General features: G+C 52.8%; 67 protein-coding genes and 1 tRNA gene (1 of these 68 only partly in view). 65 read left to right on the top strand and 3 right to left on the bottom strand.

Features of this window, described 5'->3' with window-relative positions; genetic code table 11:
- The 49 genes from rplB to OLM33_08460 all read left to right on the top strand — a co-directional run.
- On the top strand, positions 1-259 hold the end of the coding sequence (rplB, locus tag OLM33_08700) for a 50S ribosomal protein L2 (GenBank protein MCW1713735.1). 566 nt of this gene lie to the left of the window's left edge; the window shows 259 of its 825 coding nt (coding positions 567-825); the start codon falls outside the window, past its left edge; it ends in the stop codon at positions 257-259.
- 27 nt (positions 260-286) lie between these two features.
- Positions 287-571, top strand: a complete 285-nt coding sequence (gene rpsS / locus OLM33_08695) for a 30S ribosomal protein S19 (GenBank protein MCW1713734.1) — start codon at positions 287-289, stop codon at positions 569-571.
- Between the two features lie 13 nt (positions 572-584).
- Positions 585-917, top strand: coding sequence for a 50S ribosomal protein L22 (gene rplV, locus OLM33_08690; GenBank protein MCW1713733.1), 333 nt, complete (start codon positions 585-587; stop codon positions 915-917).
- A gap of 12 nt (positions 918-929) precedes the next feature.
- Positions 930-1,604, top strand: a complete 675-nt coding sequence (rpsC, locus tag OLM33_08685) for a 30S ribosomal protein S3 (GenBank protein MCW1713732.1) — start codon at positions 930-932, stop codon at positions 1,602-1,604.
- Between the two features lie 6 nt (positions 1,605-1,610).
- Entirely contained in the window at positions 1,611-2,030 is a 420-nt protein-coding gene (gene rplP, locus OLM33_08680) for a 50S ribosomal protein L16 (GenBank protein MCW1713731.1), read from the top strand.
- Between the two features lies 1 nt (position 2,031).
- Positions 2,032-2,247: a 50S ribosomal protein L29 gene (rpmC, locus tag OLM33_08675; protein ID MCW1713730.1), complete on the top strand. Its 216-nt coding sequence runs from the start codon at positions 2,032-2,034 to the stop codon at positions 2,245-2,247.
- Between the two features lie 6 nt (positions 2,248-2,253).
- Positions 2,254-2,550 (top strand): 30S ribosomal protein S17, encoded by a 297-nt coding sequence (rpsQ, locus tag OLM33_08670; protein ID MCW1713729.1) that lies wholly within the window; start codon positions 2,254-2,256, stop codon positions 2,548-2,550.
- A gap of 3 nt (positions 2,551-2,553) precedes the next feature.
- Positions 2,554-2,922, top strand: a complete 369-nt coding sequence (gene rplN / locus OLM33_08665; GenBank protein ID MCW1713728.1) for a 50S ribosomal protein L14 — start codon at positions 2,554-2,556, stop codon at positions 2,920-2,922.
- A 13-nt stretch (positions 2,923-2,935) separates the two neighbouring features.
- Positions 2,936-3,262 carry a 50S ribosomal protein L24 gene (rplX, locus tag OLM33_08660; GenBank protein MCW1713727.1) on the top strand — a complete coding sequence of 109 codons (327 nt, stop codon included), beginning with the start codon at positions 2,936-2,938 and terminating at the stop codon, positions 3,260-3,262.
- Between the two features lie 12 nt (positions 3,263-3,274).
- The gene (rplE, locus tag OLM33_08655; protein MCW1713726.1) at positions 3,275-3,817 is read left to right on the top strand and encodes a 50S ribosomal protein L5; all 543 of its coding nucleotides are present in this window, start codon (positions 3,275-3,277) and stop codon (positions 3,815-3,817) included.
- 14 nt (positions 3,818-3,831) lie between these two features.
- The gene (locus OLM33_08650; GenBank protein MCW1713725.1) at positions 3,832-4,017 is read left to right on the top strand and encodes a type Z 30S ribosomal protein S14; all 186 of its coding nucleotides are present in this window, start codon (positions 3,832-3,834) and stop codon (positions 4,015-4,017) included.
- Positions 4,018-4,047: 30 nt separating this feature from the next.
- On the top strand, positions 4,048-4,452 hold the full coding sequence (rpsH, locus tag OLM33_08645; GenBank protein MCW1713724.1) for a 30S ribosomal protein S8: 405 nt from the start codon (positions 4,048-4,050) through the stop codon (positions 4,450-4,452).
- A gap of 14 nt (positions 4,453-4,466) precedes the next feature.
- Positions 4,467-5,009: a 50S ribosomal protein L6 gene (gene rplF / locus OLM33_08640; protein ID MCW1713723.1), complete on the top strand. Its 543-nt coding sequence runs from the start codon at positions 4,467-4,469 to the stop codon at positions 5,007-5,009.
- Positions 5,010-5,025: 16 nt separating this feature from the next.
- Positions 5,026-5,391: a 50S ribosomal protein L18 gene (rplR, locus tag OLM33_08635; protein ID MCW1713722.1), complete on the top strand. Its 366-nt coding sequence runs from the start codon at positions 5,026-5,028 to the stop codon at positions 5,389-5,391.
- A gap of 16 nt (positions 5,392-5,407) precedes the next feature.
- Positions 5,408-5,926: a 30S ribosomal protein S5 gene (gene rpsE / locus OLM33_08630; protein MCW1713721.1), complete on the top strand. Its 519-nt coding sequence runs from the start codon at positions 5,408-5,410 to the stop codon at positions 5,924-5,926.
- Between the two features lie 13 nt (positions 5,927-5,939).
- Entirely contained in the window at positions 5,940-6,122 is a 183-nt protein-coding gene (gene rpmD / locus OLM33_08625; protein MCW1713720.1) for a 50S ribosomal protein L30, read from the top strand.
- 12 nt (positions 6,123-6,134) lie between these two features.
- Complete coding sequence (gene rplO, locus OLM33_08620; protein ID MCW1713719.1) at positions 6,135-6,581, top strand: 50S ribosomal protein L15; 447 nt, start codon at positions 6,135-6,137, stop codon at positions 6,579-6,581.
- Positions 6,582-7,877 carry a preprotein translocase subunit SecY gene (secY, locus tag OLM33_08615; protein MCW1713718.1) on the top strand — a complete coding sequence of 432 codons (1,296 nt, stop codon included), beginning with the start codon at positions 6,582-6,584 and terminating at the stop codon, positions 7,875-7,877.
- A gap of 14 nt (positions 7,878-7,891) precedes the next feature.
- Entirely contained in the window at positions 7,892-8,542 is a 651-nt protein-coding gene (locus OLM33_08610) for an adenylate kinase (protein ID MCW1713717.1), read from the top strand.
- On the top strand, positions 8,539-9,309 hold the full coding sequence (gene map / locus OLM33_08605) for a type I methionyl aminopeptidase (protein MCW1713716.1): 771 nt from the start codon (positions 8,539-8,541) through the stop codon (positions 9,307-9,309). The genes OLM33_08610 and map overlap by 4 nt, the downstream gene beginning before the upstream one ends.
- 8 nt (positions 9,310-9,317) lie before the next feature.
- Positions 9,318-9,620, top strand: a complete 303-nt coding sequence (locus OLM33_08600) for a KOW domain-containing RNA-binding protein (GenBank protein ID MCW1713715.1) — start codon at positions 9,318-9,320, stop codon at positions 9,618-9,620.
- Positions 9,621-9,629: 9 nt separating this feature from the next.
- Positions 9,630-9,848 (top strand): translation initiation factor IF-1, encoded by a 219-nt coding sequence (gene infA, locus OLM33_08595; protein ID MCW1713714.1) that lies wholly within the window; start codon positions 9,630-9,632, stop codon positions 9,846-9,848.
- 64 nt (positions 9,849-9,912) lie between these two features.
- Complete coding sequence (gene rpmJ / locus OLM33_08590; GenBank protein MCW1713713.1) at positions 9,913-10,038, top strand: 50S ribosomal protein L36; 126 nt, start codon at positions 9,913-9,915, stop codon at positions 10,036-10,038.
- A 4-nt stretch (positions 10,039-10,042) separates the two neighbouring features.
- A complete protein-coding gene (rpsM, locus tag OLM33_08585) occupies positions 10,043-10,420 on the top strand; it encodes a 30S ribosomal protein S13 (protein MCW1713712.1) in 378 nt (125 codons plus the stop codon).
- Between the two features lie 25 nt (positions 10,421-10,445).
- Positions 10,446-10,838, top strand: a complete 393-nt coding sequence (gene rpsK, locus OLM33_08580) for a 30S ribosomal protein S11 (protein ID MCW1713711.1) — start codon at positions 10,446-10,448, stop codon at positions 10,836-10,838.
- Positions 10,839-10,863: 25 nt separating this feature from the next.
- Entirely contained in the window at positions 10,864-11,490 is a 627-nt protein-coding gene (rpsD, locus tag OLM33_08575) for a 30S ribosomal protein S4 (GenBank protein ID MCW1713710.1), read from the top strand.
- Between the two features lie 23 nt (positions 11,491-11,513).
- The gene (locus tag OLM33_08570) at positions 11,514-12,575 is read left to right on the top strand and encodes a DNA-directed RNA polymerase subunit alpha (protein MCW1713709.1); all 1,062 of its coding nucleotides are present in this window, start codon (positions 11,514-11,516) and stop codon (positions 12,573-12,575) included.
- Positions 12,576-12,929 (top strand): 50S ribosomal protein L17, encoded by a 354-nt coding sequence (gene rplQ / locus OLM33_08565; GenBank protein ID MCW1713708.1) that lies wholly within the window; start codon positions 12,576-12,578, stop codon positions 12,927-12,929.
- A gap of 4 nt (positions 12,930-12,933) precedes the next feature.
- The gene (locus tag OLM33_08560; GenBank protein MCW1713707.1) at positions 12,934-13,770 is read left to right on the top strand and encodes an ATP-binding cassette domain-containing protein; all 837 of its coding nucleotides are present in this window, start codon (positions 12,934-12,936) and stop codon (positions 13,768-13,770) included.
- Positions 13,755-14,603, top strand: a complete 849-nt coding sequence (locus OLM33_08555) for an ATP-binding cassette domain-containing protein (protein ID MCW1713706.1) — start codon at positions 13,755-13,757, stop codon at positions 14,601-14,603. The genes OLM33_08560 and OLM33_08555 overlap by 16 nt, the downstream gene beginning before the upstream one ends.
- Complete coding sequence (locus tag OLM33_08550; protein ID MCW1713705.1) at positions 14,594-15,403, top strand: energy-coupling factor transporter transmembrane protein EcfT; 810 nt, start codon at positions 14,594-14,596, stop codon at positions 15,401-15,403. The genes OLM33_08555 and OLM33_08550 overlap by 10 nt, the downstream gene beginning before the upstream one ends.
- Entirely contained in the window at positions 15,403-16,182 is a 780-nt protein-coding gene (gene truA / locus OLM33_08545; GenBank protein ID MCW1713704.1) for a tRNA pseudouridine(38-40) synthase TruA, read from the top strand. Before OLM33_08550 ends, truA begins: the two co-directional genes overlap by 1 nt.
- Positions 16,183-16,252: 70 nt before the next feature.
- Positions 16,253-17,290 carry a rod shape-determining protein gene (locus OLM33_08540; GenBank protein MCW1713703.1) on the top strand — a complete coding sequence of 346 codons (1,038 nt, stop codon included), beginning with the start codon at positions 16,253-16,255 and terminating at the stop codon, positions 17,288-17,290.
- 424 nt (positions 17,291-17,714) lie between these two features.
- Positions 17,715-19,082 (top strand): L-lysine 6-transaminase, encoded by a 1,368-nt coding sequence (lat, locus tag OLM33_08535; GenBank protein MCW1713702.1) that lies wholly within the window; start codon positions 17,715-17,717, stop codon positions 19,080-19,082.
- A gap of 185 nt (positions 19,083-19,267) precedes the next feature.
- Positions 19,268-20,467 carry a DUF3084 domain-containing protein gene (locus tag OLM33_08530; GenBank protein ID MCW1713701.1) on the top strand — a complete coding sequence of 400 codons (1,200 nt, stop codon included), beginning with the start codon at positions 19,268-19,270 and terminating at the stop codon, positions 20,465-20,467.
- A gap of 122 nt (positions 20,468-20,589) precedes the next feature.
- A complete protein-coding gene (locus tag OLM33_08525) occupies positions 20,590-20,886 on the top strand; it encodes an alcohol dehydrogenase (protein MCW1713700.1) in 297 nt (98 codons plus the stop codon).
- The gene (locus OLM33_08520) at positions 20,864-21,313 is read left to right on the top strand and encodes a GNAT family N-acetyltransferase (protein MCW1713699.1); all 450 of its coding nucleotides are present in this window, start codon (positions 20,864-20,866) and stop codon (positions 21,311-21,313) included. The genes OLM33_08525 and OLM33_08520 overlap by 23 nt, the downstream gene beginning before the upstream one ends.
- A 116-nt stretch (positions 21,314-21,429) precedes the next feature.
- On the top strand, positions 21,430-22,626 hold the full coding sequence (gene metK / locus OLM33_08515) for a methionine adenosyltransferase (GenBank protein ID MCW1713698.1): 1,197 nt from the start codon (positions 21,430-21,432) through the stop codon (positions 22,624-22,626).
- A 16-nt stretch (positions 22,627-22,642) separates the two neighbouring features.
- Entirely contained in the window at positions 22,643-23,440 is a 798-nt protein-coding gene (locus OLM33_08510; GenBank protein ID MCW1713697.1) for a phosphoribosyltransferase family protein, read from the top strand.
- 55 nt (positions 23,441-23,495) lie between these two features.
- Entirely contained in the window at positions 23,496-24,455 is a 960-nt protein-coding gene (gene pfkA, locus OLM33_08505; GenBank protein ID MCW1713696.1) for a 6-phosphofructokinase, read from the top strand.
- 10 nt (positions 24,456-24,465) lie between these two features.
- Entirely contained in the window at positions 24,466-25,335 is an 870-nt protein-coding gene (locus OLM33_08500) for a DUF4392 domain-containing protein (GenBank protein MCW1713695.1), read from the top strand.
- 58 nt (positions 25,336-25,393) lie between these two features.
- Complete coding sequence (locus tag OLM33_08495; protein MCW1713694.1) at positions 25,394-25,849, top strand: hypothetical protein; 456 nt, start codon at positions 25,394-25,396, stop codon at positions 25,847-25,849.
- A gap of 327 nt (positions 25,850-26,176) precedes the next feature.
- The gene (gene rho, locus OLM33_08490) at positions 26,177-27,406 is read left to right on the top strand and encodes a transcription termination factor Rho (protein MCW1713693.1); all 1,230 of its coding nucleotides are present in this window, start codon (positions 26,177-26,179) and stop codon (positions 27,404-27,406) included.
- A gap of 55 nt (positions 27,407-27,461) precedes the next feature.
- Positions 27,462-28,844: a peptidoglycan DD-metalloendopeptidase family protein gene (locus OLM33_08485; protein MCW1713692.1), complete on the top strand. Its 1,383-nt coding sequence runs from the start codon at positions 27,462-27,464 to the stop codon at positions 28,842-28,844.
- A gap of 38 nt (positions 28,845-28,882) precedes the next feature.
- Positions 28,883-30,490 (top strand): CTP synthase, encoded by a 1,608-nt coding sequence (locus OLM33_08480; GenBank protein MCW1713691.1) that lies wholly within the window; start codon positions 28,883-28,885, stop codon positions 30,488-30,490.
- Between the two features lie 15 nt (positions 30,491-30,505).
- Positions 30,506-31,519: a hypothetical protein gene (locus tag OLM33_08475; GenBank protein ID MCW1713690.1), complete on the top strand. Its 1,014-nt coding sequence runs from the start codon at positions 30,506-30,508 to the stop codon at positions 31,517-31,519.
- 30 nt (positions 31,520-31,549) lie between these two features.
- Positions 31,550-32,089, top strand: coding sequence for an LPS export ABC transporter periplasmic protein LptC (locus tag OLM33_08470; GenBank protein MCW1713689.1), 540 nt, complete (start codon positions 31,550-31,552; stop codon positions 32,087-32,089).
- Positions 32,077-33,768, top strand: coding sequence for a hypothetical protein (locus OLM33_08465; protein MCW1713688.1), 1,692 nt, complete (start codon positions 32,077-32,079; stop codon positions 33,766-33,768). Before OLM33_08470 ends, OLM33_08465 begins: the two co-directional genes overlap by 13 nt.
- Positions 33,769-33,784: 16 nt before the next feature.
- Positions 33,785-34,735 carry a D-alanine--D-alanine ligase gene (locus OLM33_08460; protein ID MCW1713687.1) on the top strand — a complete coding sequence of 317 codons (951 nt, stop codon included), beginning with the start codon at positions 33,785-33,787 and terminating at the stop codon, positions 34,733-34,735.
- Between the two features lie 71 nt (positions 34,736-34,806).
- On the opposite strand, the gene greA is transcribed toward OLM33_08460, so the two are convergent.
- On the bottom strand, positions 34,807-35,301 hold the full coding sequence (gene greA, locus OLM33_08455; GenBank protein MCW1713686.1) for a transcription elongation factor GreA: 495 nt from the start codon (positions 35,299-35,301) through the stop codon (positions 34,807-34,809).
- A gap of 92 nt (positions 35,302-35,393) precedes the next feature.
- Complete coding sequence (locus OLM33_08450; protein MCW1713685.1) at positions 35,394-36,770, bottom strand: radical SAM protein; 1,377 nt, start codon at positions 36,768-36,770, stop codon at positions 35,394-35,396.
- Positions 36,771-37,256: 486 nt separating this feature from the next.
- On the opposite strand from OLM33_08450, the gene thrC reads away from it, so the two are divergent.
- From thrC to OLM33_08415, 7 genes are all read left to right on the top strand, one after another.
- The gene (thrC, locus tag OLM33_08445; protein MCW1713684.1) at positions 37,257-38,297 is read left to right on the top strand and encodes a threonine synthase; all 1,041 of its coding nucleotides are present in this window, start codon (positions 37,257-37,259) and stop codon (positions 38,295-38,297) included.
- A complete protein-coding gene (gene thrB, locus OLM33_08440; GenBank protein ID MCW1713683.1) occupies positions 38,294-39,256 on the top strand; it encodes a homoserine kinase in 963 nt (320 codons plus the stop codon). The genes thrC and thrB overlap by 4 nt, the downstream gene beginning before the upstream one ends.
- Positions 39,256-40,488: an aspartate kinase gene (locus OLM33_08435; GenBank protein MCW1713682.1), complete on the top strand. Its 1,233-nt coding sequence runs from the start codon at positions 39,256-39,258 to the stop codon at positions 40,486-40,488. The genes thrB and OLM33_08435 overlap by 1 nt, the downstream gene beginning before the upstream one ends.
- A gap of 9 nt (positions 40,489-40,497) precedes the next feature.
- Positions 40,498-41,490, top strand: coding sequence for an aspartate-semialdehyde dehydrogenase (locus tag OLM33_08430; GenBank protein MCW1713681.1), 993 nt, complete (start codon positions 40,498-40,500; stop codon positions 41,488-41,490).
- A gap of 170 nt (positions 41,491-41,660) precedes the next feature.
- Positions 41,661-42,836: an NAD-dependent malic enzyme gene (locus OLM33_08425; protein MCW1713680.1), complete on the top strand. Its 1,176-nt coding sequence runs from the start codon at positions 41,661-41,663 to the stop codon at positions 42,834-42,836.
- A gap of 119 nt (positions 42,837-42,955) precedes the next feature.
- The gene (gene lysA / locus OLM33_08420) at positions 42,956-44,170 is read left to right on the top strand and encodes a diaminopimelate decarboxylase (protein ID MCW1713679.1); all 1,215 of its coding nucleotides are present in this window, start codon (positions 42,956-42,958) and stop codon (positions 44,168-44,170) included.
- A gap of 36 nt (positions 44,171-44,206) precedes the next feature.
- The gene (locus tag OLM33_08415) at positions 44,207-45,502 is read left to right on the top strand and encodes an amidohydrolase (protein MCW1713678.1); all 1,296 of its coding nucleotides are present in this window, start codon (positions 44,207-44,209) and stop codon (positions 45,500-45,502) included.
- A gap of 499 nt (positions 45,503-46,001) precedes the next feature.
- Here the strand turns inward: OLM33_08415 and OLM33_08410 are convergent, their stop codons facing one another.
- Complete coding sequence (locus OLM33_08410; protein MCW1713677.1) at positions 46,002-47,108, bottom strand: PQQ-binding-like beta-propeller repeat protein; 1,107 nt, start codon at positions 47,106-47,108, stop codon at positions 46,002-46,004.
- A gap of 133 nt (positions 47,109-47,241) precedes the next feature.
- Here OLM33_08410 and lepA point away from each other — a divergent pair, with 133 nt between their 5' ends.
- The 9 genes from lepA (at position 47,242) to OLM33_08365 (ending at position 56,092) form a co-directional block, all read left to right on the top strand.
- Complete coding sequence (gene lepA, locus OLM33_08405; protein ID MCW1713676.1) at positions 47,242-49,053, top strand: translation elongation factor 4; 1,812 nt, start codon at positions 47,242-47,244, stop codon at positions 49,051-49,053.
- Positions 49,053-50,195 (top strand): radical SAM family heme chaperone HemW, encoded by a 1,143-nt coding sequence (gene hemW, locus OLM33_08400; GenBank protein MCW1713675.1) that lies wholly within the window; start codon positions 49,053-49,055, stop codon positions 50,193-50,195. Before lepA ends, hemW begins: the two co-directional genes overlap by 1 nt.
- A 97-nt stretch (positions 50,196-50,292) precedes the next feature.
- The gene (gene selA, locus OLM33_08395) at positions 50,293-51,729 is read left to right on the top strand and encodes an L-seryl-tRNA(Sec) selenium transferase (protein MCW1713674.1); all 1,437 of its coding nucleotides are present in this window, start codon (positions 50,293-50,295) and stop codon (positions 51,727-51,729) included.
- Positions 51,722-53,635, top strand: coding sequence for a selenocysteine-specific translation elongation factor (gene selB / locus OLM33_08390; GenBank protein ID MCW1713673.1), 1,914 nt, complete (start codon positions 51,722-51,724; stop codon positions 53,633-53,635). Before selA ends, selB begins: the two co-directional genes overlap by 8 nt.
- Before the next feature lie 131 nt (positions 53,636-53,766).
- The gene (locus tag OLM33_08385) at positions 53,767-54,012 is read left to right on the top strand and encodes a Veg family protein (GenBank protein ID MCW1713672.1); all 246 of its coding nucleotides are present in this window, start codon (positions 53,767-53,769) and stop codon (positions 54,010-54,012) included.
- Between the two features lie 77 nt (positions 54,013-54,089).
- Positions 54,090-54,950, top strand: a complete 861-nt coding sequence (locus OLM33_08380) for a 4-diphosphocytidyl-2C-methyl-D-erythritol kinase (protein MCW1713671.1) — start codon at positions 54,090-54,092, stop codon at positions 54,948-54,950.
- A gap of 6 nt (positions 54,951-54,956) precedes the next feature.
- Positions 54,957-55,757 carry a phosphoribosyltransferase family protein gene (locus tag OLM33_08375; GenBank protein ID MCW1713670.1) on the top strand — a complete coding sequence of 267 codons (801 nt, stop codon included), beginning with the start codon at positions 54,957-54,959 and terminating at the stop codon, positions 55,755-55,757.
- 71 nt (positions 55,758-55,828) lie between these two features.
- Positions 55,829-56,008: a ferredoxin gene (locus OLM33_08370; GenBank protein MCW1713669.1), complete on the top strand. Its 180-nt coding sequence runs from the start codon at positions 55,829-55,831 to the stop codon at positions 56,006-56,008.
- A 7-nt stretch (positions 56,009-56,015) separates the two neighbouring features.
- Positions 56,016-56,092 (top strand) — tRNA-Ile (locus OLM33_08365).
- The last annotated feature ends 491 nt before the right edge of the window (positions 56,093-56,583 follow it).

Raw genomic sequence — 56,583 nt, 5'->3', positions numbered from 1 at the left:
GGCCACAGTAGGTCAGGTCGGAAACGAAGAGCATGAAAATGTGATTTACGGAAAAGCCGGAAGAACTCGTTGGCTTGGGATCCGTCCGCACGTTCGCGGCATGATCATGAACCCGGTAGATCATCCGATGGGCGGCGGAGAAGGAAAGAGCAAGTCACACAAGCATCCGGTATCCCCGTGGGGTACGCCGGCGAAGGGCTACCGCACCCGCAAGCGTAAGTCTTCGGACAAGTTCATTGTCCGCCGCCGTAAGAAGTAACCCGGGTTTGTAGGAGGGAATACAGAGATGGCTCGTTCACTTAAAAAGGGACCCTACGTAGATCCGAAACTTCTGCGTAGGATCGAGGACATGAACGAATCGGGGAAAAAGCTCGTTATCAAAAGCTGGTCACGCCGTTCAAGCGTTACTCCCGAAATGGTCGGTCATACGATAGCGGTACACAACGGCCGCATTCATGTACCTGTTTACATAAGCGACAATATGATTGGGCACAAGCTCGGCGAATTCGCACCGACCCGTAAGTTCGGCGGTCACGCCGGACAGGAACGCTCCACGAAAGTCAAGAAGTAGGAGGGGCAGGGTCATGGAAGTCAAGGCAACAGCCCAGCAGGTCCGTATATCAGCTACCAAAGTACGCCAGGTACTTGCTCTCATCAGGGGCAAAAAAGCTTCTGACGCTTTGCTGGTCCTTAAGTACACTCCCAACAAGGGGGCACGTGTAGCAGAAAAAGTCCTTAAGAGTGCGATAGCAAACGCTGAACACAATTACGGACTTGATATGGACAAACTCGTAGTTAAGGAAGTAATGGCGGATCAGGGAAGTTACATGAAGCGCTTCCGTCCTGTTTCAATGGGACGCGCGCATGCTTTCAGACACCATACGTGCCACGTTTCAGTGGTCGTATGTGAGAAATAAGGAGGGGTGACGGTGGGTCAGAAAGTTCACCCGGTAGGTTACAGGATTGGTGTCATCTACGATTGGGAATCCCGCTGGTACGCAGACGGAAAAAAATATGCCAAATACCTGCACAATGACCTCGAACTGAGGGAATGGATCAGGAAACGCTGGGATAAAGCAGGCGTAAGCCGTGTGGAGATCGAGCGTATTGGAAACGTCATGCGTTTTACAGTTTGGACCGCCCGGCCTGGTGTAGTTATCGGCAAGCAGGGTGCAGAGATACAGGCAGTTCGTGAGGAGCTCCAGGCTAAGACCGGAAGCCGGGTAATGATCAACATCCAGGAGATCAAGAACCCTGATGCGGAAGCACAGGTAGTGGCAGAGGGAGTCGCTGCGTCACTTGAGCGCAGGATCAGCTTCCGCCGCGCAATGAAACAGTCTATCTTCCGCTCGATGAAATCGGGCGCAAAAGGAATCAAGATCCAGTGCGCAGGCCGTCTCGGCGGAGCTGAGATCGCTCGCACGGAATGGTATCTTGAAGGACAGCTGCCGCTTTCGACACTCAGGGCGGACATCGACTACGGTTTCGCCGAAGCTCATACGATCTACGGCGTCATCGGCATCAAAGTCTGGATCTACAAAGGCGAAGTAATGGAGCGCAAACCTGTAATGGAAGCCGTTCCTGCTCATCAGGAGAGGGGGTAACATCTGATGCTTTCTCCGAAAAGAGTCAAGTACCGCAAGCCTCACCTTACACCCCTCCGCGGATATGCAAAGGGAGCAACGAAGGTGGATTTCGGCGAATTTGGGCTTCAGGCGTGTGAGAACGGCTGGATCACCGCCCGTCAGATCGAGGCTGTCCGTGTTGCGATCAGCCGCAAGATGAAAAAAGGCGGAAAGATATGGATCAGGATCTTCCCCGATCGCCCGGTAACGGAAAAGCCTCTTGAAACACGTATGGGTAAGGGTAAGGGAAACGTCGAATACTGGACCGCTGCAGTAAAGCGCGGCCGTGTGATGTTTGAAATAGCAGGTGTGCCCCGTGAGACAGCCGAAGAGGCTTTCCGCACGGCATCCTTCAAACTGCCCATCAAGGTAAAAATGTTAGCCCGAGAGGGAGCAGGTGAATAGTATGGATCCCAAGGAACTTAGAGATCTCAGCATATCTGAGCTTAACGACAAACACAGACAGTATAAGGAAGAGCTGTTCAACCTCCGTTTCCAGAACGCCATAGGACAGTTGAACAACTCAGGCCGTATCAGAGAGGTCAAAAAGACAATTGCCCGCGTACTGACGGTAATCACCGAAAAGGAAAAGGGTATCGATCGTTCAGGAGCAAGGAGGTAGCCGGAGATGGAATCAAAGAAGATCAATCGCAAAGTCCGCACCGGCGTGGTGGTCAGCGACAAAATGGAAAAGACTATAGTTGTTCGCGTAGACCGTATGGCAAAGCATTCACTTTATGGCAAACCGGTCCTCCGGTCCAAAAAGTTTATGGCTCATGACGAGGCCAACGACTGCCGCATTGGCGACAAGGTAATGATAGCGGAAACACGCCCTCTCAGCGCGCACAAACGCTGGGAAGTAGCGCAGATAATCGAAAGAGCTCCCGTACTGGGCGCAAAACCGGAAGACGAGGAGGCATTGTAAGTTATGATCCAGCTTCGTACAGTGCTAAACGTGGCCGACAATTCAGGCGCAAAGAAGATCCTCTGCATCCAGGTCAAAGGCGGCAGCTTTCATAAGACAGGTACGGTGGGCGATGTCATAGTCGCCTCGGTCCGTGAGGCCACACCGAATGCCAACATCAAAAAAGGCGACGTAGTAAAGGCAGTCATCGTCAGGACGAAAAAAGAGATCCGCCGCAAGGACGGATCGTATGTTCGCTTCGATGACAACGCCGCAGTCGTCATCGACAACAACGGAGATCCCAAGGGAACCCGTATATTTGGTCCTGTAGCCCGGGAACTTAGAGAGAAGAAATACATGCGAATAGTCTCTCTTGCTCCCGAGGTAGTGTAGGGGGTAACAGCTCATGTCCAAGATGAGAATCAAAAAAGGGGATCGTGTCCGTGTCGTTTCCGGGAAGGATGCCGGCAAAGAGGGCAAAGTCCTCCGCAGGGATCTTCAGAAAGACACTATAGTCATCGAGAACGTCAACATGGTGACCAAAAGCGCACGTCCGACACAAAAGGATCCGCGCGGCGGATTTGTCAAAAAGGAAGCGCCCCTGCATGCATGCAAAGTAATGCTCGTGTGCCCCTCCTGCGGCAAACCTACGCGTGTAAGCCGCGCCTATCTTGACAGCGGCAAAAAAGTCCGCGTCTGCAAGCAGTGCGGCGAGATAGTCGACAAGGTCTAAGGAGGGACAACTATGACACCGCGTCTTTTGACAAAGTACAGTGAGGACGTCCTTCCGAAGCTGAAAGAACAGTTCGGATACAAGAACGTCATGGAGATCCCCCGCCTGGTAAAGGTCGTCATCAATATCGGCGTAAACGAAGCAAAGCTGGACAATAAGTACATGGATGCTTCGATCAACGAGCTGACGATAATTTCCGGACAGAAACCCATGATGAAAAGGGCGAAAAAATCCATTGCGGGTTTCAAAGTCCGCGAAGGCATGCCGGTCGCGTGCTGCGTAACGCTGAGGGGCCCCAGGATGTGGGAATTTGTAGACCGCCTGATCAGCATAGCGCTTCCGCGTATCAAGGACTTCCAGGGTATATCAAAGAGGGGTTTTGACGGCAGGGGCAATTACAACCTCGGCCTGAAAGAGCAGCTCCTTTTCCCTGAAATAGACTACGATAAGGTAATTCGTCAGCGCGGAATGAATATCACGTTCGTTACGACCGCGAAGGCGGATGAGGAAGCCCAGGCTCTGTTGGCCGAACTGGGCATGCCCTTCGCCCGTTAGGAAGGAGTATACTTATGGCCCGTAAAAGCTTGGTAAACAAATCAAAGCTTGAACCGAAGTTCAAAGTGAGAAAGTATAACCGCTGCCCCCTGTGCGGACGTCCGCATGGGTATATAAGAAAGTTCGACATGTGCCGCTGCTGTTTCCGCAAGCTTGCGCGCGAGGGCAAGATCCCTGGCGTAGTCAAGTCGAGCTGGTAGGCAAGTGGGCGTGGAAGGGAGGATCCTTTAATGCATATTACCGATCCTGTCGCGGATATGCTCACACGCATTAGGAATGCGAACGTTGTCTATCATGAAATGGTGGACATGCCTCTTAGCAAGATGCGCCTCGAAATGGCGCGCATCCTTAAAGAGGAAGGCTATATCCGCAACTACAAGACGATCAATGATTCAAAGCAGCCGATGCCCATACTCAGGGTGACCATGAACTATGGACCGGCGAAGGAACGCGTGATCCAGGGACTGCGCAGGATAAGCAAGCCCGGACGCCGTATTTACGTTGGCAAGGACGAGCTTCCCAAAGTAATGGGCGGCCTCGGGATCGCCATGATATCAACATCAGCAGGGCTTATGACCGACGCAGAAGCGCGCAAGCGCGGACTTGGCGGCGAAGTCGTATGCTATGTATGGTAATGGGGGTGGCATAGGTGTCTAGGATAGGACGTAAACCGATACCGCTTCCAAAGGGAGTAGAAGTGAAGATCGACGGCAGCCGCGTCTCCGTAAAGGGTTCCAAAGGTATCCTTGAGATGGATGTGATGCCTCAGATCAAAGTTGAACAGGAAGATGCGAAACTGGTCGTTACCCGCGAGAGCGAAATAAAGACAGTCCGCGCCGCACACGGTATGACAAGGGCGATCCTGAACAACATGGTTACCGGGGTAAGCAGCGGGTTTGAAAAAGTACTTGAGATCGTCGGAGTCGGCTACCGCGCTCAGATGCAGGGCAAGAACCTTGTCCTGAGCCTTGGCTTTTCACATCCCGTAGAGGTCGAACCGCCGGCAGGCATAGAATTTGCATGTGAAAGCCCGATCAAGATAGTCGTACGCGGCATAGACAGGCAGCTTGTCGGACAGGTCGCGTCAAACATACGCGAGTATCGTCCTCCCGAACCTTACAAAGGCAAGGGCATAAGGTACTCCGGTGAATTCGTGATACGCAAGGCCGGCAAGGCCGGCGCCAAGAAGTAAGGCGAGGTGAAGGACGTTGATCAGTAATCGCAGTCGCAACAAAATGCGGGAGCTCCGCCATCGTCGCCTCAGGAAACATCTCTCAGGCACTGTCGAGCGTCCCCGTCTTGCAGTATTCGGAAGCCTTAAGCATATATACGCCCAGGTTATCGATGATGTACAGGGAAGAACACTTGTGTCGGCTTCAACGATGGAGCAGACATTCAAAGACTTGAAGGGCACAGGAAACCAGGAAGCTGCAAAAGCTGTTGGCAAGCTGATCGCAGAACGTGCTCTGGCCCAGGGTATCAGTGCTGTCGTTTTTGACCGCGGCGGACATGTCTTTCACGGCAGAGTCAAGGCCCTGGCAGAAGCGGCGCGTGAAGCCGGCCTGAAGTTCTAGGAGGAGGCAGAGAAACGTGGCGAAGGATACACCTAGCAATAAAACCTATAGCAGCAGGGGCCTTGAGCTTTCAGAGCGCATAGTATCCATCAACAGGGTAAGCAAGGTCGTCAAAGGCGGAAAGAGGTTCCGTTTCAGCGTACTTGTAGTTGTCGGAGACGGCGTGAGCCAGGTAGGTCTCGGCATCGGCAAAGCCAAGGAAATTTCTGAGGCAATGCGCAAAGGTATAGAGCATGCAAAGAAGAACATGATCGACCTTAAGAAGGTCGGACATACCATTCCGCATCCTATAGTCGGAAAGTTCGGAGCCGCCGAGGTAATGCTCCGCCCTGCAGCGCCCGGTACCGGAGTTATCGCCGGCGGAGCTGTCCGTGCGATCATGGAGCTTGGCGGAGTAAAAGATATCCTGACCAAGGTCATCGGAAGGACCTCCAACCCGATCAATGTTTCCTATGCGACAATGTCTGCCGTCAAAAACCTGAGGACTCCCGAAGAGATCCGAAGGCTGCGCGGCAAGGACCGCAAGGAAGCGTAGGAGGTAGATCGAAATGGCAAAAGTAACCATTACGTGGAAAAAAAGCACGATCGGCCGCCCTCCCCGTCAGGAGAGGATAATCAAGGCCCTCGGCTTTCACAGGCTGAACGACACAGTCTGTCACGAAGCCACTCCGCAGATAATGGGAATGGTCAACTCCATTCCCCACCTGCTGGAGTGGAATGTAGAGGAATAGGGAGGTACTGACATGAATCTTCATGATCTGTGTCCCGCAGAGGGTTCACGTAAAAAGAAGAAACGTCTTGGTCAGGGCCTTGGCAGCGGTAAAGGCAAGACCGCGGGCAAAGGGCACAAAGGACAGAAGGCCAGAGCCGGAGTATCGATCAAGGCTAACTTTGAAGGCGGCCAGATGCCTCTTGCCCGCCGTATCCCAAAACGCGGATTCAGCAATTACCGTTTTGCGGTGAGATATGAAATAGTCAACATTTCTGATCTCGAAGACCGCTTCGAGAACGGCTCTGAAATTACAGCAGAGAGCCTTTACGCTCTCCGCCTGATCTCAGGTGCAGACAAACCGGTCAAGATACTCGGGGTCGGTGAACTTTCAAAGAACTTTACAGTGCACGCTAACGCCTACAGCGCATCGGCTGCAAAAAAGATCGAAGCAGCCGGCGGAAAGGCAGAGGTGATCTAAGTGTTAGATTCCTTCCGGGATGCCTTCAGACTGCCTGACCTTAAGCGGCGGATACTCTTTACCCTGGCCGCGTTGTTCGTTTACAGGCTGGGAGCGCACATGCCGACACCGGGTGTCGACGCGGCAGCTCTCGGCAAGCTTTTTGAGCAGGGCGGCGTTTTGGGTTTCCTGGACCTCTTTGCAGGAGGCGCACTCAGCAGATTCAGCATATTTGCACTCGGTGTGACCCCGTACATCAACGCAAGCATTGTCATGCAGCTGCTCACAGTTGTGGTGCCGAGCCTTGAAAAGATGCAGAAAGAGGGAGAGGAAGGGCGTAAGAAGGTAGTTCAGTACACACGCTACGGAACTATAATCTTCGCGCTTATTCAGGCAGTCGGAATGACGGGCTGGCTCAGGAATCTCGGGATATTTACAGGCAGCTGGATGGATATAGCACTTGTTGCCGTAACACTTACGACCGGCGCGGTGGCTGTCATGTGGCTCGGAGAAGTAATGTCCGACCATGGCATCGGAAACGGCATATCACTCCTTATCTTTGCAGGTATAGTCGCAAGGATACCGGAAGCGATAATAAGGACCTTCACGCTTGTAAGGCTTGGAGAGATGAACATTCTGATAGTGCTGCTGGCAGTCCTTGTAATGGTTGCCGTAATAGCAGGATGTGTAATGCTCCAGGAAGGGCAGCGCCGTCTCCCGGTGCAGTATGCCAAGCGCATGGTCGGGAACAAAATGTACGGAGGACAGAGCAGCTTTATACCTCTGCGAGTAAACACAGCGGGAGTCATACCGATAATCTTCGCGTCATCGGTACTGCTCTTCCCTTATACCATTGCCGGCCTTTTTCAGCATGGTATCGCACAGGCGGTCCAGAGTGCATTCAGCCCCAGCAGCCCCATCTACATGATACTTTACGTGGCGATGATAATCTTCTTCTCGTACTTCTACACTGCGGTAGTCTTCAAGCCTGAAGACATTTCGACGAACATGAAGAAGAACGGCGGGTTCATCCTGGGTATACGCCCGGGCAGACCGACAACAGACTATATCGAAAAAGTCATGGGACGCATAACTCTTGGCGGAGCGGTCGCGCTAGCGGTAGTGGCCGTCGTTCCCACAATGATGACAGGGCTGATGAATATCAACACCTTCTATTTCGGCGGAACTGCCGTGATAATAGTGGTCGGTGTTGCCCTTGACACGGTACATCAGATAGAAGGCCAGCTTATAATGCGTCATTACGAAGGTATCCTGAAGCGCCGCGGAGGCAAGACAGGCGGCCTTCTGAGAATGTAATTCGGAGGTTTGTTATGCGGATCATACTGATCGGAGCCCCGGGTTCAGGAAAAGGAACTCAGGCTGAGAGCATCAGGCAGAAATATCCCATTGCCCACATATCCACAGGAGACATACTCAGGGCCAATGTCAAGGCCGATACCGAACTTGGCAGGAATGCAAAAGGATATATGGAAGCCGGAAAACTTGTGCCTGACGAAGTGATAGTTGCAATGGTAGAGTCAAGGCTGCAGGAACCTGACTGTGAAGAAGGGTTCCTGCTGGACGGATTCCCGAGGACCAGACCTCAGGCTGAAGCGCTTGACTCTATGCTGAAAAAACTCGGCATATCACTTGATGCGGTCATCCAGCTTGAAGTAGATGACGACGTCGTTGTGCAGAGGCTTACCACAAGAAGGGTATGCAAATCTTGCGGTGAGATCTATAATATGATCTTTAAGCCGGCAAAGGTCGAAGGAGTCTGTGACAAGTGCGGCGGAGAAGTGATCCAGCGTGATGACGACAAAGAAAGCGTCATCCGCAACCGCCTTACCGTCTTCCACGAACAGACAGCACCTTTGATCGATCATTACCGAAGCAAAGACATTCTTTTTTCTGTCGATGCAGCCGGTGGAAAGGATGTTGTTCTGAAGCTTCTGGAAAAAATGAAGGGCGAAGATCGATGATCACCTTTAAAAGCGATCGGGATCTTGAAAAAATGCGCCATGCCGGACGTATTGTCGCTGATATCCTCAGGCTTATGAAAGACATGGTGAGACCGGGTGTTGACACCTATACTCTGGACCTGGCGGCTGAGGCCCTTGTCATGAAAGAGAACGCCAGGCCGGCGTTCAAGGGTTACAGGGTCCCATGGGTATCCACACCTTTTCCCGGCACTATCTGCGCCTCTGTGAATGATGAGATAGTACACGGGATACCTTCTAAAGAGAGAGTGCTTCAGGACGGCGATATCATCAGCATTGACACAGGGGTATCTTACAGCGGTTTTTTCGGAGATGCTGCCTGCACCTTTGCAGTAGGCGAAATAAGCGAAGATCGGCAGCGGCTGCTCGATATAACGCTTGAGTCGCTGCACAGGGGAGTCAATGCGGTGAGAGCAGGCGCGACGCTTGGTGACATAGGTCATGCCATAGAGAGCTTAGTTATACCTTCCGGTTTCGGTCTGGTAAGGGATTACGCAGGACACGGAATAGGCAGAAGGCTGCACGAAGCGCCGCAGGTACCAAACTACGGAAGGCCGGGCAACGGTATTACATTAAAGGCCGGCATGACCTTCTGTGTTGAACCGATGGTAATGTCGGGGAGTGAAGAGGTCAAAAACCTCTCAGACAACTGGACTGTAGTAACAGCTGACGGCAGCGATGCAGCTCATTTTGAACACAGTCTTCTTGTTACCCCTGACGGAGCGGAGATACTGACGCCATGGGAGTGACCCCCGGCTTGATCGAAGGGTCCCTGAAGACGGGCGATGTGGTCTTTGTGCGCCGCGGAAAGAACAACGGAAAACAGTTTGTAGTGGTGGGAATTGAAAGTGAGACACGGGTCTTCATAGCTGACGGCAGAAATTACCCCGTCGAGAAGCCTAAAAAAAAGAACGTGAAGCACCTTCAAAAGAGACTAATGAATCTCAAAGATGTGGCTGGGCGTGTTGCTGGCGGGAAACCTCTGGACAACGGCTGGTTGGCACAGAAAGTTTCCGTGATTCTGGATGACGGCGACACATCTTGGAGACAGGGAGGTTGAGGCTGCTGCATGGCCAAAGAAGAGGTTATTGAAGTAAAAGGCAAGGTAGTGGAGCCACTGCCCAACGCCATGTTCCAGGTAGAACTGGAGAATGGCCACAAGATACTGGCTCACGTTTCTGGAAAAATGCGCATGCATTTTATTAGGATCCTTCCGGGAGATCGTGTTCTGCTTCAGCTTTCGCCCTATGACCTGACACGCGGGCGGATCACATACAGATACAAGTAGAAGAGATTTTTGTTTTGGTTCCCTTAAAAGGGATTTTCAGTATTTCTCAAGGAGGTCTGCATTAATGAAAGTAAGACCGTCGGTAAAGACGATTTGTGAGTATTGCAGGATAATCAAACGCCATGGCGTCGTTCGCGTGATATGCAGCAGAAATCCGCGTCACAAACAGCGCCAGGGAGCAAGGAGGTAGCAGGATGGCTCGTATAGCCGGCGTCGACCTGCCGCGTGAGAAGAGGATCGAAATCGCCCTCACCTACATTTTCGGAGTAGGTCCGGCAGTTGCGCAGCAGATAATCACAACAACTGGCATCGACCCCAACACAAGGGTGAAAGACCTGACTGAAGAGGAAGAGCAGAAGCTGCGCGCAGAACTTGAAAACAACCACAAGGTTGAAGGTGACCTTCGCCGTGAGATAGCAATGAACATCAAGCGTCTCATGGATATAGGTTGCTATCGCGGTCTCAGACACCGCCAGGGTCTTCCTGTCCGCGGTCAGAGGACCAAGACGAACGCCCGTACACGCAAGGGTCCGAAGAGGACAGTCGCGGGCAAGAAAAAAGCCACGAAATAAGGCTTGACCAAGGAGGGAACAACAGGTGGCAAAACGCGTACAGCGTAGTCGTAAACGTAAAGAGAGAAAGAATGTCAGCTATGGCGTAGCGCATATTTTTTCTACGTTCAACAACACCATAGTGACGCTTACAGACAAACAGGGCAATGCACTTTCGTGGGCTTCCGGCGGCAACGTCGGCTTTAAGGGGACCCGTAAGTCAACGCCCTATGCAGCTCAGATGTCAGCGGCTCAGGCAGCAAAGGTTGCTCAGGATAACGGAGTAGTCGAGATCGATGTTATCGTAAAGGGCCCCGGACCGGGCCGCGAATCAGCGATACGTTCGCTTCAGGCAGCCGGACTTCAGGTCAATGTCATCAAAGATGCAACCCCTATCCCGCACAATGGCTGCCGCCCGCCCAAGCGGCGCCGCGTGTAGGCAACAAAGGAGGTAAAAGACTGGTATGAGCAGATACACAGGACCTGTCTGCAGGCTTTGCCGTGCAGAGGGGACGAAGCTCTTTCTTAAAGGAGACCGCTGTTATACGGAGAAATGCGGTCTTACGAAGCGTAATTCAAGGCCGGGTCAGCATGGTACCCGCCGCGGCAAAATGAGCGAATATGGACTCCGTTTGAGGGAAAAGCAGAAGCTTCGCCGTTTTTACGGACTCAACGAGACCCAGTTCAGCACAATATATGAAAAGGCATCAAATCTTCCGGGACAGACAGGCCATAATTTCCTTCAGCTCCTTGAGCGCAGGATCGACAACGTCGTCTATCGCCTCGGCTTTGGTGTCAGCAGGAGCCAGGCAAGACAGCTGGTAGCTCACGGGCATTTCACGGTCAACGGCCGCAAGCTCGACATCCCCAGCGCACTTCTTAAGCCGGGAGATGTAGTGGCTGTCGCAGAAGGAAGCAGGGAGGTAGTCCTTCTGAAGGAAAATTCTGAGGCAGCGGCAGTGCGCAGCATTCCTGCCTGGCTATCCTTCAGCCCTGATTCCATGACAGGCAATGTTCTGACAGTGCCTATCCGCGAGCAGATCGAAGTACCTGTTAACGAACAGCTGGTTGTTGAATTCTATGCCCGTTAGGGAAACGAAAGGTGGGGGAGAATATGGAGCATGATCGCCATGAGATCATAGTACAGGAATCCACCCCGTCATACGGCAAAATTACCATTGAACCGCTGGAGATCGGTTATGGGGTAACTCTGGGCAACTCGCTTCGCAGAGTTCTGCTCTCTTCTATCAGTGGTGCTGCTATTGTTGCTGTGCGTATTGAGGGGGTTCTCCATGAGTTCAGTACAATCCCGGGCGTCAAAGAGGATGTGATCGAACTTTTGGTAAACCTTAAACATATTCCCGTACGCTGTCATTCTTCGGCTGTCACGACGCTCAGGCTTGAAGTAAAAGGGCCAAAGTCGGTCACAGCCGCAGATATCGAACCGGACAGCGAAGTGGAATTCCCGGATCCGGAGGCATATATCTGCACCCTGGAAGAAGGCGCATCTATGGTAATGGATCTTTATGTGGGCACAGGGACAGGGTATTTGCCCATTGACCGTCCCAGAGCTTCCTACCTGCCCGTGGACGCGCTTCAGACTGATGCGCTCTATTCGCCTGTAAAGAGGGTCAAGTATGATATCCAGGACAAGCGTATGGGCCAGAGGACAGACTATGACAGCCTTACACTTGAGATCTGGACTAACGGGGTAGTATCCCCTGAATCGGCTGTGATACAGGCAAGCAGGATACTGAAGGGATACTATTCCTCCATAGTCGATTCGCTTGCCGGCCCGGGAAGCAGTGCGCTGGAAGAGATAATCAAGGGCGAGGAGAACGCAAAGAACGTCTCCGGCACCTCCGGTATCGATAAACAGCCAGTAATGGCAGGTTTCCCGATGGGCGAAAATTCCATCTACTCAAGGCCCGTCCGAGACCTGGAACTCTCTGTACGGAGCGAGAACTGCCTCCTTCGCGGCGGAGTTCACATAATAGGCGAGCTGGTTTCGAGAACGAGGGAAGATCTTCTCAAAATACGCAACCTTGGCAAGATATCGCTCAGGGAGATAGAAGAGAAGCTTGCAAAATTCGATCTTAATCTAAGCGGAGACATAAGTTCTCCGATAGATGACATAGTCGAAACGAACGAAGAGAAACAGAAGGAGGAAATTTAAATGAGACACCGCGTGACAACAAGGCGGTTGGGACGCTGCAGCTCCCATAGGTGGGCCATGCTCGGGAATATGGCAGCCAGTCTCTTCATTGAGGGCAGCATAGTGACTACAACGACCAGGGCAAAGGAAGTTCGCAGAGTAGCCGAAAAGCTTATCACCAAAGCTAAATCAGGCAGCCTCAACGACCGTCGTCTCGTCGTGGCACGCTTACCGCATAAAGAGGCTGTTACAAAGCTTTTCAATGAACTTGGACCCAAATATGCTGACCGCAACGGCGGCTATACAAGGATAGTCAAACTTGGCGCCCGTGTTGGCGATGCTTCCGAGATGGCGGTTATACAGCTGGTCGATTAGTTTAATGAGTTCAGGTACGACCCTTTGTCTCGAGGGCGCGGAATTCCAGTATCCGGAGACCGAAAAAAAGGTTCTTAAAGGCATCGATCTGGAAATCCGCGCCGGCGAGTGGATGGCACTCCTCGGGCCCAACGGGTCCGGAAAGTCTACTTTGCTGAAATTGTTCAATGCCCTGCTGCTTCCATCGCAGGGCCGTTGTTTTATTGACGGCATGGATACAAAGAACGCAGACAATACTGAGATCATCAGGTCAAAAGTATCCATGGTCTTCCAGAACCCGGAAGACCAGATCGTGGCTTCCGTGGTGGAAGAGGACACCGCTTTCGGACCGGAAAACCTGGGATTCCCGTCCGACGAGATCAAATCAAGAGTAAAAGAAGCGCTTCTCGGAGCGGGGCTCTGGGAGAAGAGAAAGCATACCGTCTCCTCCCTCTCCGGAGGGCAGAAACAAAGGCTTGCCCTTGCCGGCGTCCTTGCCATCCGGCCGGGCGCCCTTTTGCTCGACGAAGCGATGTCAATGCTTGACCCGGCATCCAGAAGATCTTTTCTTGATCTTGTTAAGCAAGAGCACGATTCAGGGTGTACTGTCGTCCAGGTGACGCACAGACTGGACGAGACAGCTCTTTCAGACAGAACTGTTGTTGTCGCAGAGGGAAAAATACAATGGCAGGGCGGGACAGAAGAATTTTTGTCCATGGAAGAGCGCAGACTGAGGGAGATGGGGTTTGCAAAACCTCCGCTCACAGTGCTTAGGGAAGAGCTTGCAAAAAACGGGATCGTACCTCCGTCGACAAAGTCCGATATCAGTGAAATAAGGGAAAAACTATGTCTCTCACTGTAAATGACCTTTCATATACCTATAACAGGGGGCTGCCTACAGAAGCAGCCGCACTAAAAGGCATTTCATTCGAGGCGGAAAAGGGAGAGATCCTTTCGATCGTGGGCCATACCGGAAGCGGAAAATCAACGCTTGCCATGCACCTCAACGGCCTTATAATACCCCAGTCCGGTGAGGTCTCTGTCGACGGTATGTCAATAAAAAAGAATTCGGCTGACCTGAGGAAGATACGCCAGGCAGTAGGGCTTGTATTCCAGTATCCGGAACAGCAGATATTTGCTGAGACGGTCCGCGAAGAGATCTCATTCGGACCCTCTAACTGGGGCCTCAGCGGAGATGTCCTTGAGGAGAGGATATTTGCTGCCATGGACCTGATAGGGCTTGACCGATCTTTTGCGCCGGCTAATCCCTTCATGCTTTCAGGAGGGGAGAAGAGAAGGGTCGCGATAGCCTCGGTACTGGCCTCGGATCCCGACTATCTTGTGCTCGACGAACCTTCTGCAGGGCTTGATTTTAATGGCCTATGCGAACTTACGTCGCTTTTAAGAGCCATGTCCAAAAATGGCAAATGTGTCATCCACATCACGCATGACCTGGAACTTGCGCTGGATATCAGCGACAGGATACTGATAATATCCGATGGCGATGTTACCGCATTCGGCTCTCCTTTGGAAATATCCGAAATACTCTCCGATATTTGCGTTAAAGGCCTCATACTTCCCGATATACTGTCTTTATCTTTTGAACTGAAAAAAAAAGGCCGGATAAATAAAATCACCTCTGACCCGTTCGAACTGGCAGAGGAGATAAGGGCGTCAGGAACAGCATGCCGCTGATCAGGGGCATGGCGCTGGGCCAGTATATCCCGGCCGACTCATTCATACACAGGCTGGATCCCCGCAGCAAGCTCCTGATCACTGTACTGTCAATGATCCTGATCTTTCTGACAAAAAGCTTTCCGGCCATGGCCCTGTGGGCCTCTCTCATTTTCATCCTGGCAAAGATCTCAAAGATACCGGCTGCATCGCTCCTGCGCTCGGCAAGGCCTATATTGATACTGATAATATTTACTTCCGTCCTTCATATTTTCTTCACGGGAGGAAGCACGGTCATTTTTTCAATAGGGCCCCTAAAAGCAAGCACAGAAGGGACGATCACCGCATTTCGGACGGGACTGAGGCTTTACCTGCTCGTCCTGTTCACAGCCCTTCTCACTTTCACCACCAGCCCTTCAGAACTCTCGGACGGACTGGAGGCGGCTTTCGGCCCTCTGTCCCGTTTTGGCTTCCCTGCTCATGAGGTGGCAATGATGATGACTATAGCGCTGAGGTTTATACCGACTCTTTTTGAAGAGACGGAGAGGATAATAAACGCCCAGGTCTCAAGAGGGGCTGATTTTGAAAGCGGCGGCCTGCTAAAAAGAGCCAGGGCTTACATCCCGGTCCTTATCCCGCTCTTTGTCCTCGTATTCAAGCGGGCGGACACACTTGCCTCCGCAATGGAGGCAAGGTGTTACAGGGGAGGAAAAGGCAGGGTAAGGATGTATCCCCTCATCTGGGGGAGTCCTGAAAACAAGGCCGTCTTGTCCTTTGCCATCTTCTCGGCTGCGGTATTGTTTTTGAACAGGTGGACATGATGGCGACAAGGTATGCTGCTGAGCTCAGTTACAACGGGGCGTCCTACTCAGGGTGGCAGATCCAGCCTGACAGTCCCTCTGTGCAGGAAGCGGTGGAAAAGGTGCTCTCGATGCTGGACAAGAAACCGGTCTCCGTTACGGGGGCAGGGAGGACTGATTCGGGAGTGCACGCCAGAGCCCAGGTATGCAGCTTCGACATGTCAAGTGAATGGGACGAATACAGGCTGCTGATGGCTCTCAACGCGAATCTCCCGCAGGGGATCACGGCCATGAGGCTGACAAAGACACGGCCAGAATTCCATGCGAGGTATGACGCAGCCGGCAGGGAGTATATATATTTCATGTGGACCGGGAAGACGATATACCCCCATATCGAACCTTTTGTCCATTGGATCAGGGGAAGCGGCCAGGACTGGAGCCTTGCGGCAAGAGCATGTCCTTTGCTTGAGGGAGAGCATGATTTTACAAATTTCTGCAGAGCATCGAATTTACCGGACGATCCTGTAAGGACGATGTACAGAGTCAGACTGCGCAGGCGGGGAGACCTGATGTGGCTTCGGATAAAAGGAAACGGTTTTCTGACGAACATGGTAAGGATGATAATGGGCGACCTTGAGCTCATCGCAAAGGGTGAACGCAGACCCGAGTGGCTGCTCTCCCTTTTGTTGCCCGGTTTTGATAAGAGTACCGCAGGGAGGACCTTTCCGCCGAACGGGCTTTTTTTGTGGAGGATAGACTACAGGGAGCCTTTATGGAATAGCCACAACGGCTGTCTATGATGTAAAATGATTTCGTTTGGGAACGGGGGCCTTTGCTGGGCGTCCCCAAAAGTTTGGGAGGCTGACTGATTTGTGGAGCAAGGATATTGGCATAGATCTTGGTACTGCTACTGTAATTGTATTTATTAAGGGAAAGGGAGTCGTCCTGAGGGAGCCCTCTGTGGTCGCCCTTGACCAGAATTCAGGCAAGATCCTTTCTGTAGGTGAGGATGCCAAAGTTATGATAGGAAGGACTCCCGAGAACGTAGTTGCCATACGTCCGCTTCGTGACGGAGTAATTGCAGACTACACCATGACGGAGGTAATGCTGAGGGAGTTCATAAAAAAAGTCACGTCCGGCATCGAGAGAATAGTCAGGCATAGGGTCATGATAGGAGTGCCCGCGGGTGCGACCGATGTTGAAAGACGGGCCGTCCTTGAAGCTGCCCTTGAAGTGGGTGCCAAGGAGGCGTATCTTATTGAGGAACCGATGGCGGCGGCGATAGGTGCCAATATGCCTGTAGGCGAGCCTGTCGGGAACATGGTGGTGGACGTAGGAGGGGGAACGACCGACATCGCGATCGCCTCGCTCGGCGGACTTGTCGTCTTTGAATCGCTGAGAGTCGGGGGAGACAAGTTTGATGAGGCGATCATCCGGTACATGAGGCGCCAGTACAATCTGGCGATCGGAGAGCAGACGGCGGAAGACCTTAAGAAGACCATCGGCTCATGTACGGAGAGAAATCCGGATAAGACCATGGAGATCCGGGGAAGGGATCTTGTTCAGGGGCTCCCGAGGCAGATCACGGTATCAAGCTCAGATGTTGTGAGGGCCATAGAAGAACCGGTGGGAACGATAATCTCCGGCATTAAAAGGGTCCTCGAAAAAACACCGCCCGAACTTGCGGCCGACGTTATAGACAGGGGGATAATCCTGACAGGCGGAGGCGCATACCTTAATGGGCTTGACCAGCTGATCATGGAGGAGACGGAAATAAATGCCGTAGTTGCCGAATCAGCCTCCGAGTGTGTAGCTCTCGGGACCGGCATAGCTCTTGAATCCCTTGACAAACTGAAGGAGACCGGAGCGATCTACTCTGCGACCCGCCGCGGTTACAAGGGAAGATGACCCGGTTCCATCCGTCAAAAGAAACTAAAGGAACACTATGATTCAATTATTTTAGAAAACAAATATGACCAAAATATACGCCGGAGTCAAATGCAGATCCGGCATTATATTTAGAATTATCAAATCAATTTATGATCAACAATAGATCAAAATTTATTTCAATACTTATTTATATATATTTGTTCGCAATTGTCTCAAATAAATCAAGAATAATTTCAATAATTTTTTAAAATTTTTTGATTTTTTTGATAAAAGAGTAATTTACCCCCTTTAAACATTGTGGATATTGAAATAAATTGTGTATTGTATTCTGGAAATATAGTCTTGATATAAGCAAAGCGGAACATTAAACTTATAACATCAGCCTGTAGCAATAATGAACTAATTATGATACACGGTACAAAAATCTAAGGAGGTAGTGCAAATGACAGCAAAATTTTCAGTAGAGCCCAAGGATGTTTTTAAGACAATTGAAAGCCTTTTGCTCAGAGACGGTTTCGATATCGTTATCGATATGGAAAGATCCAAAGGCAGCCATATCCATGATTCGGCCAGCGGGGCCGACTGGCTTGACTTCTATACCTTCTTTGCGTCATCGCCCTTCGGAATGAACCACCCCAAGCTTGAGACACCCGAATTCAAGGAAAAGATCTTCCGCGCAGCCATCAACAAAGTGGCGAACTCCGACATATATACTCAGGAAATGGCCGAGTTCATAAAGATGTTCGGAGAGGTGGCAGTCCCCGACGGTTTCAAACACACATTCTTTATCGACTATGGTACGCTGGCTGTCGAGAACACCTTCAAGGTGGCAATGGACTGGAAGGTCAGCAAGCTGCTTGCCGCCGGAAAGGTCACAAAGGGAGATGCGTACGACGGCAAGGTCGGGACAAAGATCATGCACTTCAACGAAGCATTCCACGGCCGCAGCGGATACACGCTTTCCGTTACCAACACCAATGACCCCAACAAACACCAGCGTTTTGCCAAGTTCACGGATTGGCCGCGCGTTCTCAACCCCAAGATCACATTCCCGCTCGAAGACCACATCGGAGAGGTCGAATGGCTCGAAGCTCAGTCGCTGAAACAGATCAAGCATGCGATAGCCAACGACCCCAACGGCATAGCCGCGATCATCATCGAGACTATCCAGGGCGAGGGCGGCGACAACCACTTCCGCACCGAATACTACCAGCAGCTCCGCCAGATCTGCGACGAGTCAGACATAATGCTGATATTTGACGAAGTCCAGTGCGGAATGGGCATCACGGGAAAGATGTGGGCATGGGAACATCACGCACCCGTAAAACCCGACATCTTCTCGTTCGGCAAGAAGGCCCAGGTCTGCGGACTGGTCGCAGGACCGAGGGTAGATGAAGTCGAGAAGAACTGCTTCACGGTATCAAGCCGGATCAACTCAACATGGGGCGGAAACACCGTGGACATGGTCCGCGCAGCGAAGTACCTTGAGATCTACCGCGAAGAGAAGGTCCTCGACTATGTGAGCAACGTCGCCGGCCCGGCCCTTCTTAAGGGACTCCACGAACTCCAGGCCGAGTTCCCCGAGTTCATCAGGAACGTCAGAGGCAAAGGACTGATGTGCGCATACGATATCTGCTCGCCCGAACTCCGCGACAAGTTCCTCAAGGAATGCCACGCAAACAGGATGCTCATCCTCGGCTGCGGCAGCAACACAGTCCGCTTCCGTCCGGCACTCAATGTTCCGATCGCAGACCTCGAAAAGGGCATCGAGATATCACGCAAGGCAGCAAAGGCCGTTTTCAAGAAGTAAAAAACAAACCCATCACGGGGAGTCGCTTTTAATGAAACTGGTCCGGCATCAGCCGGACCAGTTTCATGTTCTGAGATTTATGCATTATTATTGAAAAACAGGTAAAATTATCCTGCTATAATGTCAGTGGTCGTGTTATTTTTATAAAGTGTTTTGAGAAATTGTCGGGCAGGGGAGAGAAGCCGTTGTTTGAACTCTTCAGAGAGATAAACTGGAGCCTTCTTGGAACACTGGCAGTCGTCAGTGCACTTGTTGCGTGGGCCGGTGATATTATCGGGATGAAGCTGGGCAAAAAAAGGGTCACCTTTTTGAAGCTCCGCCCCAAATATACGTCGAGGATAATCTCCGTGATCACCGGTATCGGCATCGCACTCTTCACCCTCTTTGTGATAAGCGTGGCCTCGGAACCTGTCAGAACAGCCCTTTTCAGCATGAACTATGTCCAGAACCAGATCACAAGCCTTACGGCCGAACTGCAGCAGAACAGGGCCAACCTCCAGGGCATGGAGCTGGAGCTTTTCAGGAGCAAGGGAGATGTAATAGAAAAGCAGGAAGAGCTCAACTCCCTTGAACAGAAGCTTGCCGCAGGAACGAAAAACCTGAAGGAGGCAAGGGCAGAGCTTGAGAAAATGACTGCGATAAAGGAAAAGACAGAAGAAGAGCAAAAGGTCCTTCTTGAAGAAAAGACCGCACTTGAACAGGAGACGAGAAAGCTGGAGTCGTCTGTCGCATCGCTGAAAAACGAAGCGGAACGGCTCAAAGCAGACATACAGCGTCTAAGGGAGGGCAGGATCGCCGCACTGACGGGGGAAAAGCTTGCACAGGGCGTCATCAGCGGACCCGATCTGACTCCACATCAGCTTGATCAGGCAGTCGAAAGGCTGGTTGAAGAGACCCGTGCTCTCCTTGCATATCGTTTCGGAACAAAGCCCGAAGCGATAAAAAAGCCGCTTGTCGATAAAAATTCGGTCGACCGGGCAAAGTCCGTACTCTCAAAGACCCCCGGACGCTGGCTCCTGAGGCTCACAGCCCTTTCCAACGCAGTAGAGGGAGAGCCTGTGATGGCTGAACTGGAGACATACAATACAAAGCGCATTTTTGCTTCGGGGGATATGCTGGCGGAAAAGATCATAAATAAGGGGTCCTCCAGGGAAGAGGCCGAAGAGATGCTTTTTCTGATGCTCAGGGACGTAAACCTTAGGGCAGCAAGAGACGGTGTACTCAGGGATCCGCTCAGCGGCAACGTAGGCTCGATCGATACGGCAGAGTTCATGCAGACCATTGAAGACGTTACCGGCGCCAGGTCCGATGTCAGGCTCAGGATATATGCCGCCGGGGACATTTACACTGAAGGTCCCGTAAAGATAAGATTTGAATTAAAATAAGGCCGGTTTTCAAGAGGATCGCGTTCATTTTCATATTGCCTGCGGAAGGCCCTTCTCTTCAGCACCGTAGTGAACAAGCGGAATATTCAGGTTCGTTGGCCTGATGGAAAGAGGTTTGCCCAATGCTGATAGTGGCTTGTCAAAAATGCGGTGAAGTAAAGGTCCTTGCAGGATCGCCCGGGCCGGACGGGATCGCCCGTGCAGTATGGACCTGCTCCAAATGCGGTGCGGGGCAGGTCATGGAACTGACCATCAGCAAGGATGCAAGACGCGGAGATCTTCGGAAGATAATCGGAGGGCTGGCGCTTGCGGGCCGCCTTCCCGAAAAGCAGGGACAGTGTGACGAAAACGGGGGTCCCTGTGAATTTGATCAGGAAGAGACAGAGGATGACCTTGATGAGACAAAGTATCGGCTCTAATGACAGTTTTTGCCCCGGGTACTATTTCTATGACAGCAAACTTGCCATAACGCCGGAAGAGCTCCAGGATCTTTACAGGTTTACCAGATGGGGCAGAAGCCGTTCGCTTGAGCAGATCCAGAAGATGCTCGACGGAACGAGCATGTGTTTTTCCGTGAGGTATAACGGCAAACTGGTCGCTTTCTGCCGTATAATAACAGACTTCGTATTCAGGGGATCGCTCTGGGATATCCTCGTCCACCCCGACCACCAGGGAAAGGGGCTTGGCTCGAGCCTCTTAAGGTATGCGCTGACCCATCCGGCGATAAGGCCGGTCCCCGTAATAGTAACTTATACAAGCGAACTTATAGAGTTTATGTGCAAACTGGGATTTGAGGCCAGGGACGGTCTGCTTATCCTCCAGCGCAGGCCGATCGAGTATTCGTAAAATATACTCTCACGGTACCGGCCGTACAGCACTGTTCAAAAAGAGCATCAGGCAATAAAATCTTCTGAAAGCATGCCGGTCCCCGGCTGCAAATATAATACGGAGGTGTTTGTGAAATGAGCAAAGAAAGGTATCTTATCACGTCAGAGTCAGTGACGGAAGGACACCCTGACAAACTCGCAGATCAAATATCAGACGCTATCCTTGACGCGATCCTCAAAGAGGACCCTATGGGAAGAGTCGCATGTGAGACGCTTGTCAGCACCGGACTTGTCGTAATAGCGGGAGAGATCACAACGAACTGCTATGTCGACATTCCAAAGATCACGAGGGAAACAGTTAAGGAAGTCGGCTACACGAGGGCGAAGTATGGCTTCGACGGTGACACCTGCGCTGTAATAACTGCGATAGACGAACAGTCTTCGGATATCAGCCAGGGGGTGGACAAGGCCCTCGAAGCAAGGGAGCTCTCCGACGATGAGATAGACAAGGTCGGCGCAGGAGACCAGGGACTTATGGTCGGCTATGCGTGCGACGAAACGGAGGAGCTCATGCCCATGCCGATCTCGCTGGCCCACAGGCTGGCAAGGAAGCTGGCCGAAGTAAGGAAGAACAAGACGATACCGTATCTCCGTCCGGACGGGAAAGCCCAGGTCACGGTCGAATATATCGACGGCAAACCTGCCCGTGTAGACACTATAGTAATAAGCACACAGCACCACCCTGCAGTCGACCAGAGACAGATAGCGGAAGACGTGGAGAAGTACGTCATCGCACCGGTGATCCCCGGATCACTGATAGAGAAGAAACCAAGGATGCTTATCAACCCGACGGGCCGTTTCGTGATGGGAGGACCTCAGGCTGACAGCGGACTTACGGGCAGGAAGATAATAGTCGACACGTACGGGGGAGCCGTCCCGCACGGAGGGGGAGCCTTCTCAGGGAAGGACCCTACAAAAGTTGACCGCTCAGGGGCCTATATGGCCAGATACGTGGCCAAAAATGTAGTTGCGGCGGGACTCGCTTCCGCGTGCCAGATCCAGGTCGCCTATGCCATAGGAGTTGCCAAACCGGTATCCATAATGGTCGAAACTTTCGGGACAGGTGCCGTCTCAGACGAAAAGATAACGGAACTCATAAGAGAACACTTTGATTTCCGCCCTGCGGCGATAATAAGGGATCTCGACCTGCGCAAGCCCTGCTACAAGAGGATCGCTGCCTACGGCCACATGGGGCGTGTCGACCTTGACCCCATTCCCACATGGGAACGCACCGACAAGGCGGATATACTCAGAAAAGCAGCCGGCCTCTAGTTTATTGCACCTTGACATGTTTGAAAGAACACCGCAGGATCCTCGGAAAGACATATCTGCAGCCTCCCCGCGGTGTTCTTTTTTCAAGGCTGAAGTCCCCGGAAGCATAAACGCATTTTTTCATTTTGTATGGCCTCAGAGGTGTCCCGTATGCGGCAAGATAGGAGTTTCGTGCTGTGACAGGTGTTTGCGGTCCGCAGCATCTCCGTTGCCGCCGTTTTGCGCCAAATGCGGCGCACCGTTCGGAGCCGGGTGCTGCTCGGGGTCGGTACCTTGCTATGCGCTTTCGCTCCACGAGGGGATATCCCGTGATCTTCTGCTGGATCTGAAATACAAAAATGTCCGCTCTCTGGGCATACCGATGGGCAGGCTGATGGGCGAGACATTCAGTGCGGTCCGGACCGACATGCTTATACCGATACCCCTGCACAGGTCCGGCAGAAGGGAATACAATCAATCGCTGCTCCTTGCTGAGGGTGTCTCCCTGGTATGGGGCATACCCGCTGAAGGCAGAATGCTCATCTGGAGAAAAAACGTCGATTCCCAGGCGGGAAAGACCGGACCTTCAAGAAATATGATGGCCCCTGATGCTATGGAGGCGTCAAAGAGCCTGGATGGGATGTCAGTCGTTCTGGTCGATGATGTATATACTACAGGCAACACCATGCGTGCAGCCATATCGGCAGTCGAAAGGTCCGGCGGGACTGTATCCTCTGTTCTGGTGTGGTCCGGGAGGGTCCCGTCGCAGGAAAATGAAGCCGCGTGGAAAGACATCGGCATCCAGACCGGCCGCGGGGCAGGCGGGTCAGAATGACATCGATAAGGTCAGGCGCAGTGATCTCTTTGGGCAACGGGGAGGGTGAGCCATGTTGAAGAGGATAGGAGTCCTGACGAGCGGGGGAGATTCTCCCGGAATGAACGCGGCCATCAGGGCGGTGACCCGCACCGCTCTTTACAGCGGGCTGGACGTTGTAGGCATAAGGAGGGGGTACGAAGGCCTCCTTGAGGGAGATCTTGTTCCTATGACAAGGAGTTCAGTCGGAGGCATCCTTCTGCACGGCGGGACTATCCTGAGGACCGCGAGATGTCCGGAGTTTTTACGCCCGGAAGGTGTGAATGCCGGAGCGTCAAAACTGAAGGAAAATGATATCGATGCCCTTATCGTGATAGGCGGCGACGGTTCTTTCCGGGGGGCGCACGAGCTCCATGAAAGGGGCGTCACGACCGTAGGGATACCGGCGACGATAGATAATGACATGGCGGGCACCGACTGCACTGTCGGCTTTGATACAGCCTGCAATACAGCGCTTGAGTGCATCAGCAAGCTTCGGGATACGGCTTCCAGCCATGACAGGATGTTTATAGTCGAAGTGATGGGCCGGAACGCCGGATTTCTCGCTTTGGAGACCGGTGTGGCCTGCGGTGCTGAATCTGTCCTTGTCCCTGAGATAGCTCCCGACCTTGATGCCATATGTAAAAAACTGAGCTACGCAAAGGAGAGGGGCAAGACGCACTCCCTCATCGTCCTCGCAGAGGGCGTAATGTCCGCTTCAGAGCTCGCGGCAAAACTGAGGGGGCAGGGAAGCTATGATCCCAGGATAGTAGTCCTCGGACACCTTCAAAGAGGAGGAGCTCCATCATGCTTCGATACGGTCCTTGCTTCGAGGCTTGGAGCCGCAGCCGTGGAACTGCTTATAAAGGGCGAAAGAGGGAAGATGGTGGGAAGGATCAACGGCAACATCGTATCCTCTGAGATCAGGACGGCCTGGGAAACGAAAAGAGATCTGGATCCGGACATGATCAGGCTTGTTGAGACATTAAGCATATAGTGAGATGAAGATGGACGGATACAGACTGCCTTCGGAATTTGCCGAAGAACTGGTGAAAATGGTAGCTGCGGACAGGGGAAAAAGGGGAATATCCTCCTTGTGCCGCAAGGTATATTGGCAGAAGGCCGCGGAAGGCCTTGCCGATGTGTCGCGGGCAGCTGTGGTTTCAGGTTTTTTTGTCCCCTCAGCCGGTGCTCCCGAGACAGACGGTCCGGGGGGAGCCGTGATCCTGGCCAGGGCCTTAAGGAAACATGGCGCCGAAACAGAGATATGGACAGACGCCCTCTGTCTTGAGGCATTGAAGGCATGCGCTTCCGCGGCCGGATTCCCTGAAGAGAAGGTATTTGCGGCAGACCGGTTCGACATGCTTGATTCTTTTGCTCCGGATGCGGTCATATTCACTGAGCGTCTCGGACGCGCGGCTGACGGCAAATTTTACAACATGAGGAGCGAGGACATCTCAGCCTGGACCCCTTCCCTTGACTGGTTCTCCGTATTGTGTTCAAGAAAAGGGATCTTCACGGTAGGCATAGGCGACGGAGGAAATGAGGTCGGGATGGGAAATTTCATGTCCGATATATGTGACATAAGGCCGGATTTCAGAAAGTGCCTTTCCGTGATCCGTACAGATGTCGCGATCCCGGCGGACGTAAGCAACTGGGGCTGTTATGCTCTCAGCACTGCACTTTCACATATATGGGGCTACTGGTGCGGCCCCTGCAGGCGCGATGAACGTTCCATGCTCGAAGCCCTTATCGGAAAAAACGCCGTTGACGGCATAAGCAAGAGGCCGGAACTTACTGTGGACGGCTTTGGGATCGAGGCGAACGAAGCAGTCATTGCCGGATTATACGAAATATGGAATAAATTCCGCTCCTGATTTTTTGAATTTTTGGATTCTCATGGTAGAATGTCAGGTTAGAGATTGGTGGTCTTGCATGGATAGAATCAATACAGAAAGATCAGCAAAGAGGCCGCTTGTCCTTCTCGGTTTCAGTGTAATTCTCCTGCTCTTGCTGGTGACATGGAGCTTAAAAGCCGGTCCTTTTTCGAGTTTTTTCAAGGTCGAAGACGCAGTGATCTGTCAGGAACTCGGAGAGAACCGCGAGCCTCTGTTGATCGGCAACAGCATCCCCTACGGTCCAAGTCAGATCTGTTTATGGCTGAAGTATTCCTCTGCGCGCGAAGGCAGCCATCTGGAGGTTTCATGGTATTACGGGAATGAAATGGTCCTGTCGGAACCCCTCAAGCTTATGAGCAAAAACGGAGTGAGGACCTTTTATCTCCTCAGGGAAGAGGGGACCCCTCTCCCGGTGGGATCATACAGAGTAACTGTTTCGACCCCTGCAAAAGTATGGTCGGACATCAAGTTCGAAATAGTAAGAAGAAAATGAAACCAGACCGGGAGGTCATAAAAGTTGCCGAGAAAAAAGAGTGAAACCACAGAGGAACCAAAGAAAAAAGCTGCAAAGACCGTAAGCGATCCATCTGCCAAAAAAGTCAAGGCAAAGGCTGAACAGGCCGAAGCTGAAACAACAGCAGTCAGAGAAGTCCCCGCAACAGAAGAGGCATCCGTTTACGCCGCCCCATCGACGGCCCCCGCACCGGCTGCTCAGACCGCCGCTGAAAATGTCCCTGTCCAGGAGGCGGAAAAAGAACAAAACGGCAACGGCAACGGAAGGCTTCACAAACATACGCACCCCAAACTCGGATTCAACTTTCTGGCACAGCAGACCCTTGCTGAACTGAGAAAAATTGCTAAAGAGATCGGTGTGACTTCCATATCGGCAAGGCGCAAGGACGACCTTATCGTCGATATACTCAAGACCCAGGCGGAGACGATGGGGTACAGGTTCAACGGAGGTACCCTGGAGTGCCTGCCGGAAGGCTACGGTTTCCTAAGGCCTTCGGGACTGCTCCCCAGCAGCAATGACATATATGTGTCAGCCTCTCAGATACGCAGGTTCGGGCTGAGGAACGGGGATGTGGTGTGGGGGATCATCCGCCCGCCCAAGGAACAGGAGCACTATGAAGCTCTGCTCAGAGTGGAGAATGTAAATTTTACAGACCCCGAAGCAGCAAGAAAAAGACCTCAGTTTGAATCACTCACACCAATTTTCCCCGATGAAAAATTGAATCTCGAGACGGACAGAAAAATAATTTCTACCCGCATGGTGGATCTTTTTGCCCCGATAGGCAAGGGCCAGAGAGCTCTGATAGTCTCCCCGCCTAAAGCAGGAAAGACGACTCTGCTCAAAAACCTTGCCAATGCGATCACGACCAACCATCCTGAAGTTATCCTTATGGTACTCCTTATAGACGAAAGGCCTGAAGAAGTTACAGACATGGCCCGTTCCGTTGACGGGGAGATAATTGCATCGACCTTTGACCGTCCCGCCGAGGAGCATATGCGGGTCGCCGCGCTGGCGCTGGAGAAGGCAAAGAGGCTTGTCGAGGTGTCCAAGGATGTGGTGCTCCTGCTCGACTCGATCACAAGGCTGGCAAGGGCCTCCAACCTTATAGTGCCTCCCTCCGGCAGGACCCTCTCGGGAGGGATGGACCCCGCCGCGCTCTACTTCCCCAAAAAGTTTTTCGGCGCGGCCAGGAATATTGAATTTGGCGGAAGCCTGACTATAATAGGAACATCGCTGGTCGAGACAGGCAGCAGGATGGATGACGTAATATACGAAGAATTCAAGGGGACAGGCAACATGGAAGTCCATCTATCGCGCAAGATATCTGAGCAGCGCATTTTCCCTGCCCTGGATATCACCAAATCAGGGACCAGGAAAGAGGAGCTTCTCGTTTCCGAAGAGGATCTGCAGAAGATCTGGGCACTGAGAAGAAAGATCACGAACATGGATGAGGCTGAAGTTTTGAATCTTATTCTGGATAAATTGCGCAACACGGTGAATAATCGTGAATTTCTTGCTACAATAAAGGCAGGCTGAGCTTTCTCCAGATCTGCGGCCTTGCGATGATCGATACGTGTGGAGTGACCGGATGATGTCAAAGTTTGACCTGGACGGTGCAAAAAAGAAAAAAACCTTATACTTTGGTCTGTTTATCATTGCGGCTCTGTCGGCTTCTGTCGTACTGTCCGCAATGGCAGCAGAGAGAGCGGGCATGTACTGGATAGGCATGGACCTTCCCGAAATATCTGAAAAAACTGTCGACAACAGAGGTTTTTTGATGGTAGATGTCTCCGATCTCTCAGCGGTCAGCTCTCCTGCAGAACCGTCCGGACCGGAAACAGAAGTTATCCCCATAGGCATCGGCCCCCTCCCAAGCGTTCCCAGCCTTACAACAGAAGAACTTAAACTTTACGGAGTGCTCTCCAGAGGAGACGGCCTTATCCTCAGCGAGGACAAGGAAGCACTTATCGGTGATATATGCTGGCAGGAAGTGATCCTTGACCAGGGAGACACTGTCGACTCCGTAGCGAAAGAATACGGGGTCAGCGCTGAGGACATCAGGCATGCCAACGGACTGAAGCTTAACGAGAAGCCCAGTTACACAGATATCCTTTACGTACCAGACAGCCGGGATGCTGTGAAAGCGACGCTCGCTTATGTGAACAAACTAAAAAAATATGAGGCGGACCTCGAGAAACAGGGCAAACCGCTTTCGCTCACCCAATATGCAGTGCAGCCGGGAGACTCCCTCTGGTCAATAGCCAATAAATTTGACCTTGACCTCGACACTATCATAGGCTCCAACAAGATATCAAACATAAACTACCTCAAGCTCGGTACAGTGCTGAGGATACCAAACCAGGACGGTATATTCGTTAAAGTGAACAAAAACGACACTGTCGCAAAACTTGCCGATAAACACGGTTCCTACAAACAGGCAGTTTTTGCCGCAAACCTCCTAAAGGAAGATGCGGATCTGAGGGCGGGCACTGAAATATTCCTGCCCGGAGCAAAGGTCGCGGCTGTAACGGCATCTGCCCCGGGAAGAGCCTCAAGGACTTCATACGCCAAAGTTTCCGCATCATCTTCCAGGATGTTCAGATGGCCTGTTATGGGTAAGATATCCAGTGTATTCGGATGGCGCAGAAGTCCGTTCGGGCGCAGGAGGGTCTTCCACTCAGGACTTGATATAAGAGCGCCAAGGGGCAGCGGCATAGTTGCGGCTGGTGAAGGAAGAGTAGTGTACTCCGGCTGGATGGGAGGATATGGAAAGACGATAGTGATCTCTCACCCCGGAGGACTTTCCACCCTGTACGGACACTGCAGCAGCCTTCTTGTCAGGAACGGAGCATCTGTAAAGGCAGGGCAGCTTATTGCAAGGGTCGGGAGTACGGGAAGGTCTACCGGGAACCACCTCCATTTTGAGGTGCGAAGGAACGGAACTCCAATGAACCCACTGAGATACTTAAGGTAATTTCACTGCGAGACCGAAACATTAAAGGGGCGTTATAGATGACAAAGTTTATTTTTGTTACAGGCGGCGTCGTTTCTTCTTTGGGTAAAGGAATAACTGCCGCATCTCTTGGCGTTTTGCTTAAAAGAAGAGGTTACAGGGTAAGCATCTTAAAGATGGACCCCTATATCAATGTAGATGCGGGAGCGATGAGCCCGTTCCAGCACGGGGAGGTCTTCGTAACGTGGGACGGAGCTGAGACCGACCTCGACCTCGGACATTATGAACGTTTCATCGACGAGGCCATTACAGGCGAAAACAGCTGTACGACCGGAAAGGTATATTCCGCGGTGATCCAGAGGGAAAGAAGCGGAGGATACAACGGCGCGACGGTACAGGTCATACCTCATATCACCAATGAGATCCAGGACAGGATATTGAAAGTTGCCGAGGACAAGGATGTCGTCATAGCCGAAATTGGCGGCACAGTGGGAGACATAGAAGGCCTTCCGTACCTTGAAGCTATCAGGCAGCTCGCGGGAAGGATAGGAAGGGAGAATATCCTTTACTGTCATGTCACGCTTGTGCCTTACATAGCAGCATCCGGAGAGCTCAAGACTAAACCCACCCAGCACAGCGTCAACGAACTGAGGCGAATAGGCATCCAGCCTGACCTCATCGTCTGCCGTTCGCAGTACCCTGTCGGCAGGGACCTCAGAGACAAGATCGGCCTTTTCTGCAGTGTCATGCCCGACTGTGTCTTTGAGGCCATTGACGCCGACTCCATTTACCGTATACCGGCCATCCTCCATAAACAGGATTTTGACACGATGGCCCTCAGAAAACTGGGGCTCGATACCTCTGTTCAGCCTGATATGGAAGACTGGAACACCTTCCTTGAGAAATATGACCATCTGAAGGGAGAAGTTACGGTCGCCCTTGTCGGCAAATACACGGAGATAAAGGATGCCTATCTGAGCGTGAACGAAGCGATCGCTCATGCGGGGATAGCCAACGGAGTAAAGGTCTGCGTAATGCCTGTCGAAGCGGAGGACCTCGAAAACGGTCCTCCGGAAGAGATACTTTCAAAGGCAGACGCGATCCTGGTCCCGGGTGGATTCGGCCAGAGGGGAGTAGAGGGAAAGATCGGTGCGGCAAAATATGCCAGGGAGAACAAAGTCCCCTACTTCGGCCTTTGTCTGGGTATGCAGGTGGCGGTGATCGAATTTGCAAGAAACGTCCTGGGACTCAACAGAGCAAACAGCCTTGAGATGGACGAAATGACCCCCCACCCCGTCATCCACTACATGGAGGGACAGAAAAACATCTCTGACATAGGGGGGACCTCAAGGCTCGGAGCCTATCCGTGCGAACTCAGGAAAGGTACTATGGCCCATTTCATTTACGGAGCGGACACGATCAGTGAAAGGCACAGGCACCGGTTTGAATTCAACAATCAGTATATGGAGCTCTTTGAAAAGGCCGGTATGGTAGTTGCAGGTGTCTGTCCCACAGGCGGACAGGTAGAGATAATGGAAAATACCGGACATCCATGGATGCTGGGAGTGCAGTTCCATCCGGAGTTCCTCTCACGGCCGGTGCGCCCCCATCCTCTCTTCTTAAACTTTATTGCCGCGGCAATTAAAAATTCTAAAGTGAAAAATTGAAAGGAGGAAACTGATATGAAATTGAAAAGTTATCTGATACTGGCGGCAGTTGTCATCGCAGTGTTCTCATCGGCTTCGCTCTCCTTTGCCTCAGATGCGGCCGCTGACGGAGGTCCTGCCTTTCAGACACTCGAGAGGATAGAGACGATAGTCTATGGTTCACCGCAGGGCGGCGGTCTTCTTTCAAGGCTAAGCGCAGCGGAAAAGGATGTTTTCGGGAGGGAACTTCCGGGCAGCCTTACTGAAAGGCAGACCGCGATGCTTGATTTCCTTGAGAAGGGGACCACCACTCAGCCTTCGCTCCTTTTCAAGCTTTCCGTCGCGGAGTGGGCGGTAGCTCAGGAAATACATCCCGGATGGGCCCTTGCGCGCAGGATCGACACCATTGAAGCTGTCGTCGAAGGAACGGTACAGGGCGGCCCGTACGCCGCGAGAACAGAGAGGCTTATAACAAAACTTCTCCCTGAAGGTGTCCTGTCCACACCGGTCGAGATACCTGCCTCGACTGTCGTAAAGACATCACTTTCTCAGACGCTTACCGTGAAAAATGTAAAGGTCGATGACAAGGTCGTTCTGAAGCTCATCGAAGAGATCGTCGTAAACCAGAACCTTGTGGCTCCCAGAGGAAGCAGAGTTTTTGCCCACATTACCAAGGTCAAGCCTCCGCGCAGCTTCGGAAGGCCCTCTGAGATCGAAATGGCCTTCGATGCGCTTGAAGTGATCGGTCCCAACTCAGTTACAGTTGCAATGGGAGAGGCCGCGAAAAAAGCCATGGAAGCCGATGCAGCGACTGTGGGAGCGGTAGGCGCGAGTTTCGCGGGCGCGGTACTTCTTGGCCCTCTCGGACTGGCCGGCGGCTTCCTCGTCCGGGGCTCTGACAACCAGCTGAAAGAGGGCACGCTCTTCTATGTTGAGACCACTGCAGCAACTACGGTCCCCGGATACAAGATCCCAAGCCAGATATCGTCAATGGCCGTCTCGGGTGATGTCACTTCTCCGCAGGGTGCCGGGTCACAGATCAATCCGTAATATATTGATCGGAATGACATTGATTTGTCAGTGAAAAACATTTTCCGCAAAAAGGCATACACGATAGCAGCGTTGTTTTGTATCGCTGTAGTGTCAGCCTTTTTATGGAGGGACCTAAATCTGTCAAATAGGGCCGCAGACATCCCCCTGCCCGACATAATAGTGGAAAATATCGAGATAGAGAGGGAGATAAACGGAGCGCAGTGGAAACTCATATCTCCGAGGGTGGAGCACAGGGACGGGCTCTTTTACGGAGAGTCTCTTGACATTACGATTACCGAAAGCGGCGACAAGGTCACAAGGATCAGCGCCGATAAGGGCGTATTCACAAGAGCCAACAACGATATTGAAATGACGAGCGCGGATGCCGAGATGACAGAGAAAGACAAGGTATACGACCTCAGGGCGGGCAGGGTCGAATTCAAAGCTGCAAAGGAACTCTGGAGTTTTTTCAAAGGCGTGATGCTTACTGACGGCAAGATCACGGTCGAAGGCAAAGAGGGCACCTATGATGCCAGAAGCGGAGAATGCACAGTAACAGGCGGAGGAGTCGTAACGTGGAAAGAATAAAAAAAACGTACAGGTACGGACCATTACGGGTCATTTCGCTTGCACTCATCCTTGCATGTACATTTTTTCTTACGCCCCTTTATGCCGAAGATGACCGCGACGAGGTGCATATTGACGCAGACAGCGTGGTCTACCAGGAGAACACGGGGATAGCCACGGCAGACGGGAATGTCAAGGTGCGCAGCAAGACGATGAGGCTCTTTGCTCCGCATGTCGAATACAACAGCAACAGCCAGCTAGTAGAGGCTTCTTCCGACGAGAGGGGAAAGGTCGACCTTTTCTCGGGGCCGGACAGGCTTACAGGTGAACATCTGACTTACAGCCTTGAGACGAGAAGGGGAGTCCTGACCGATGCCTCGGGCAAGATGGAAGCCCTCTTCATGCAGGGAAACGATGTACGTGTCATGCCCATGGAGGATGCGGTAAAGTTCGGAGTCCTGAAGTCACGGCCCAAAAAGAAGAAGACTGACGCGGAAGACGAGCAGATCACCGAATGGCTGAACGTCACAACGACCACATGTGACTTTGAGAAGCCCCACTACAGGCTCAAATCTAAAAAAGTCGTCATAATACCAAACAAAAAAATGATAATAAGACGCCCAAGGGTGTACATAGGCGAGAAATGTATCTTCACATATCCCTTTGACTACGTCGCAAGGCTTGGGCCGAGGGAGCAGAGCCTCCTTCCCTATTTTGCTTATGATTCCAACAAAGGCATGGGCGGAGGGCTTAAAGGATATGTGGATCTCGGGACAGTCGGAGAACTGAACGTCAATGCGATATACTGGTCGGACAACATGTGGGAGGCCAGGCTACATTTCAGGAGGGAGATCCTTCAGGACCTTTCGGTCTTTATGGAGTCGAACCGCCTATATGACTCTGATTCTAAAGAGATCATGTGGCGTCCTAAGTGGGGGCTTGAGTACAACGCGCCGAACGGATGGAGGGCCGTACTCTACCAGGCCCAGAGGGAACTGATAGAGACTGAAATGAGGCCTGGGCAGGAACAGCGCTTTAACGTATGGACCGACCCTGAATTCGGCATATATTCTCCCTGGTACGGTGATGCTTCAGATTGGGGGAGGATAAGGTTCTTCGGGATCTACGGGCGTTATCAGGACAACCTTGCTACCGTACAGCCGTGGAGGGAGAGGATACTTTTCGGGACTGAGATGACAGGCTCTCCCGATGTGGGGGACTTCTTCTTCAAGCCCTTCTACGGAGCCAGATATGTCTACCACACGTACGAGGGAGGAGACCAGACCCAGGATATCATCGACCGCTGGCTGGGCGTCAGGTGGAAAATCGGCGATTTCAGCTTCAGTTCAATGTACTTCAGGAGGTGGGCCGACGGATCATCACCCCTTGCGTGGGACAGGTATGCAGACAACGAGAACTTTTACCAGACCGTCTCCTTCCCCCTTCCGTTCGGGGCTTCCTGGGAAAAGTGGACCTTCTCTGTAACTGCTGCCTATGACAATATTTCGCGGGAGATAGCCTCCATGCGTTACTCCTTAAACTACAACAAGCACTGCACCACGTGGCACCTATGGATAAGGGACAACAAGGCGGGAGACGAACTGACGGCGGGGATATTCTTCTACATCAACGCTTATCCGGAATATAAAATTGGTGTAGAATCTGAGACGAATTCAGAGGCCACCAAAAAGAGTTTCTAAAGAGGGTTTGATCGATATGAAAATTGTTGTAGCATACGGCGGAACAAGTCCCGAGCGGGAAGTGTCACTGAACTCGGGCAAGGCGGTTTGCGAGGCCCTTTCTGAGAGAGGGCACTCTGTGGTATTGGAAGATGTCCACTCACCAAGGGCATTTGTGGAGAAATGGCACAGCTTCGGAGCTGACGGTGTTTTTATCGCCCTTCACGGGGACTGGGGGGAGGACGGCCGTTTCCAGACATGCCTTGACGCATACGGCATTCCTTACACCGGTTCAGGCCCTGAGGCATGCATGTTTGCAATGGACAAGACTGTAGCTAAGCTCCTCTTTTCCATAAATGGCATCCCGCTGGCTGATGGGACTGTTATACACAAAGGGGAGTATCCGGGTCCACGAGAGAGAGATATGCTCTCAAAGTACGGCGCCCTGATAGTCAAGCCGAACAGCGGCGGAAGCACTGTAGGGGTCACGAAGGCGGAGACGTTTGAAGAACTCAGGGCAGGGATAGATTCATGCTGGAGTGCTTACGGATCGGAGGACAAAGCCCTGGTGGAAGAGTACATCCCGGGCAGGGAGATCACTGTCCCCGTATGGGAGAGGGAAGCCGGCGAAGTCATTGCACTCCCCGCGATAGACATCAGGCCCAAAGTTGGTTTTTATGATTACAGAAACAAATATACCAGCGGCTGCACCGAGTACATCTGCCCCGCGCAATTTCCGGCGGAACTCTCGCAGAAAATAGGGGAGCTTGCGGTCCTTGCCCACAAGAGCCTTGGCTGCAGGTCATACAGCAGGGTAGACCTCAGGGTCACTGAAGAGGGGAAGCCCTATGTGCTCGAAGTCAACACCGCCCCGGGGATGACGGCAACAAGCCTTGTCCCGAAGTCAGCAAGGGCCTATGGCCTCGGGTTCGGCGAATTCCTTGAGAGCGTCATCAGGGTCTCTTTCGGCGTAAAGAGAAGGTTTTAAGCATCAGGCCCAATGGGCCTACCGGCCCCTGTAAAAGGATCGGAGCCGCGGAAAAAGAAAAAAGATCAGGCTTACTTAAGCCTGATCTTCATTATTTTAAGATGTCTTATTCCCCTTGGAGTCCTGACCATCACTTCATCGTCGGCTTTTTTGCCCGTTATGGCCATTCCGACCGGACTTGCCGCGGAGATCCTGTTTTCCTTAATGTCAGCTTCCTCGGTGCCTACAAGGGTATAGATGTAGGTTTTTTTAAGATCCAGATCCTTGAGCGTTACCGTCGTGCCCAGGCTGACTGAGCTTGTGTCGACGTCCTCTGCGTCTACGACCTTAGCCTTACTGAGCTGGTAATCAAGCCAAAGGACCCTGTTCTCAAGCTTTTCCTGCTCTTCCTTAGCCGCGTGATACTCAGCGTTCTCACTTAGGTCGCCGAACCCTCTCGCTTCCTGAAGCTTTGCGGCTATCTCTGCCCTGCCGTCTCCCCGCAGTGCCACTAGTTCCGCTTTCAGTTTGTCATATCCTTCGCGTGTCATTATTACTTTGTCGTCATATGCCTTTGTTGCTGCCATGTGACCAAACACCACCTAAGTCGAAATACTCCTGTGCGGAGAGCATTTTAGCAGAAAGAGTTATAAATATCAAATAGATGTTATAAGAGAATCTATTGCCGGTGCCGTACGGCGGCATCCCTTGCCCATGACCTTTCCGACCACAGCCTTTCCGCGACCGGGGCCCACTCTTCGGAACGCTCCCTGCATTTGGAAGTGAGGTTTCTTACCTCTTCCGGCCTGTCAATATATGTGGAACGGGCTCCTGACTCCTCGACCATCGAAGCCAGATTGTCCGGCTGATCCAGCAGAGGACAGGGACGCAGGAGGTTTTCACAGAAAGGCTGCCTGGTCCTGTACTGCATGAAGAGAGGCGATCTGTAAGCGTCAAGCAGGCTTTTGTTTCTGATGTTGGAGTCGGAATAGTGTATGAACGCGCATGGTTCGATGTCGCCGTTTGCGTTTATATGGAGATATCTTCTCCCCCCGGCAATGCATCCCCTGACGTATTCGCCGTCATTCCAGAAATCCATCGTAAAGATCGGCTTGGTTCTTCTGAAAGAACGTATTTGCCTGTACATGAATTCACGCTGCTCCGCGCTTACCATAAGGTCTTTCACAGCGTTTTCGCCTATTGGGATATAAGTGAAGAGCCATGCGAACTTAGCGCCCATCTCTACCATGTGATCGAAGAACTCTTCGCTGCCTAACGAAGAGATGTTCCTGCTCGTATAACAGCATGATATGCCAAACGGAAGTTTTTTCTCCTTAAAGATCTTCATGGCATTTTCGACAGATCTGTATGTGCCGGACCCCCTGCGGAAGTCGGTCTCCTCTTCGAAGCCCTCGATGCTCAGCGCAGGAACGAAGTTCTTTGTCTCAAGCATTTTGTCAGCGAAGGAGCTGTCGATAAGGGTGGCGTTTGTGAACGCCATGAAGAGGCAGTCATCATGTTTTTTGCATAGATAGAGTATGTCATCTTTTCTTAGGAGAGGCTCGCCTCCGCTGAAAAGATAGGTATATGTGCCAAGCTCTTTACCTTCCCTGACTATCCTGTCAAGGATCTTCCTCTCCAGCTGCATGGAGCTTCCGTAATCCGCCGCCCAGCATCCTTTGCAGCGGAGGTTGCAGGCGCTCGTGGGATCCATAAGTATTGCCCATGGTACGTTGCAGTCGTACTTTGCCTCGTTTTCCGCACGCCTGTTGAAGCCGGTTATTGCCGAGTTCAATATGAAGTTGGTGAAGAGTTTCTTTCTTACATCGGGGTCTATGTCCGAATAGAGGCTTTTGATGAATTTGAACCAGATGTTCTGAGGGTCTGAGGCAATTCTTTCCAGTGCAGGATAGGCTGCCGAATAAATTCCTTTTCTGTCAAACAGCTTTACCCAGTTCACAGCTTTGGGTATATTTTTTTCAGGATCGTTTTCGAGGTACGAGAGGGCGGCCTTAACGCCCATTTTTTCTGCGTATTGCTTCATGTTAAATGCCATAGTGCTCACTCCTTTGTATCTGCGCAAAGCCCCGTATATGCCATGCAGACCCCAACCGGATAAGAACTCGGACACCGTCATGCTGACCATAATTTTAAATCTCGTCAATTTATAAGTCAAATCATGTATAATAGGACATCAGCTATAGATCTCACTGATACTGGCTTGACAATTATAATAAGTAGATGTATAAACGCACACGAAAATCTTTATTTTTGCAAGGCGATGACAGGGATAGTAAGGGACAAGCACCATCACAGAGAGGGGATCCCGGTTTTTCCGGCGCTGAAAGATCCCGGATGTTCTTACCCCGAATACCACCCTTGAGCCGGTGCCGAAGCTGAAACAGATAAGGCATCAGGGTGCGCCCTGGACAGCGCGTATGAGGGCTTTTCCCGGATGGGAAGGCTGAATCGGAGTGGAATCGCGGATCATACCGCCTCCTGTAGAAGTACAGGGGCGGTATTTTTTTAAGGAGGAATCAAAATGGGAGTTATCGAAAAATACGCAGAACTTCTTCCTGTAACGGATAAGACCCCCCGGATAACACTGGGGGAGGGCAGCACTCCGCTTGTCCATCTCGACAGGATAAGCAGAGAGATGGATATTGATCTGTGGGGCAAGCTTGAAGGCTGCAATCCCTCGGGCTCATTCAAAGACAGAGGAATGGTCATGGCGGTGGCAAAAGCACTGGAGTCAGGCGCCAAAGCGCTGGTATGCGCATCTACCGGCAACACATCCGCTTCTGCGGCAGCTTACGCTGCTGCTGCGCAGATCCCGTGCTTCGTCCTCCTTCCCGCCGGAAAGGTCGCCCTTGGCAAGCTTGCACAGGCACTGATGTACGGAGCCAAAGTAATAGCTGTGAAAGGAAACTTTGACAGGGCGCTTGAAATGGCCAGGGAAGCCGCCGATACAAAAGGATTCGCAATAGTGAATTCCGTCAATCCATACAGGCTATGGGGACAGAGGAGCGGGGCGTGGGAAGTCTGTGACGTTCTTGGATCTGCTCCGGACTGGCACGCCATCCCTGTCGGCAACGCGGGGAACATCAGCGCTTACTGGGCAGGCTACAGACAGTATGAAGAGATGGGTAAGATAAAGGCACTGCCCAGGATGATGGGTTTCCAGGCTGCGGGCGCCGCGCCTCTGGTCACAGGAGAGCCCTGTCCCATGCCGGAAACACTGGCCACGGCCATCAGGATAGGAAATCCTGTGAGCGCGCACCTTGCCAAAGATGCGGTAAGGGGATCGGGAGGAGAGTTTAACTCCGTCACAGACGAAGAGATACTCTCTGCACAGTATTACCTTTCATCAAAAGGCGGCATCTTCGCGGAACCCGCATCATGCGCGCCTCTCGCCGGACTTCTTAAGCTAAAGAGGCAGGGACGCCTGCCTAAGGACATAAAGGTCGTCATGGTCCTTACCGGCAACGGGCTCAAAGATCCCGATACAGCGATGTCTCAGGTCGGAAGGCCCATAGAGATCGGAGATTCTCTTGATGAACTCCTGGAGGTGATGAAAGGTTGATCCCACTCATCACCCTGAGGGTACCCGCCACAAGCGCAAACCTGGGATCGGGTTTTGACACGATAGGCATGGCGGTCTCCCTTTACAACATATTTAAAGTGATGGAACTCCTGCCCGAAAATGAGTACAGGATCGAGGCTCACGGCGAAGGAGCCAGAGAGCTCTCCGACCCTTCAGCCAACCTTGTGGTCAGGGCATACGAAGAGGCCTGCAAAAGATGGGGTGTGAAAGGCCCCGGATTATCGCTCTGGTGTCATAACATCATCCCCCTTTGCCGCGGCCTCGGAAGCTCTGCCGGTGCGGTCGTGGCCGGTGTGCTTATAGCAAAGCACCTGACGTGCCATGATGCGGGCGAGGAAGAGCTTCTCAGGACTATGACGATGATAGAGGGGCATCCGGATAATGTAGCGCCATGTTTTCTGGGAGGCATGGTGGTAAGCTGCTGGGACGGAGATGATCTGAGGTATGTCAGGCTCCCCGCTCTTCCTCCGGAAGTTCTCTGCGTTGTCGCAGTTCCCGACGAGAGGGTGAAGACATCCGATGCAAGAAAGGCCCTTCCCAAACAGGTTCCCTTCGAAGACGCCGTATTCAATCTCGGAAGGGCGGCCCTGCTTACCGCTGCGTGGGCAACAGGCAAATGGGAATACCTCAAATGGGGCATGGATGACAGGCTCCATCAGCAGTACAGAAGCAAGCTGTTCAGCGGCGGAGAGGTCATCTTCTCACGGGTACGCGATCTGCCGGAATGTCTGAGTGTCGCGATAAGCGGTTCGGGCCCGTCCGTAATAGCGCTGGTCAACGGCCCAACTCAAAGGGTCGCCGAGGCGATGTGCAAGACGTTTACGGAGCACGGGGTAAGGTCACAGTTCTTTGTGCTTGACAGCAGCGCGCACGGGCCGCAGGTGGCGGTAGACATGGGGCTTAAGGATGCGGTCAGCGAAGTATGGAGGCGCAAATAATGAATTACGCGGAACTCCCTCTGACTGTACTTAAATTCGGCGGGACCTCCGTAGCGGGACCCGAAAGGATGAGGCATGTCGCCCAGATAGTGAAAAAAGTCCGCGACAGCGGGTACAGGGTAGCCGTAGTCGTATCCGCAATGGGCAACATGACTGACGACCTTCTGGCTCTCGCGAAAGACGTCGCTAACACAAACAACGGGCGTGAGATGGACCAGCTCCTGGCCACGGGAGAGCAGCAGAGCGTGGCTCTGCTTGCCCTCGCACTGCAGAAGTTTGGGCTCGCGGCGCAGTCGTTCACCGCGCTTCAGGCGGGTATAAAAGCTGAGGGCTTCCCGATGGAGGGCAGGATATACAGCATCGAGCCCAAGAACGTCGAAAGAGCGCTCAACGAGGGTATAGTGGCAGTCATCACAGGTTTCCAGGCCATTACAGACAGCGGGGACGTCATAACCCTCGGAAGGGGGGGCTCTGACCTGTCAGCAGTAGCGATAGCCGGAGCTCTCGGTGCCGAATCCTGCCAGCTGCTAAAGGATGTCAGGGGCATTATGACGGGAGATCCAAGAGTGGTCAAAAAACCCGTAAAGATCGACAGGATTGGTTTTGAAGAGTGCATGGAGATGGCTGTTCAGGGGGCGAACGTCCTTCAGGCGCGAAGCGTTGAAATGGCGGCCCGTTATAACATCCCGCTCTATGTGGGTTCAAGTTTTTCAGAAGAGGAGGGTACCTGGGTGATGAGCAATCCGGTAACAGAAGGTCTTATAATAAAAGCTGTGGTGCACGATTCAGAGGTGGCAAAGGTGGTCCTGCTGGGAGTCCCGGATATCCCAGGCGTGGCCGCGCGCCTTTTCAGCAGCCTGGCCAAAAACGGTGTGGGCGCTGAAATGATAATCCAGAACAACATGAGGGGCGGAGTAAACGACATCGGTTTTCTCGTCAAAAAGGCAAACCTTGAGACCGCCATACAGGTATCGCGTGAAATATGCAGGGAGATCGAGGCGCAGGGGGTCTCCTTTGACACCGAGATAGCGAGGGTGACGATCGTTGGCGCGGGGATAGCAAACCATCCCGAGATCCCTTCGAAGATGTTCACGATCCTGGCAGAAGAGGGGATCAACATAGAGATGATCGCTTCCACGGCCCTGGCGCTTACATGCATAGTGGGCTCCAACAGGGCGAAGGACGCCGTCAAGGCCCTCCATGAACACTTTATCGAGGAGGCGTCATTCTAAATGGAGAAAATGAGATCCGTAGCGATCCTAGGAGCAACGGGGCTTGTCGGCAGGGAGATGATCAAGACCCTTGAAGAGAGGGACTATCCTGTTTCGAGGCTTATTCCGCTGGCATCGCCGAGATCTGCCGGTACGAAGGCAGTTTTCAGGGGGGAAGAGATAACTGTCGAGGCAGTCTCTGAAAATTCTTTCAGAAATGTTGACATAGCGCTCTTTTCCGCCGGCGGATCGACCTCACGTAAGTGGGCTCCTGCAGCAGCCGATTCGGGCTCCGTGGTCATAGACAACAGCTCCGCCTGGAGGATGGATCCAAAAGTCCCTCTAGTGGTTCCTGAGGTAAACCCCGGGGACGTCTTGGAACACAGGGGGATAATAGCCAACCCCAACTGTTCGACGATACAGGCAGTCGTGGCACTATGGCCACTTCATAAAGAGGCCGGCCTCAGATATGTAAATATCAGCACCTACCAGTCTGTCGCGGGCACCGGCATGAAGGCCGTACAGACCCTCAGGGACCAGTCTGAGGCCGTCCTTCGGGGTGAGAGCGCGCCGGACGACGGAGTCTATCCTCATCAGATAGCCTTCAACCTCCTGCCTCACATAGGGGCATTTGATGATGAGGGAATATCGGAAGAAGAATGGAAGATGGTCAACGAATCGCGCAAGATAATGCACCTGTCCGGACTGAAAGTCAGTGGAATAACGGTAAGAGTTCCAATATTCCGTTGCCATGGGGAGAGCATCACCGCCCAGTTCGAGAAGGAGCTTTCGCCCTGCAGGGCCAGGGAGGTCCTCCGCTCCGCGCCGGGAGTGGCAGTGGAAGACGATCCCCAAAACGCGCTCTATCCCATGCCCGTAAGCGGCGCAGGTAAAGATGCGGTCTATGTGGGAAGGATAAGGAGAGACACAGGACTCGACAACGCGGTCTCAATGTGGGTCGTATCCGACAACCTCCGCAAGGGGGCTGCGCTCAACGCCGTGCAGATAGCGGAACTGCTGTAGCATACCCGGAACTTAAAGCAGGACGAATACAGACAGGTCCTTCTTCGCTCAGGAAGAGGGCCTCTTTTTTCTGCTTATTTCTTTTTGCTGTCTCCGGATAGCGTCTTGTCTGAAGAAGTAGTAATATTAAAAAGGGAAGCTGTTTCATTAAAGAAAGGATGAATATTATCATGGACTACGCATTAGAATCCTTAAAGCTTCATGAAAAGTGGAAAGGAAAGATCGAGGTAATTTCTACAGTTCCTGTAAAAACGAAGGAAGATCTATCCCTTGCCTACACGCCTGGGGTCGCGCAGCCGTGTCTCGAGATCCAGAAGGACATAAGTAAAAGTTATGAATTGACAAGGCGTCATAACCTCTGCCTGGTCGTAACTGACGGAACAGCAGTCCTCGGCCTGGGAGACATCGGTCCCGAAGCTGGAATGCCGGTAATGGAGGGCAAATGTGTCCTTTTCAAATCGTTTGGTGATGTAGATGCCTTTCCCCTCTGTATCAGAAGCAAAGACGTCGATGAGATCGTTGATACTATTGCGCTCATCTCAGGAAGTTTCGGCGGCGTCAACCTCGAAGATATATCGGCACCGCGCTGTTTTGAAATAGAAAAAAAACTCAAAGAGAGATGCGACATCCCGATATTCCATGATGACCAGCACGGGACAGCGGTGATCACACTCGCCGGACTGGTCAATGCCCTTAAAGTGGTCGGGAAAAAGAAGGAGAACGTCAAAATAGTGGTCAACGGTGCCGGAGCGGCGAGCATCTCAATTACCAGGCTCCTTTTAAGCGACGGTTTTCCTGACATAACTTTGTGTGACCGCGCGGGGATCATTTACGAAGGCAGAGCAAACGGCATGAACTGGATAAAAAATGAAATGGCCCAAAAAACCAACAGGTCCGGGAAAAAGGGGACTTTGGCGGATGCTATGACAGGGGCTGATATTTTTATCGGTGTCTCGGCTCCCGGGACAGTTACACAAGAAATGGTCCGGTCAATGTCCGACAAGGCGATCGTTTTTGCCTGCGCCAATCCTACTCCGGAAATTTTCCCGGATGAGGCAAGAGAAGCTGGTGCCGCAGTGATAGCAACAGGAAGAAGCGATTTTCCAAACCAGATAAACAACGTTTTGGCCTTTCCCGGGATATTCAGGGGGACATTCGACGTACGGGCCGGCGACATAAATGACGCTATGAAGATAGCGGCTTCAAGAGCCCTCGCAGGTCTTATCCCGGACGAAGAACTCTCAGCCGATTACATCATCCCGGCTGCTTTTGACCCGAGAGTCGGCAAGGCTGTCGCAGTGGCAGTGGCACAGGCTGCAAGGGAAAGCGGCGTCGCAAGGATATAAATATATTTTTGTCCGAAGCGGTTGGACAATGGCGGTTGGACAACGATAGATAATGTCCCAGAAAACCAAGTTTTTGGGGACATGCGCTATAAATGCGAAAATAATCGGAAAAGTGAGTGATGGATGTGTTTATAAACCTTGAAACAGCACAGGAATTGCTCGGCAGATACGGCAGCCCTCTTTACGTTTACAGCGAAAAGATCCTGCGGGAGAGGTGCCGTGATCTGCTCACTGCATTCCGCGGAAGGATCACACCCAGTTATTCCGTCAAGGCCAACACGAACCCGTCGCTTTTGAAGATCATTCGCGGGGAGGGGCTGAGTGCAGATGCGATGTCGCCCGGTGAAATATTTGTCCTGGAAAGATCCGGATTCGGCGCCAAAGAGATCTTCTACATAGGAAACAACGTCTCACGTGAAGAGATGAGCTGCTGTATCGAGAGAGGGATACTCGTCAGCGTAGATTCGCTCTCCCAGCTTGAACAGTTCGGCATGATATCTCCCGGGAGCAGAGTCGCTGTAAGGTTCAACCCCGGGACCGGGGCCGGACACTGCGACAAGGTCATCACGGCCGGCCATAATACAAAATTCGGCGTACAGCGGGAATTCTGCCCGGAGGTAAAAAAGATACTTGAAAGATACAGCCTTAGACTGGCTGGCATAAACCAGCACATAGGCTCCCTTTTCCTTGAGCCGGCCCCCTATGTCGATGCAGCGGGGTCGCTCCTTGATATGGCAGCCGAGCACTTCCCGGGCCTCGAATTCATCGATTTCGGGGGAGGTTTCGGCGTTCCGTACAGGTCCGGAGAAAAGAGACTTGACCTCGCTGAGCTGGCCCGCATGATGTTTGAGAAGATCGACTCCTTCCTTCAGAAATACGACAATAAAGAGGTACGCTTCAAATGCGAACCCGGCAGGTACATATCGGCCGAATGCGGAGTCCTGCTCGGGACCGTACATGCCGTCAAGACGAATTACGGCAAATGCTACGTCGGCACCGACATAGGCTTCAACGTGCTGATGAGGCCTGTGCTCTACGGCTCGTACCACGAGATAGAAGTGCTCTCCTCCGACAGACCGGAGAACGGCATGACAGAGGCCACGATAGTGGGGAACATATGCGAGAGCGGTGACATCCTGGCCTCCGACAGGGAGATCGGTCCCGTTTCCGAAGGCGACATCATCGCTGTGAAGAACGCCGGGGCATACGGCTATTCAATGGCGTCGAACTACAACTGCAGACTCCGCCCGGCAGAGGTCCTTATTTCAGAGGACGGGGCCGAGAGGCTCATCCGTAAGGCGGATACGCTCGAAAGCCTCATGGCGAACTTCTGACCGTTCGCCGAACATCACTGACAGGGGAGGCACACCATGTACTCAGAAGAAATGACATTGGCCAGAATGGTGGAGAGGAGACGGGATCTCCACAGGTACCCTGAAACAGGATGGGCTGAATTCAGGACTACATCGAAGATAGCTGAAGCGCTGGCCGGTGCCGGAATGGATATCCGCTTCGCCGGTGATCTCGTCGATCCCGAATACGTAATGGGACGCGGAGCGGATACCGAAGCTCAGACAGAGAGAGCCATCCGGCAGGGAGCTTCCCCGGATCTCATAAAAAAAATGAAGGGGCTGACCGGCCTTGTTGCTGAGATAGAGACAAGAAGACCCGGACCATTGACTGCGATACGTTTTGACATTGACAGCGTGGATACCACAGAGACGGAGGATCCGGAGCATTTGCCGGTCATCTGCGGTTTCAGGTCGGTGAACAACGGCAGCATGCATGCCTGTGCGCATGACGGCCATGCCGCTGTAGGGATGACCCTGGCAGAGGTCATTTCAGCCGAAAGAGACTCTCTCAGAGGAAAAATACGCTTCATCTTCCAGCCTGCGGAGGAGGGCGCGAGGGGCGGATACGCATTCCTGAAGGCCGGGTCAGTCGATGACGCCGACTATTTCCTGACGCTGCACCTCGGACTCGGCAATCCGACCGGGACAGTCTTCGGAGGGACTGACGGGTTTCTGTACTCGACAAAGATCGATGCTGACTACAAAGGTGTCGGTGCCCATGCAGGCGCCGAACCCCAGAAGGGGAGAAACGCCCTTCTGGCCGCCGCCTCCGCCGCGCTCAGCATCCACGGCATCCCGCCCTCTTCAGACGGCCTTGTCAGGACCAACGTCGGTGTGCTTAATGCCGGAGACGGCAGAAACGTCGTCCCCCCAAACGCGCACATGAAGATAGAGACAAGGGGAGCGACTGAAGATGCCGCTCTCTACATATACCGGGCAGTCATGAGGATCCTGAACGGCGCTGCCGAGATGTACGATGTAAAACTGACCACCCGGAAGTGCGGTGAGGCCATAAGCGCAAGCAGCGACCCCGATCTGGCCCGGACCGTAATGGAAGCCGCAGCCAAAGTAAGGGGAGTAAACAGGAGAGAACTGATACAGCCGATGGCCGGAAGCGACGACGCCTGCTGGCTGATGAAAAGGGTACAGGAGAGGGGCGGCAAAGCCACCTATATAGGCATCGGAGCAGACACAAAAGCAGGCCACCACAACGATCATTTCGACTTCGACGAGAACGCGATGGGCATAGCACTGGGAGTGCTTTACAGGACTGTTTTTTTGCTGAATGGCAAAAAAACGGCTGAGCGGTCGTAATATACCGTCAAACAATCGTCAAACGTGGTCAAACTGTCGTCAAACGGTCGTAGTGGCCAAGGGGCAGGGTCGGGGAATTGCGGCGTGGGTCATGCCGCGGAGAATTTGCAGCTGAGAAACGCTGCGGAGCGAGCAAATTCTCCAGCGGCCGAAGGATGCGAATTCACCGCAGCCAGGAGGCTGCAAATTCCCCGGCGGGCGACCTGGCCGCCAGCCTTCCAAAGCCAGCTCTGCCAGCCGCAATTGGGGCAGATCGGAGATGATAGCGACGCAACATGCAGTGGACCCTCGCGAAGGCGTATTGGGCATACGTCTAAGCGAGAGTCCGCAAATGTTGCTAAGCTAGGGATTCGAGATGCCCCAAATTGCCGCAATTGGGATTTAGAGCGAGTGATAACGACGCAACGCGCAGCGGAGTCACACAAAGGCGTATATCAATACGTCGAAGTGTGGCTCCGCAAGCTTTGCTAAGTTAGCGCCGCTATAAATCCCAATTGCCCTATTGTAGGGTGCAAACCTTACCATCCGCCCCAGCAACCACTATCCTGTCCCCTGCTATTGCGGGTGAGGTCAGTACGTCGGCGTTGAAGGGGGCCCTCCAGACTACGCTGCCTGTCTTTCCGTCAAGGCAGACCAGGACGTCGCTGTTGGTCCCGAAGAAAATCTTCCCTGAAAACGCGGCCGGGGATGAGTAGACGGACTCATTGGCCTTGTATTTCCAGACCGGTGATCCGGTAAGCGCGTCAAGCGAGGTGACCCACCCCCTGATGTTGCCGAATACTACCCTTCCGTCCTCGACAAGGGGGGAGGTCTCGATCTGCGCCTTTGAGTCATAGTTCCATATGACCGCCTGATGCTTGATCCTCGCGCAGTAGATCTTCCCGTCCTGGCTTGTGAAGTAGAGATGGCCGTCTTTAACGGCAGGCGCGGAAACTATCGGTCCTCCGACTACGGCACGCCACCTTAGCTTTCCGGAGGCGGCATCCAGGGCGAAGAGCTTGCCCTCATCGTTGCCGACATAGACCACTCCCCCGGATACAGCAGGGGATCCCTGCACCGCCCGCTCCGTCTTGTACCTCCACTTCTGCCAGCCTGTCTTTATGTCAACGGCATAGACAAAGCCGTCGTTTGAGCCGAAGTAGACGATTCCGTCAGCGACTGCCGGGGAGGAATGTATGCTGTTGTGAGTCGTGAATTTCCATATCATCTTCCCGGTATCTGCGTCCAGGCAGTACATCCTGCTGTCGTAGCTCCCTGCGAAAACTTTGCCGTCAGCTATGGCGGGGGAGGATACGACCCAGTTGCCTGTGGGGAAGGTCCATTTGATCTTTCCGGAATAAAGATCCATTGAGTAGATGTTGCCGTTATTGGATCCGAATATTATCGAATCGTTGAAGATCGCAGGCGAAGACCTGACGGCATCGGGGATCTTTACGGTCCAGTCCTTTCTCCCGGCGAGATCTGCGCCGGCGGCAATGTCGGCGGCATTCCCGGTCCTGCGGATGTTTGCGCGGAACATCGGCCAGTCCTGCGCCGAAGCCGGGAGCTGCAGTGCGAGTGTCAGAAACAGCAGACATACGGTAATGTTCAGTTTTATACGGTCCAATCTATATTGCCCCTCTCGGAATTGATATTGACAGGATAAACTCTTTTACGGATTTTTCCATCGTAAAAAAGAATGATTGATAAAGAGGTGCTTTTTCGGCTAGAATATACTGCTGACTGAAGGAGTGACAGAAATGATCCTCGATAAGATCCGAAATTTTAGCATAATAGCCCACGTCAACCACGGCAAGTCGACGCTTGCCGACCGTCTCCTTGAGGAGACGGGTACGATCGACGGCAGGAACATGAAGGCTCAGCTGCTCGACATGCTTGAACTTGAGCGGGAGCGCGGCATAACAATCAAGCTTGTCCCTGTAAGGATGAACTACACTGCCGGGGACGGACGGGAATACATCCTCAACCTCATTGACACTCCCGGTCACGTCGATTTTACATACGAGGTGTCGCGTTCACTGGCTGCGTGCGAGGGCGCCGTCCTGGTCGTCGACGCCGCTCAGGGTGTCGAGGCCCAGACTGTCGCGAACAGCTACCTTGCGATAGACCTTAACCTCGAGCTTATCCCCGTCCTCAACAAGATAGACCTCCCTTCGGCGCAGCCCGACAGGGTGAAAAAAGAACTGGAGGATATCATAGGGATAAACGCCGACGACGCAGTCAGCGTAAGCGCAAAGACAGGAGAGGGGATAGCGGACCTCCTTGAGCGGATAGTACGTGATGTCCCCGCGCCGTCGGGTGATCCCGATGCCCCCCTACAGGCCCTTATCTTTGACTCGGTATATGACAACTACAAGGGTGTCATTTGCTATGTAAGGGTCGTCAACGGCACCCTCCAGCCCGGAAAGAACATAAGGTTTATGGCGACAGGCCGTGACTATGAGCTTGACGAGGTAGGGATATTCAGGCCCGACATGGTCAAGGTCTCGGAGCTGGGGCCGGGCGAGGTCGGATACATCGCCGCGAGTGTCAAGTCCATAGAAGAGGCCCGCGTGGGCGATACCATCACAGAGGCAAGGCGTCCGGCAACGGTCCCGCTGCCGGGGTACAGAAAGGTGAAGCCCGTCGTTTTCTGCGGATTCTACCCCGTGGAAAGGGAGGACATAAACCAGCTGCGGGAGGCCCTTGAAAAACTGCAGATCAACGATTCGGCGATCAGCTTTGAACCGGAGAACTCCGCCGCGCTGGGCTTCGGATTCCGCTGCGGCTTCCTTGGCCTGCTCCACATGGAGATAGCGAAGGAAAGGCTCAGCAGGGAGTTCGGCGTCGATCTGGTCGCAACAGCCCCCAACGTCGTATACCAGATAGTGCTGACCAATCAGGATATAATAGAGGCGCATAAGCCTTCGGACTTCCCGGAACAGGTCAAAACCGAGGAGATAAGGGAGCCTTTCATCAAGCTGACGATATTTATCCCGGAACAGTTTGTCGGTGCCGCCATGCAGCTCTGCCAGGACAAGAGAGGCACTTATGTCAGCATGGACTACATAACGCCCGAAAGGGTGAGGCTCACTTACGACATGCCGCTTGCGGAATTCATACTCGACTTCCACGACAAGCTCAAGTCGTGCACAAAGGGTTATGCCTCCCTCGACTACGACCACATAGGCTTCCGGACGGCCAACCTCGTCAAGGTGGACCTTCTTCTGCAGGATGAGCCTGTGGACGCCTTCTCCTTCATCTGTCACGCTGACCAGGCATACCACAGGGGGCATGCAGTTGTAGGGAAGCTCAAGGAACTCATACCGAGGCAGCTTTTTGAGATACCCGTACAGGCTGCGGTAGGGAAAAAGGTCATCGTAAGGATGAACATAAAAGCAGTCAGGAAAGACGTTCTCGCAAAGTGCTACGGGGGGGACATAACCAGAAAACGGAAACTGCTGGAAAAGCAGAAAGAGGGCAAGAAGCGCATGAAGCAGGTGGGGAGGGTCTCGATACCTCAGGAAGCCTTCCTCGCGTTCATGGATGTCACGAAGTCAGAGGAGAAATAATGTCAGGAAACGCAAACCCTTTCGAGCCTCCCGCAGGGGGGCTCTCACTTTATCTTCATGTACCCTTCTGCGAAAGGAAGTGTCCCTACTGCGCCTTTGAGAGCAAGGTCCCTTCAGAAGGTGAGAAAGACCTTTGGCTTGAAATGGTGGAAAGGGAGCTTCATTGGTGGGAAGCGCGGATAGGAAGGCCGTCACTTGCGACATGCTACATAGGAGGAGGTACCCCGACAGTCCTGAGCGGTCCCGAATGGGCCAGGCTCGCTGAGATGCTGGAGAACCACTTCACGTTCGATGCTGATTCAGAGGTGACAGTCGAGGCAAATCCAAACTCCCTCAGCGCAGATCACCTGCTCTTCTGGAGGGAATGGCGCACCACAAGGGTCAGCATCGGCGTACAGAGCTTCGACGATGCTGAACTGGCGCAGCTCGGCAGGCTTCACACCGCCGCGCGGGCCTGCGAGGCGATATCCGCCTCACTCGCGTCAGGCTTTTCAGTCAATGCCGACTTTATGTTCGGGCTTCCCGGACAGACCTTCAGGAACTGGGCCAGGACACTGTCTCAGGCCGCGGCTTCCGGCATAGCGCACATATCCCTCTACCAGCTTACTATCGAACCCGGAACAGAGTGGGGTTCAATGCCGGAGGATGAACTTTCGGACGGCTATCTGCCGTACAGGTGGGGCCAGTGGTATCTGCCATTAAAGGGATTCGGGCAGTATGAGATAGCTAATTTTGCGAAATACGGACATGAAAGCAGGCACAACATAAATTACTGGAAAGAAGGGGACTATCTTGGGATAGGCCCCGGCGCTTCCGGCCACATCAAGGGGTGGCGCTACAAAAACATCTCCGGGCTGAGCAGGTATTCGGGCTCCCTGAAAAAAGGGGCCAGCGCTATAGCTTCGGGTGAGAGGCTCAAGGGAAGCCGCAGGGCTTCAGAAGCGGCTGTGCTGGCACTCAGGATGAAACAGGGGATAGAAAGGGAAGCCTTTGCCCAAAAATACGGTTCCGATGAAGAGTCGCGTATAATCAAACTATTGGAGGCCTTCCCCGAAGACCTGTACTCCGTTTCCGGGAACAGGATATCCCTGACGCCAAAGGGAATGAGGGTCGCCAACAGGATCTGGTCCGAACTGGTTTGATTCCGGGCGCCTGTACATTATAATGTTTCCTGTAGATGGCCGTTGTTCTTTGATTTGATGATCCCATATTTTATCTGACCGCCGGGAGGGGTTCCCCTTGAATGATAAGATCCAGAATGCCATGCGCAATATACCATCGATGGACAAGATCCTTTCGATGCCATGGATAGGCAGGTACGAGGCCGAGATCGGCCGTGATCCTGTTAAATCTGTAATTTCAGGGGTCCTCGACGATCAGAGGGCAAAAATTCTCAAAGATCCCGACACGGCATTTGACAGCGATAAAATTGCAGCTGAAGCGGAAAAGAGACTCAAGACAAGGGCCTATAAAAGCCTGAAGCCGGTCGTAAACGCTACGGGGGTCGTACTTCACACCAACCTCGGAAGATCTCTCCTGGCCAAAGAGGCGATGGAGGCTGTATCAAGTGTGGCAGGGTGCTACTCGACGCTTGAATATTCGCCGGCATCCGGATCCAGGGGGCAGAGAAACGATCATGTGGAGTGGCTCATCTGCCGCCTCACAGGCGCAGAGGCCGCCATAGTTGTAAACAACAATGCCGCAGCCGTCATACTTTCACTCGGGGCGCTTGCGAAGGACAGGGAGACGGTCATCTCCAGAGGGGAACTTGTCGAAATAGGCGGTTCCTTCAGGATCCCCGAGATAATGGCGCTCTCCGGCAGCAGGATGGTCGAGGTCGGGACGACCAACATGACGCATTTCAAGGACTTTGAATCAGCCCTTACCCAAGATACCGCAATGATACTAAAGGTACACCCATCGAACTTCAGCCTGCAGGGCTTTACCTCGTCCGTCCCGCGCGAAGAGCTCGCAAAACTTGCCCATGACAGGGGCCTGATCTTTATGGAAGACCTGGGGAGCGGGATGCTCGTCGATACCGGGACCTCATGCTGCAGCGGGGATCCGACCGTCAGGTCCTGCCTTGACGCAGGGGTGGATCTCGTAACTTTCTCCGGCGACAAGCTTCTCGGAGGACCGCAGGCAGGCGTGATAGCGGGATCGGCTGATCTCATCGGCAAACTTAGAAAATATCCGCTGCTGCGGGCGCTCAGGGTAGACAAGATGACCCTTGCCGCCTTCGAGGCGACACTGAGGCTCTATCTTAAAGGCAATACCGCATCCATCCCGACTTACAGAATGATAAACAGGGACCCTGAAGACATCAGGAGGCAGGCGCTTAGGTTCAGGAGAAAGCTCTCCGCCCTTTTGGGCAGTACGCGCCTGCGCTCCGTAATGCTGGACGTGGTTCCCGTAGAGGACACTGTCGGCGGAGGGTCTTTTCCCGGATCAGTGCTTCCCGGATATGCTGTCTCGCTGAGGCTGCCCGAACTGGGAAGCGCGGGTAAGCTTGCGGAAAAGCTCAGGCTCCTTGAATATCCGGTCATAGCGGGAGCCGGAGGGGACAGGATCATGTTCCATATGCGCACCGTCTCAGAAAGGGACGAAAAGAGGATCCTGGAGGGATTCACGGAACTCTTCGCCATTAACGAAGCAAGGGCTGATAACATTGATTGAGAGAGAATATCCGTTCGTCTTAGGCACAGCCGGACACATAGACCACGGAAAGACCGCGGTCGTGAGGGCACTGTCGGGTGTCGACTGTGACCGGCTTGCTGAAGAAAAAAAGAGGGGCATGACGATCGAGCTTGGATTCGCCCCGCTCGACCTGCCCTCCGGAAAGACCATAAGCATCATTGACGTTCCCGGCCACGAGAAATTCATAAGACAGATGGTCGCGGGGGCGGCAGGCATCGATGCCGTCATGCTTGTCATCGCGGCAGACGACGGTGTCATGCCCCAGACAAGGGAGCATCTTGAGATACTGACGCTTCTTGGCGTAGTGAACGGCATTACCGTCATCAATAAAATAGACCTGGTGGATGAAGAGATGCTTGAACTGGCTAAGGACGACGTCTATTCGCTCACCGCGGGCACCTTCCTGGAAGGCAGGCCGATCATCCTCGTTTCGGCCCTGAGAGGTGACGGCATAGAGGAACTTCTGACAGAAATAGAAAAGATGGTCCTCTCATCAAAGCAGAAGGACAGGAACGGGGCTTTCTTTATGCCCGTAGACAGGGCATTCCATATTTCCGGATTCGGAACGGTCCTTACGGGGACCGCGATAAAAGGATCCGTTTCAGAGGGCGACGAGGTGGAGATAATGCCTGCCCGCCTACCTTCCAAGGTGAGATCTATCCAGGTGCACGGCGAGAACGTCACAACGGCCTATGCGGGACAGAGGGTGGCAGTAAATATATCAGGAACATCCCTCGATAAGGTAGGCAGAGGGGACGTCCTCGCGGCGCCGAACATGTTCTCTGCGACGGGATGCATCGACGTCAGTGTAAGCGTGCCTGCCTCCTTTACCGATCCCGTGGAGCACTGGCAGAGGCTCAGGCTCCATGTGGGGACGACAGACACTGTTGCAAGGATATCTCTCCTTGACAGAGACAGGATACTGCCCGGCGAGAATGCGCAGGCCCAGCTGCTCCCTGAAGAAGAGATAACGGTCAGCAGCGGAGCCCGCTTCATACTCAGGACCTACAGCCCCCTGCGGACGATAGCCGGAGGCATTGTGCTCCTCCCGCTGGGCGGGCGTCCCAAAAGCAAGTCGTCAAAGGCATCCCTTCTCTCGTTCCTCAACGTGATCTCATCCGCAGAGAGCGACAGGGAGCGTTTTGCAGCCCTTATCGACTACAGAGGTATATTGAGCACGGGCGAGGCACTTTCGCTGCTTGGAATGGAGAAAAACGCCCTTGAAAGCGCAGTATCGAGTCTGGATGCAAAGGGCAGGATATATGTGATAAAGACAGGCGAGACATTTTACATCTCTTCGGGCAGGGTCGGCCGTTTTAAAGAGCTGCTTCAGTCGGAACTTAGAAAATTTCACTCCGAACACCCCGAGCGCAAGGGCATGGAGGCTGAGGAGGCAGCAAAATGCCTCTCTGCGGGCGACCCGCGTTTCCTCAGGGAACTGCTGAAGATCTTTCTCAGGGACAAATGGCTGGTCCTTGACGGAGACAGGTACAGGCTTTCAGATTTTGAACCCTTTGACGAGGCCAAATTTTTCTCCGGGGTCTCCGGACTCAGGGAGTTTGTCCTTTCAGCCGGATACTCTATGCCTTCTATCGAAGAGGCGCGCGCGGCCCTCGGCATTTCGGAGAGGGAAATGAGCAGGATCATCACATACCTGAAAGAAAAAAAGGACCTTGCCTTGATCGGGGACGGCTATCTTCTCTTATCCGACATAGAGGAAGACCTGCGGAAAAAACTTGCCGGGATCGGGGGAGAGATAACCCTTGCCGGAGTCCGCGACCTGACTGACAGCAGCAGAAAATATATCCTCCCGATTTTGGAATATTTTGACAGTAAGGGTGTCACGCGCAGAGTGGGTGACAAAAGGCTGCTCCTGAAAAAGTGAGGCCTGTTTGGGTGATGAAAGCTTTGTGCTGTTACAGCCCTGATTGTTTCAATTAGTAAATATTGTTGAAAACTTGATATTTATCTGAAATTGATGTACAATAGTCCGACTATGGGTCGGAGGTGAAGTGTATGGCGCATTCTTTGGATACAATTAGAGAACTTGTGCGTCTGCACAAAGGGTCCCGGATCTTTTACAGAGCCGCGAACGGACGCAGAAAAGTTGAAGAGCGCAACGGGGTCATTCAGGAGACATATCCAAGTCTTTTTACTGTCTATATTGAATCTCAGCAGAGCACAGTATCCTTCAGTTATGCCGATCTCCTTACAAGAGAGGTCGAGGTGCAGCTGGAGTCAAGCGGGGAAAGTCTTTTCTAAACGGTGAGGATCACATGCCCTGGCTTTTGCCAGGGCATGTTTTTTTTGGAGGAACAATTCCGGCAGAGGTGACAGCAATGAATGGATCATACATCAGCCCGGTCAAGATCAACCTGACATTGAGGGTCCTTTCAAGAAGACCTGACGGCTACCATGAAATTATTTCTCTGTTTTGGAAGAAAAAAGGCATAGAAGGGTTGACAATTCAGCCTCATGGCAATGAAAATATAGGTGACATTCTGGATGTCAGGGGCATGAAGATCAGCGGTGAAAATATCCTTTTCAGGGCATTGAAATGGGCGAGGAGCCGCTCTCCCATAATTCCCCCGCTGAGGATGCGCCTGACAAAGGAATTTCCCGCGGGAAGCGGCATAGGAGCCGGCAGCGGCAACGCTGCGGCGCTTCTGATGCACCTAAAGGCTTACTATGACCTTGACATTGAAAACGGCTCTCTCTCTTCAGTAGGGGCCGACATTCCGTTTCTTGCCGGAGATGCCGGCCTTGCCCTGGTCGAAGGGCTGGGAGAGAAGATACGGCCGCAGAGCCCGCTGAAAGGTCTGAGGTGGATCATAGGGTTCCCGTACTGGAGATCTGACACTTCCGCCGCGTACAGGGGGATCGATGATCTTCGCAGGGAAGCGAGGGTATCTCTGTGCCCCGAAGAGTACGAGACGGAAGCCTTTGAGATACTTCGCAAATTGCGGGCGGGTCAGGCCGCAGGTCTCCTGCCCAACGATTTTCTTGAAGTGGTGTCAAAAGGCCGTCCCGAGTACTTCAGGGCCTTTGAAACGGCAGAGAGCTCCGGAGCGCTTGCATGGGGGCTCTCGGGGAGCGGAAGCGCTTTTTTTATGGTATTCGACGACGGAGAACTGAGCAGAAGGGCGATCTCTTTGCTGGATCGGGAAGACTGGGTAATAAAAACAACGGAATTGGAGTGATGCTCAATGAGAGGGCAAAGAACGGAAAGACTTGTAAGGCTTGCAGCCAGGTTTATGCTTACTCCTTCCAAACTTGTCTCGCTGACTGATCTGGCAGGCAAATTCAACGTATCAAAAACTGTGATCAGCGACGATGTCGAAGTGATCAACTCCGCAATGACAGCCGAGGGCTTCGGCCAGATGCAGGTGGACCGGGGCCGCAGCGGAGGCGCGCGGTTCATCCCCCTCTGTACCGGAGAATACAGGGCGAAGATGCTGCAGAACATAGCGGAGACGCTTGCCGACAAAGACAGGTATCTGCCGGGAGGACTCATCTATTACAGCGACCTGATATTTAATCCTGAGATAGCCCTGTCCCTCGGATACGCGATGTCTTCGCTTTTCCCGGGCTCGCAGCCTGACGTCGTGATGACATCTGAGGTCAAAGGGATCCCTGTCGCAATGTTTGCGGCTTACGCAATGGGAGTCCCTCTTGCGGTCTGCAGATTCAGGAACAGGCCCAGTGACGGCTCCGCAGTAGGAGTCCACTACCCGACAGCAAGTGGCGACGTTAAAACGATGTATATCGGCACAAGACAGCTCAAGAGAGGATGCCGCGTACTGATCGTAGATGACTTCATGAGGGGCGGGAGCACTGCTGCGGGAATGCTGCTGATGGCCAAACAGTTTGATGCCGAAGTTGTCGGGGTGGGTATCTTCATTGCCTCAGAAGAGCCTGAAATAAAGGCTGTACCCGAATTCAGGTCACTTCTGACCCTTTCGCACAGTCAGGGGCAGGCAAATCTTTTTGTAACACCCGATAAATAAATTTAAAATACCGTTTGACGTAATCCCATTCTTAGCGTAGAATCTTACGCCGGAAGGGAGGTGACCATGTCATGGGTATCAAGATCAACCTTGATGAGTGTATAGGTTGCGGTGTATGTGTCCAGCTTTGCCCCGAAGTTTTCAAGCTTGACGAAGACGAAGGAAAGGGCATGGTTATTTCTCAGGAAATTACTGACTGTGCCAAAGAGGCTGCAGACAGCTGTCCTGTATCAGCTATCACCATAGACTGACAAATGAGGGCCCATAGCTCAATTGGTTAGAGCTCCCGGCTCATAACCGGATGGTTTCAGGTTCGATTCCTGATGGGCCCACCAGACAATCAAAACCCCGCCGCAGAGCGGGGTATTTTTTTACCTCTGCGGCGGAGAATTCGCGGCCCCTGTCCCTGGCCCCTACGACTGCTTCCCAGCTGCTTCCCGCGAACGTTTTTGTCGCAGCTTCCCGAGGCATCATTATGCCGCACTTCACCATCGCAATTGGGATTTAGAGCGAGTGACAACGACGCAACGCGCAGCGGATTTTTTCAAAGCATATTATGCAATTGGGGCAGATCGGAGATGATAGCGACGCAACATGCGGTGTTACTATCTAAGACGTATTGTGCATACGTTGAAGCGAAGGATCATAAATGTTGCTAAGTCAGCGCCGCGAGATGCCCCAATTGCACGTTGACAAGAGGTAAGCGTCAAACCATCCGCACCTGTGAGTAATAATATTCTTCATATAAAGTCTCCCCAACAAGTTACCATGAAGGGGAGATTTTTTTATGTTCGATCACCGTGGCAAGCAGATCTATCTCATATGC

This window comes from Synergistaceae bacterium DZ-S4 (genome assembly GCA_025943965.1).
GTDB classification, from domain to species: Bacteria; Synergistota; Synergistia; order Synergistales; family Synergistaceae; genus Caenicola; species Caenicola nitritireducens.
This window is presented reverse-complemented; position numbering and strand designations above follow the sequence as displayed.

Bases quoted from the DNA above. Each gene is read 5' to 3' on its own strand.
- rpsS (MCW1713734.1), top strand. From the start codon at position 287: ATGGCTCGTTCACTTAAAAAGGGACCCTACGTAGATCCGAAACTTCTG.
- rplV (MCW1713733.1), top strand. From the start codon at position 585: ATGGAAGTCAAGGCAACAGCCCAGCAGGTCCGTATATCAGCTACCAAA.
- rplP (MCW1713731.1), top strand. From the start codon at position 1,611: ATGCTTTCTCCGAAAAGAGTCAAGTACCGCAAGCCTCACCTTACACCC.
- rpmC (MCW1713730.1), top strand. From the start codon at position 2,032: ATGGATCCCAAGGAACTTAGAGATCTCAGCATATCTGAGCTTAACGAC.
- rpsQ (MCW1713729.1), top strand. From the start codon at position 2,254: ATGGAATCAAAGAAGATCAATCGCAAAGTCCGCACCGGCGTGGTGGTC.
- rplN (MCW1713728.1), top strand. From the start codon at position 2,554: ATGATCCAGCTTCGTACAGTGCTAAACGTGGCCGACAATTCAGGCGCA.
- rplX (MCW1713727.1), top strand. From the start codon at position 2,936: ATGTCCAAGATGAGAATCAAAAAAGGGGATCGTGTCCGTGTCGTTTCC.
- rplE (MCW1713726.1), top strand. From the start codon at position 3,275: ATGACACCGCGTCTTTTGACAAAGTACAGTGAGGACGTCCTTCCGAAG.
- OLM33_08650 (MCW1713725.1), top strand. From the start codon at position 3,832: ATGGCCCGTAAAAGCTTGGTAAACAAATCAAAGCTTGAACCGAAGTTC.
- rpsH (MCW1713724.1), top strand. From the start codon at position 4,048: ATGCATATTACCGATCCTGTCGCGGATATGCTCACACGCATTAGGAAT.
- rpmD (MCW1713720.1), top strand. From the start codon at position 5,940: ATGGCAAAAGTAACCATTACGTGGAAAAAAAGCACGATCGGCCGCCCT.
- rplO (MCW1713719.1), top strand. From the start codon at position 6,135: ATGAATCTTCATGATCTGTGTCCCGCAGAGGGTTCACGTAAAAAGAAG.
- OLM33_08610 (MCW1713717.1), top strand. From the start codon at position 7,892: ATGCGGATCATACTGATCGGAGCCCCGGGTTCAGGAAAAGGAACTCAG.
- map (MCW1713716.1), top strand. From the start codon at position 8,539: ATGATCACCTTTAAAAGCGATCGGGATCTTGAAAAAATGCGCCATGCC.
- infA (MCW1713714.1), top strand. From the start codon at position 9,630: ATGGCCAAAGAAGAGGTTATTGAAGTAAAAGGCAAGGTAGTGGAGCCA.
- rpmJ (MCW1713713.1), top strand. From the start codon at position 9,913: ATGAAAGTAAGACCGTCGGTAAAGACGATTTGTGAGTATTGCAGGATA.
- rpsM (MCW1713712.1), top strand. From the start codon at position 10,043: ATGGCTCGTATAGCCGGCGTCGACCTGCCGCGTGAGAAGAGGATCGAA.
- rpsD (MCW1713710.1), top strand. From the start codon at position 10,864: ATGAGCAGATACACAGGACCTGTCTGCAGGCTTTGCCGTGCAGAGGGG.
- OLM33_08570 (MCW1713709.1), top strand. From the start codon at position 11,514: ATGGAGCATGATCGCCATGAGATCATAGTACAGGAATCCACCCCGTCA.
- rplQ (MCW1713708.1), top strand. From the start codon at position 12,576: ATGAGACACCGCGTGACAACAAGGCGGTTGGGACGCTGCAGCTCCCAT.
- OLM33_08560 (MCW1713707.1), top strand. From the start codon at position 12,934: ATGAGTTCAGGTACGACCCTTTGTCTCGAGGGCGCGGAATTCCAGTAT.
- OLM33_08555 (MCW1713706.1), top strand. From the start codon at position 13,755: ATGTCTCTCACTGTAAATGACCTTTCATATACCTATAACAGGGGGCTG.
- OLM33_08550 (MCW1713705.1), top strand. From the start codon at position 14,594: ATGCCGCTGATCAGGGGCATGGCGCTGGGCCAGTATATCCCGGCCGAC.
- truA (MCW1713704.1), top strand. From the start codon at position 15,403: ATGGCGACAAGGTATGCTGCTGAGCTCAGTTACAACGGGGCGTCCTAC.
- lat (MCW1713702.1), top strand. From the start codon at position 17,715: ATGACAGCAAAATTTTCAGTAGAGCCCAAGGATGTTTTTAAGACAATT.
- OLM33_08525 (MCW1713700.1), top strand. From the start codon at position 20,590: ATGCTGATAGTGGCTTGTCAAAAATGCGGTGAAGTAAAGGTCCTTGCA.
- OLM33_08520 (MCW1713699.1), top strand. From the start codon at position 20,864: ATGAGACAAAGTATCGGCTCTAATGACAGTTTTTGCCCCGGGTACTAT.
- metK (MCW1713698.1), top strand. From the start codon at position 21,430: ATGAGCAAAGAAAGGTATCTTATCACGTCAGAGTCAGTGACGGAAGGA.
- OLM33_08510 (MCW1713697.1), top strand. From the start codon at position 22,643: ATGTTTGAAAGAACACCGCAGGATCCTCGGAAAGACATATCTGCAGCC.
- OLM33_08500 (MCW1713695.1), top strand. From the start codon at position 24,466: ATGGACGGATACAGACTGCCTTCGGAATTTGCCGAAGAACTGGTGAAA.
- OLM33_08495 (MCW1713694.1), top strand. From the start codon at position 25,394: ATGGATAGAATCAATACAGAAAGATCAGCAAAGAGGCCGCTTGTCCTT.
- OLM33_08485 (MCW1713692.1), top strand. From the start codon at position 27,462: ATGTCAAAGTTTGACCTGGACGGTGCAAAAAAGAAAAAAACCTTATAC.
- OLM33_08480 (MCW1713691.1), top strand. From the start codon at position 28,883: ATGACAAAGTTTATTTTTGTTACAGGCGGCGTCGTTTCTTCTTTGGGT.
- OLM33_08475 (MCW1713690.1), top strand. From the start codon at position 30,506: ATGAAATTGAAAAGTTATCTGATACTGGCGGCAGTTGTCATCGCAGTG.
- OLM33_08460 (MCW1713687.1), top strand. From the start codon at position 33,785: ATGAAAATTGTTGTAGCATACGGCGGAACAAGTCCCGAGCGGGAAGTG.
- greA (MCW1713686.1), bottom strand. From the start codon at position 35,301: ATGGCAGCAACAAAGGCATATGACGACAAAGTAATAATGACACGCGAA.
- OLM33_08450 (MCW1713685.1), bottom strand. From the start codon at position 36,770: ATGGCATTTAACATGAAGCAATACGCAGAAAAAATGGGCGTTAAGGCC.
- thrC (MCW1713684.1), top strand. From the start codon at position 37,257: ATGGGAGTTATCGAAAAATACGCAGAACTTCTTCCTGTAACGGATAAG.
- OLM33_08435 (MCW1713682.1), top strand. From the start codon at position 39,256: ATGAATTACGCGGAACTCCCTCTGACTGTACTTAAATTCGGCGGGACC.
- OLM33_08430 (MCW1713681.1), top strand. From the start codon at position 40,498: ATGAGATCCGTAGCGATCCTAGGAGCAACGGGGCTTGTCGGCAGGGAG.
- OLM33_08425 (MCW1713680.1), top strand. From the start codon at position 41,661: ATGGACTACGCATTAGAATCCTTAAAGCTTCATGAAAAGTGGAAAGGA.
- lysA (MCW1713679.1), top strand. From the start codon at position 42,956: ATGGATGTGTTTATAAACCTTGAAACAGCACAGGAATTGCTCGGCAGA.
- OLM33_08415 (MCW1713678.1), top strand. From the start codon at position 44,207: ATGTACTCAGAAGAAATGACATTGGCCAGAATGGTGGAGAGGAGACGG.
- lepA (MCW1713676.1), top strand. From the start codon at position 47,242: ATGATCCTCGATAAGATCCGAAATTTTAGCATAATAGCCCACGTCAAC.
- hemW (MCW1713675.1), top strand. From the start codon at position 49,053: ATGTCAGGAAACGCAAACCCTTTCGAGCCTCCCGCAGGGGGGCTCTCA.
- OLM33_08385 (MCW1713672.1), top strand. From the start codon at position 53,767: ATGGCGCATTCTTTGGATACAATTAGAGAACTTGTGCGTCTGCACAAA.
- OLM33_08380 (MCW1713671.1), top strand. From the start codon at position 54,090: ATGAATGGATCATACATCAGCCCGGTCAAGATCAACCTGACATTGAGG.
- OLM33_08375 (MCW1713670.1), top strand. From the start codon at position 54,957: ATGAGAGGGCAAAGAACGGAAAGACTTGTAAGGCTTGCAGCCAGGTTT.
- OLM33_08370 (MCW1713669.1), top strand. From the start codon at position 55,829: ATGGGTATCAAGATCAACCTTGATGAGTGTATAGGTTGCGGTGTATGT.